Annotated in this window: 61 protein-coding genes (2 of these 61 only partly in view); 27 read left to right on the top strand and 34 right to left on the bottom strand. The window is 37.0% G+C overall.

The annotated features are described in order from the left end of the window. The 8 genes from wecB to MBBTH_RS11190 form a co-directional block, all read right to left on the bottom strand. Positions 1 to 542, bottom strand: the start of a protein-coding gene (gene wecB / locus MBBTH_RS06165) for a non-hydrolyzing UDP-N-acetylglucosamine 2-epimerase (protein WP_116592187.1). 781 nt of this gene lie to the left of the window's left edge; the window shows 542 of its 1,323 coding nt (coding positions 1-542); the start codon lies at positions 540 to 542; the stop codon falls past the left edge of the window. A 44-nt stretch (positions 543 to 586) separates the two neighbouring features. After that, positions 587 to 922, bottom strand: coding sequence for a hypothetical protein (locus MBBTH_RS06170; RefSeq protein ID WP_116592188.1), 336 nt, complete (start codon positions 920 to 922; stop codon positions 587 to 589). Positions 923 to 926: 4 nt separating this feature from the next. Further along, positions 927 to 1,793 (bottom strand): tRNA pseudouridine(38-40) synthase TruA, encoded by an 867-nt coding sequence (gene truA, locus MBBTH_RS06175; RefSeq protein WP_116592306.1) that lies wholly within the window; start codon positions 1,791 to 1,793, stop codon positions 927 to 929. 158 nt (positions 1,794 to 1,951) lie between these two features. Continuing rightward, positions 1,952 to 2,458: a GNAT family N-acetyltransferase gene (locus MBBTH_RS06180; RefSeq protein ID WP_116592189.1), complete on the bottom strand. Its 507-nt coding sequence runs from the start codon at positions 2,456 to 2,458 to the stop codon at positions 1,952 to 1,954. 45 nt (positions 2,459 to 2,503) lie between these two features. Continuing rightward, positions 2,504 to 3,361: an ABC transporter permease gene (locus tag MBBTH_RS06185; RefSeq protein ID WP_116592190.1), complete on the bottom strand. Its 858-nt coding sequence runs from the start codon at positions 3,359 to 3,361 to the stop codon at positions 2,504 to 2,506. Beyond that, the gene (locus MBBTH_RS06190; RefSeq protein ID WP_116592191.1) at positions 3,354 to 4,343 is read right to left on the bottom strand and encodes an ABC transporter permease; all 990 of its coding nucleotides are present in this window, start codon (positions 4,341 to 4,343) and stop codon (positions 3,354 to 3,356) included. The genes MBBTH_RS06185 and MBBTH_RS06190 overlap by 8 nt, the downstream gene beginning before the upstream one ends. A gap of 57 nt (positions 4,344 to 4,400) precedes the next feature. Next, on the bottom strand, positions 4,401 to 5,624 hold the full coding sequence (locus tag MBBTH_RS06195; RefSeq protein ID WP_279305942.1) for an ABC transporter substrate-binding protein: 1,224 nt from the start codon (positions 5,622 to 5,624) through the stop codon (positions 4,401 to 4,403). Further along, complete coding sequence (locus MBBTH_RS11190; RefSeq protein ID WP_279305943.1) at positions 5,615 to 6,019, bottom strand: ABC transporter substrate-binding protein; 405 nt, start codon at positions 6,017 to 6,019, stop codon at positions 5,615 to 5,617. Before MBBTH_RS11190 ends, MBBTH_RS06195 begins: the two co-directional genes overlap by 10 nt. Before the next feature lie 486 nt (positions 6,020 to 6,505). Between MBBTH_RS11190 and MBBTH_RS06200 the strand changes: the two genes are divergently transcribed. Then, positions 6,506 to 7,048, top strand: a complete 543-nt coding sequence (locus tag MBBTH_RS06200) for a 4Fe-4S double cluster binding domain-containing protein (protein WP_165814044.1) — start codon at positions 6,506 to 6,508, stop codon at positions 7,046 to 7,048. Here MBBTH_RS06200 and MBBTH_RS06205 read toward each other — a convergent pair. Next, on the bottom strand, positions 7,043 to 7,603 hold the full coding sequence (locus MBBTH_RS06205; protein WP_116592193.1) for a GNAT family N-acetyltransferase: 561 nt from the start codon (positions 7,601 to 7,603) through the stop codon (positions 7,043 to 7,045). The genes MBBTH_RS06200 and MBBTH_RS06205 overlap by 6 nt on opposite strands. A 148-nt stretch (positions 7,604 to 7,751) precedes the next feature. Here MBBTH_RS06205 and MBBTH_RS06210 point away from each other — a divergent pair, with 148 nt between their 5' ends. The 8 genes from MBBTH_RS06210 (at position 7,752) to MBBTH_RS06245 (ending at position 15,577) form a co-directional block, all read left to right on the top strand. After that, positions 7,752 to 8,699, top strand: a complete 948-nt coding sequence (locus MBBTH_RS06210; protein WP_116592194.1) for an ABC transporter ATP-binding protein — start codon at positions 7,752 to 7,754, stop codon at positions 8,697 to 8,699. A gap of 2 nt (positions 8,700 to 8,701) precedes the next feature. Beyond that, a complete protein-coding gene (locus MBBTH_RS06215) occupies positions 8,702 to 9,316 on the top strand; it encodes an ABC transporter ATP-binding protein (protein ID WP_116592195.1) in 615 nt (204 codons plus the stop codon). Positions 9,317 to 9,377: 61 nt separating this feature from the next. Next, positions 9,378 to 10,199, top strand: a complete 822-nt coding sequence (locus MBBTH_RS06220; protein WP_116592196.1) for a nicotianamine synthase family protein — start codon at positions 9,378 to 9,380, stop codon at positions 10,197 to 10,199. Between the two features lie 278 nt (positions 10,200 to 10,477). Then, positions 10,478 to 12,097, top strand: coding sequence for an ABC transporter substrate-binding protein (locus MBBTH_RS06225; protein ID WP_116592197.1), 1,620 nt, complete (start codon positions 10,478 to 10,480; stop codon positions 12,095 to 12,097). Positions 12,098 to 12,162: 65 nt separating this feature from the next. After that, positions 12,163 to 13,155, top strand: coding sequence for an ABC transporter permease (locus MBBTH_RS06230; RefSeq protein WP_116592198.1), 993 nt, complete (start codon positions 12,163 to 12,165; stop codon positions 13,153 to 13,155). Then, on the top strand, positions 13,148 to 14,005 hold the full coding sequence (locus tag MBBTH_RS06235) for an ABC transporter permease (protein ID WP_116592199.1): 858 nt from the start codon (positions 13,148 to 13,150) through the stop codon (positions 14,003 to 14,005). The genes MBBTH_RS06230 and MBBTH_RS06235 overlap by 8 nt, the downstream gene beginning before the upstream one ends. A gap of 8 nt (positions 14,006 to 14,013) precedes the next feature. Beyond that, positions 14,014 to 14,961: an ABC transporter ATP-binding protein gene (locus tag MBBTH_RS06240; protein WP_116592200.1), complete on the top strand. Its 948-nt coding sequence runs from the start codon at positions 14,014 to 14,016 to the stop codon at positions 14,959 to 14,961. Position 14,962: 1 nt separating this feature from the next. Then, complete coding sequence (locus MBBTH_RS06245) at positions 14,963 to 15,577, top strand: ABC transporter ATP-binding protein (protein WP_116592201.1); 615 nt, start codon at positions 14,963 to 14,965, stop codon at positions 15,575 to 15,577. Between the two features lie 9 nt (positions 15,578 to 15,586). Here the strand turns inward: MBBTH_RS06245 and MBBTH_RS06250 are convergent, their stop codons facing one another. The 7 genes from MBBTH_RS06250 to MBBTH_RS06280 form a co-directional block, all read right to left on the bottom strand. Then, a complete protein-coding gene (locus MBBTH_RS06250) occupies positions 15,587 to 16,948 on the bottom strand; it encodes an MATE family efflux transporter (protein WP_116592202.1) in 1,362 nt (453 codons plus the stop codon). Between the two features lie 32 nt (positions 16,949 to 16,980). Then, a complete protein-coding gene (rhuM, locus tag MBBTH_RS06255) occupies positions 16,981 to 17,991 on the bottom strand; it encodes a virulence RhuM family protein (protein WP_116592203.1) in 1,011 nt (336 codons plus the stop codon). 184 nt (positions 17,992 to 18,175) lie between these two features. Beyond that, positions 18,176 to 20,689, bottom strand: a complete 2,514-nt coding sequence (locus MBBTH_RS06260; protein WP_116592204.1) for a heavy metal translocating P-type ATPase — start codon at positions 20,687 to 20,689, stop codon at positions 18,176 to 18,178. Positions 20,690 to 20,707: 18 nt separating this feature from the next. Then, positions 20,708 to 21,082 carry an ArsR/SmtB family transcription factor gene (locus MBBTH_RS06265; RefSeq protein WP_116592205.1) on the bottom strand — a complete coding sequence of 125 codons (375 nt, stop codon included), beginning with the start codon at positions 21,080 to 21,082 and terminating at the stop codon, positions 20,708 to 20,710. Between the two features lie 103 nt (positions 21,083 to 21,185). Beyond that, the gene (locus tag MBBTH_RS06270) at positions 21,186 to 21,650 is read right to left on the bottom strand and encodes a DUF2124 family protein (RefSeq protein WP_116592206.1); all 465 of its coding nucleotides are present in this window, start codon (positions 21,648 to 21,650) and stop codon (positions 21,186 to 21,188) included. A 1-nt stretch (position 21,651) separates the two neighbouring features. Continuing rightward, positions 21,652 to 22,119: a hypothetical protein gene (locus MBBTH_RS06275; RefSeq protein WP_133241945.1), complete on the bottom strand. Its 468-nt coding sequence runs from the start codon at positions 22,117 to 22,119 to the stop codon at positions 21,652 to 21,654. 3 nt (positions 22,120 to 22,122) lie between these two features. Further along, positions 22,123 to 22,536 (bottom strand): C-GCAxxG-C-C family protein, encoded by a 414-nt coding sequence (locus MBBTH_RS06280; protein ID WP_116592208.1) that lies wholly within the window; start codon positions 22,534 to 22,536, stop codon positions 22,123 to 22,125. 118 nt (positions 22,537 to 22,654) lie between these two features. Here MBBTH_RS06280 and MBBTH_RS06285 point away from each other — a divergent pair, with 118 nt between their 5' ends. Next, a complete protein-coding gene (locus MBBTH_RS06285; RefSeq protein WP_116592209.1) occupies positions 22,655 to 22,972 on the top strand; it encodes a TfoX/Sxy family protein in 318 nt (105 codons plus the stop codon). 17 nt (positions 22,973 to 22,989) lie between these two features. On the opposite strand, the gene MBBTH_RS06290 is transcribed toward MBBTH_RS06285, so the two are convergent. From MBBTH_RS06290 to MBBTH_RS06300, 3 genes are all read right to left on the bottom strand, one after another. Beyond that, the gene (locus tag MBBTH_RS06290) at positions 22,990 to 25,248 is read right to left on the bottom strand and encodes an ABC transporter permease (RefSeq protein WP_116592210.1); all 2,259 of its coding nucleotides are present in this window, start codon (positions 25,246 to 25,248) and stop codon (positions 22,990 to 22,992) included. Positions 25,249 to 25,469: 221 nt separating this feature from the next. Beyond that, entirely contained in the window at positions 25,470 to 27,740 is a 2,271-nt protein-coding gene (locus MBBTH_RS06295) for an ABC transporter permease (protein WP_116592211.1), read from the bottom strand. 4 nt (positions 27,741 to 27,744) lie between these two features. Next, positions 27,745 to 28,449, bottom strand: a complete 705-nt coding sequence (locus MBBTH_RS06300; protein ID WP_116592212.1) for an ABC transporter ATP-binding protein — start codon at positions 28,447 to 28,449, stop codon at positions 27,745 to 27,747. A gap of 176 nt (positions 28,450 to 28,625) precedes the next feature. On the opposite strand from MBBTH_RS06300, the gene hisA reads away from it, so the two are divergent. The 5 genes from hisA to pyrI are packed head-to-tail and all read left to right on the top strand — an operon-like array spanning position 28,626 to position 31,843. After that, positions 28,626 to 29,366 carry a 1-(5-phosphoribosyl)-5-[(5-phosphoribosylamino)methylideneamino]imidazole-4-carboxamide isomerase gene (gene hisA / locus MBBTH_RS06305; protein WP_116592213.1) on the top strand — a complete coding sequence of 247 codons (741 nt, stop codon included), beginning with the start codon at positions 28,626 to 28,628 and terminating at the stop codon, positions 29,364 to 29,366. Position 29,367: 1 nt separating this feature from the next. After that, positions 29,368 to 29,829, top strand: coding sequence for an FAD synthase (locus MBBTH_RS06310; protein ID WP_243409742.1), 462 nt, complete (start codon positions 29,368 to 29,370; stop codon positions 29,827 to 29,829). 12 nt (positions 29,830 to 29,841) lie between these two features. Beyond that, entirely contained in the window at positions 29,842 to 30,864 is a 1,023-nt protein-coding gene (argC, locus tag MBBTH_RS06315) for an N-acetyl-gamma-glutamyl-phosphate reductase (protein ID WP_116592214.1), read from the top strand. 11 nt (positions 30,865 to 30,875) lie between these two features. Continuing rightward, positions 30,876 to 31,364 (top strand): flavodoxin family protein, encoded by a 489-nt coding sequence (locus MBBTH_RS06320; RefSeq protein WP_116592215.1) that lies wholly within the window; start codon positions 30,876 to 30,878, stop codon positions 31,362 to 31,364. An 8-nt stretch (positions 31,365 to 31,372) separates the two neighbouring features. Continuing rightward, a complete protein-coding gene (gene pyrI / locus MBBTH_RS06325; RefSeq protein ID WP_116592216.1) occupies positions 31,373 to 31,843 on the top strand; it encodes an aspartate carbamoyltransferase regulatory subunit in 471 nt (156 codons plus the stop codon). A gap of 4 nt (positions 31,844 to 31,847) precedes the next feature. Here pyrI and MBBTH_RS06330 read toward each other — a convergent pair whose 3' ends face one another. Next, positions 31,848 to 33,056 carry a GMC family oxidoreductase N-terminal domain-containing protein gene (locus MBBTH_RS06330; RefSeq protein ID WP_116592217.1) on the bottom strand — a complete coding sequence of 403 codons (1,209 nt, stop codon included), beginning with the start codon at positions 33,054 to 33,056 and terminating at the stop codon, positions 31,848 to 31,850. Positions 33,057 to 33,164: 108 nt separating this feature from the next. On the opposite strand from MBBTH_RS06330, the gene MBBTH_RS06335 reads away from it, so the two are divergent. From MBBTH_RS06335 to MBBTH_RS06350, 4 genes are all read left to right on the top strand, one after another. After that, positions 33,165 to 33,644 (top strand): hypothetical protein, encoded by a 480-nt coding sequence (locus tag MBBTH_RS06335; protein ID WP_116592218.1) that lies wholly within the window; start codon positions 33,165 to 33,167, stop codon positions 33,642 to 33,644. Between the two features lie 128 nt (positions 33,645 to 33,772). Beyond that, entirely contained in the window at positions 33,773 to 35,143 is a 1,371-nt protein-coding gene (locus MBBTH_RS06340; RefSeq protein WP_116592219.1) for a TldD/PmbA family protein, read from the top strand. A 1-nt stretch (position 35,144) separates the two neighbouring features. Further along, a complete protein-coding gene (locus tag MBBTH_RS06345) occupies positions 35,145 to 35,702 on the top strand; it encodes a TIGR00296 family protein (protein WP_116592220.1) in 558 nt (185 codons plus the stop codon). 8 nt (positions 35,703 to 35,710) lie between these two features. Further along, a complete protein-coding gene (locus tag MBBTH_RS06350; protein ID WP_116592221.1) occupies positions 35,711 to 36,733 on the top strand; it encodes an NOG1 family protein in 1,023 nt (340 codons plus the stop codon). Positions 36,734 to 36,919: 186 nt separating this feature from the next. Here MBBTH_RS06350 and MBBTH_RS06355 read toward each other — a convergent pair whose 3' ends face one another. Together MBBTH_RS06355 and MBBTH_RS06360 are read right to left on the bottom strand one after the other, a co-directional pair. Beyond that, positions 36,920 to 37,747 (bottom strand): DUF4013 domain-containing protein, encoded by an 828-nt coding sequence (locus MBBTH_RS06355; RefSeq protein ID WP_116592222.1) that lies wholly within the window; start codon positions 37,745 to 37,747, stop codon positions 36,920 to 36,922. A gap of 210 nt (positions 37,748 to 37,957) precedes the next feature. Then, positions 37,958 to 39,517 (bottom strand): flippase, encoded by a 1,560-nt coding sequence (locus MBBTH_RS06360; RefSeq protein ID WP_116592223.1) that lies wholly within the window; start codon positions 39,515 to 39,517, stop codon positions 37,958 to 37,960. 106 nt (positions 39,518 to 39,623) lie between these two features. On the opposite strand from MBBTH_RS06360, the gene MBBTH_RS06365 reads away from it, so the two are divergent. The 3 genes from MBBTH_RS06365 to MBBTH_RS06375 all read left to right on the top strand — a co-directional run bounded on the left by MBBTH_RS06365 (position 39,624) and on the right by MBBTH_RS06375 (position 42,745). After that, positions 39,624 to 40,724 carry an oligosaccharide repeat unit polymerase family protein gene (locus MBBTH_RS06365; protein WP_116592224.1) on the top strand — a complete coding sequence of 367 codons (1,101 nt, stop codon included), beginning with the start codon at positions 39,624 to 39,626 and terminating at the stop codon, positions 40,722 to 40,724. Further along, positions 40,721 to 41,791, top strand: coding sequence for a glycosyltransferase family protein (locus MBBTH_RS06370; protein ID WP_116592225.1), 1,071 nt, complete (start codon positions 40,721 to 40,723; stop codon positions 41,789 to 41,791). The genes MBBTH_RS06365 and MBBTH_RS06370 overlap by 4 nt, the downstream gene beginning before the upstream one ends. Before the next feature lie 393 nt (positions 41,792 to 42,184). Continuing rightward, the gene (locus MBBTH_RS06375; protein ID WP_116592226.1) at positions 42,185 to 42,745 is read left to right on the top strand and encodes an Hsp20/alpha crystallin family protein; all 561 of its coding nucleotides are present in this window, start codon (positions 42,185 to 42,187) and stop codon (positions 42,743 to 42,745) included. A 34-nt stretch (positions 42,746 to 42,779) separates the two neighbouring features. On the opposite strand, the gene MBBTH_RS06380 is transcribed toward MBBTH_RS06375, so the two are convergent. Beyond that, a complete protein-coding gene (locus MBBTH_RS06380) occupies positions 42,780 to 43,790 on the bottom strand; it encodes an SIS domain-containing protein (RefSeq protein ID WP_116592227.1) in 1,011 nt (336 codons plus the stop codon). Positions 43,791 to 43,884: 94 nt separating this feature from the next. Here MBBTH_RS06380 and MBBTH_RS06385 point away from each other — a divergent pair, with 94 nt between their 5' ends. After that, positions 43,885 to 44,511 carry a DUF447 domain-containing protein gene (locus MBBTH_RS06385; RefSeq protein ID WP_116592228.1) on the top strand — a complete coding sequence of 209 codons (627 nt, stop codon included), beginning with the start codon at positions 43,885 to 43,887 and terminating at the stop codon, positions 44,509 to 44,511. Here MBBTH_RS06385 and ade read toward each other — a convergent pair. The 7 genes from ade to MBBTH_RS06420 all read right to left on the bottom strand — a co-directional run bounded on the left by ade (position 44,508) and on the right by MBBTH_RS06420 (position 50,566). Then, a complete protein-coding gene (gene ade / locus MBBTH_RS06390) occupies positions 44,508 to 46,226 on the bottom strand; it encodes an adenine deaminase (protein WP_116592229.1) in 1,719 nt (572 codons plus the stop codon). The two genes, MBBTH_RS06385 and ade, sit on opposite strands and share 4 nt — an antisense overlap. Positions 46,227 to 46,228: 2 nt before the next feature. Next, a complete protein-coding gene (locus MBBTH_RS06395) occupies positions 46,229 to 47,449 on the bottom strand; it encodes an ornithine cyclodeaminase (protein ID WP_116592230.1) in 1,221 nt (406 codons plus the stop codon). A gap of 105 nt (positions 47,450 to 47,554) precedes the next feature. Next, positions 47,555 to 48,373: a zinc ribbon domain-containing protein gene (locus tag MBBTH_RS06400; RefSeq protein ID WP_116592231.1), complete on the bottom strand. Its 819-nt coding sequence runs from the start codon at positions 48,371 to 48,373 to the stop codon at positions 47,555 to 47,557. 11 nt (positions 48,374 to 48,384) lie between these two features. Then, the gene (locus MBBTH_RS06405; RefSeq protein WP_116592232.1) at positions 48,385 to 49,314 is read right to left on the bottom strand and encodes a double zinc ribbon domain-containing protein; all 930 of its coding nucleotides are present in this window, start codon (positions 49,312 to 49,314) and stop codon (positions 48,385 to 48,387) included. Between the two features lie 5 nt (positions 49,315 to 49,319). After that, positions 49,320 to 49,871 (bottom strand): hypothetical protein, encoded by a 552-nt coding sequence (locus MBBTH_RS06410; protein WP_116592233.1) that lies wholly within the window; start codon positions 49,869 to 49,871, stop codon positions 49,320 to 49,322. 9 nt (positions 49,872 to 49,880) lie between these two features. Next, entirely contained in the window at positions 49,881 to 50,096 is a 216-nt protein-coding gene (locus tag MBBTH_RS06415) for a hypothetical protein (RefSeq protein WP_116592234.1), read from the bottom strand. 8 nt (positions 50,097 to 50,104) lie between these two features. After that, positions 50,105 to 50,566, bottom strand: a complete 462-nt coding sequence (locus MBBTH_RS06420; protein ID WP_116592235.1) for a hypothetical protein — start codon at positions 50,564 to 50,566, stop codon at positions 50,105 to 50,107. Positions 50,567 to 50,733: 167 nt separating this feature from the next. Between MBBTH_RS06420 and MBBTH_RS06425 the strand changes: the two genes are divergently transcribed. Next, positions 50,734 to 50,994: a winged helix-turn-helix domain-containing protein gene (locus tag MBBTH_RS06425; RefSeq protein WP_243409752.1), complete on the top strand. Its 261-nt coding sequence runs from the start codon at positions 50,734 to 50,736 to the stop codon at positions 50,992 to 50,994. Positions 50,995 to 51,034: 40 nt separating this feature from the next. Here the strand turns inward: MBBTH_RS06425 and MBBTH_RS06430 are convergent, their stop codons facing one another. The 4 genes from MBBTH_RS06430 to MBBTH_RS06445 form a co-directional block, all read right to left on the bottom strand. Continuing rightward, entirely contained in the window at positions 51,035 to 52,372 is a 1,338-nt protein-coding gene (locus MBBTH_RS06430) for an NCS2 family permease (RefSeq protein WP_116592237.1), read from the bottom strand. A 128-nt stretch (positions 52,373 to 52,500) separates the two neighbouring features. Further along, positions 52,501 to 53,367, bottom strand: a complete 867-nt coding sequence (gene speB, locus MBBTH_RS06435; RefSeq protein ID WP_116592238.1) for an agmatinase — start codon at positions 53,365 to 53,367, stop codon at positions 52,501 to 52,503. 36 nt (positions 53,368 to 53,403) lie between these two features. After that, positions 53,404 to 53,799, bottom strand: coding sequence for a translation initiation factor IF-5A (locus tag MBBTH_RS06440; protein ID WP_116592239.1), 396 nt, complete (start codon positions 53,797 to 53,799; stop codon positions 53,404 to 53,406). Between the two features lie 145 nt (positions 53,800 to 53,944). Continuing rightward, positions 53,945 to 54,295, bottom strand: coding sequence for a hypothetical protein (locus tag MBBTH_RS06445; RefSeq protein ID WP_116592240.1), 351 nt, complete (start codon positions 54,293 to 54,295; stop codon positions 53,945 to 53,947). Between the two features lie 102 nt (positions 54,296 to 54,397). Here MBBTH_RS06445 and MBBTH_RS06450 point away from each other — a divergent pair, with 102 nt between their 5' ends. The 3 genes in view from MBBTH_RS06450 to cfbE are tightly spaced (at most 2 nt apart) and all read left to right on the top strand, a layout consistent with a single transcriptional unit that may run on beyond the window. Then, a complete protein-coding gene (locus MBBTH_RS06450; protein ID WP_116592241.1) occupies positions 54,398 to 54,859 on the top strand; it encodes a pyruvoyl-dependent arginine decarboxylase in 462 nt (153 codons plus the stop codon). A gap of 2 nt (positions 54,860 to 54,861) precedes the next feature. Then, positions 54,862 to 56,721: a bifunctional NADP phosphatase/NAD kinase gene (locus MBBTH_RS06455; protein WP_116592242.1), complete on the top strand. Its 1,860-nt coding sequence runs from the start codon at positions 54,862 to 54,864 to the stop codon at positions 56,719 to 56,721. Next, positions 56,714 to 57,671 carry the 5' portion of a coenzyme F430 synthase gene (gene cfbE, locus MBBTH_RS06460; protein ID WP_116592243.1) on the top strand. 461 nt of this gene lie beyond the right edge of the window, so the window shows 958 of its 1,419 coding nt (coding positions 1-958); it begins with the start codon at positions 56,714 to 56,716; the stop codon falls past the right edge of the window. Before MBBTH_RS06455 ends, cfbE begins: the two co-directional genes overlap by 8 nt.

Raw genomic sequence — 57,671 nt, forward strand, 5'->3', positions numbered from 1 at the left:
ATTTCCAAATGTCTGAAGCAGGCATCGACAACAGTGTTTCCAGTGACAATAAGATTTCTTCTTGAAAATCCTTCAGCCAAAAGATTGATGGCTGATTCAACTGTAGGAACAAAATACATTGATGATGCAACATCGGCGACCCTGCGATTGATTTCCTCAGGCATTGTCATGTCAAATGACCTGAGTCCCGCTTCCACATGGCCCACCGCAATGTGCAGTTTGGATGCCACAAGAGCTCCGGCAAGGACTGCATTGGTGTCACCCTGAACAAGCACGATGTCAGGCTTTTCACTGACAAGAACTTCCTCAATTCCCTTCATCATAAGTCCGGTCTGTTTTCCGTGACTTGCGGAACCAACATGGATATTGTAATCCGGAGATGGAATCTCCAAATCCCTGAAGAAATTGTCTGACATTTCCTTATCGTAATGCTGTCCTGTATGTAAAACGATTTGGTCAATGCCTCTTTTGGCAATCTCATCAATAATAGGGGCCATCTTAATGATTTCCGGCCTTGTTCCCAAAATAGTTGCAATTTTCATATTATCACTTAAATAATATATGTTTAAAATACTTTAAAAATTTTTTAGAAATTCTCAATAATCTTTCGCAATTCTGCAAGGTTGGTTTCAACGAATTGACGATATTTCGGATTCGCCAATATCTTGTATTGCTTTATTTTTGATTTCAGGTAAGCTTCATGCATTATCTTCTGTAATGTGACAATATCTGTTCTTAAAATTAAATCCAGTTTATCCTTTTGGTCCTGGCTCAGATTGTTTAGGTGGGATTGTATTTGAGACTGGAATTTTAAAACGAAATTGGTGTTCTTCCTTGCAAAGTGTTCAAGCAAAAAGGAGGGAGCCATCTGAAATATGCTCTCATATTCCTTAACGTCATCATAGGTTATCTTATCATCCATATTATCAAAACTCGTGCAAATCATTTAAGCTTTTTATCATTGATTCACGTATCGCATATCTTCTCTGCAAATCGGTTAGTGAATCAACCAGATTGCGTCTGAATCTCTCACAGGCATAATCGTCATATGTGAACTTTATCCCATCATATTGAATGTCCATTAAAATCAGATAATCGGGCTCCATGACCTTAATGTAGGCCCTAGGCTCATCCTCAGCAGGATTCAATAGCTTTTCAACATCATCCAATGTCATCTTGCCGACGGCCACATCCACAAAGACCCTCATCATTTTCCTCACCATGTTCCACAGGAATGATTCGCCATAGATGTCGACAAAAATAGGAGTTAAGGTCTCGTGAAGGTTTGGGAATTCCCTTTTATGGTAATCGCCAAGTTCGGCCCTTGTGATTTTGATGTCATCAATTGTGCGCGTGGTTGTCTTTTGGAAACGCTTCGTGAAGTTTGTGAAGTTATGGGTTCCCTTGAAAAGCTCGGCACACTCGTTTAGCTTATCGATGTCGAGATCCTGAAACAGCATGTAGCGATACTGCCTCATCTGAGCATATCTTGGTTTAAAAGCATAACGAACAGGTGCACTGGCCAAAATTTGGATATCATCAGGCAGGGAATTGTTTATCTCGTTCACACGCACTTCCTTTTCGGACTGGAAGCTGATTACATTACCTAAACTGTGAACCCCCGCATCGGTCCTTCCCGCAATCCTGAATCTGGACTTTTTCAAATCATCAATGTAATCTAGCTTGCGCAAATGATAGATCAACTCTTCCTCAACAGTCCTGATGTCGGGTTGCCTTTGAAAACCGTGGAAATTAGTTCCGATATATCCAATTTTTAGTGCTGTTCGTTTCATCATTATAATATTAACGTTAATATAAAATAAGTTTTTAGAAAAAAGTGGAGGAAAAGTAAATAGCTAGTGTAGCTATTTACTCCTGTAATATGGCATAATATTGTTCAATTAAATGATAGGCATGCCAATTGAAAAGTAATCATTATTAAAAAGAGTTTTCATGTTAAAATTTTTACCATATGGGTTGTTTCATCATAATCGTCTTCCTCGATTGTGATTTCATAACCGACAGATGTCCAAAAAGGAATTCCAGATTCAAGATACCTGTGAGTGTGCAAGTATATTTTATCATATCCGGCATCCTTAGCAAATTCCTCCATGGTATTGACCAATTTGCGTGCAAGGCCATGCCTTCGGTACTCCTCAGCCACCATCAGTCTCCATATGCTTGCGGTATCCTCCCTTGAATAGACACCTTCAAATAATTCATAATCAACATCATAGGCCCTAATGGCCGCCGTTGCAATTATTTTATCGCCGTCTAAAGCTATGTAAAAGTTACCTTTAGGGGAATCCAGATAATATTCTGCCATCCATTCAATATCATAATGAAACTTTGGAGTTGGCCCAATGCCATACTCATTCATTATCTGCTCATATAAAAATACTTTAACAGCATCAATTTCCTCGGGGTCATTATTTACTGCCCTGATAATAAAATCCATAATATCACCTAAAAATTAAAAAAAAGAGAAATGAGGTGATTTCTCTTATTCCTGTGCGGTTTCAGGATTGAGCAATTTTTCAACATTTTCTCCGATTAAATCAAACAACAATACAACTATCAGTAATGACATACCAGGATAGAAAGCCAACCACCAGTATCCAGATGACAGGTAGTGCATTGATTCTGATAAAATTACCCCAATAGCCGGTTCATGAGGAGGCAATCCGAATCCTAAGAATGTAATTGCCGCTTCGTGCATGATAGCATGAGGGAACATTAGGATTACGCCTACAATGATTTGAGATATGATTAAAGGAAGAATATGCTTTGTTGCAATCCATACTTTAGACATTCCGAGATTTTCCGCTAAATGAATATATTCCTTAGTCCTAATTTCTTTAACTTCAGATCTTAAGACCCTCGCAAGGGGAGTCCAATGAGTCAATCCAACACCCATCACAACACCGATAACCCCTCCACCAAACATGATGGAAACAAGAATGATTAAAAGGATGTGAGGTATTGAACCGAATAAATCAATGATTCCCGCAACAGCCTCATCCGCAAACTTATTGAAACTTGAGAATAATCCCAGAACAATGGAAATAAAAGTACTTATTACAGATGCGATGAATCCGACCATAATACTTAATCCGAGACCTGCAATGGTTCTTTGAAACATGTCCCTTCCCATCCAATCAGTACCGAAAAGATGTTCAAGGGAAGGCATTTGATTAGCGCTGATGAAACTTGTTGGAATATCCCTTATAAAATAACCTGAAACGAAAATGGATACAATAACCAATGCGGAAAGAATAATAATGACAAGAGTTTTTGTCCTGAGATTAGCAGGGTACAAAAACCATTGCTTTTTATCATCAGTTTCTCTTTTTTTAATCATTGAATTCACTCTCCTTAATCCTTGGGTCAATTAAATAATAAGATAAATCCGCAAGCAGGTTACCGACAAATACGAATATCGCACTGAATATTACAATTCCTAAAAATAACGGAACATCACTGCTGAGACCAGCCGCTACTGCCGTTTGCCCAATACCAGGATATGAGAATACTTGCTCTACAAGTACCGCTCCACCAAACAGTTCACTGAAAGATAAGAACTGTAATGTTACTGCAGGCAGCAATATGTTCCTTATTCCGTGATTTTTAATTAAATCCCATCCTTTTTCTCCTCTAGATTTAGCGAATAACACATAATCTGAAGATAAAACCTGAATTAATTCATTACGAGTATACATTGCAATCGGTGCCAAACCAACCAGGCTCAATGTAAGTGTAGGAAGCACCAACCTTGATGCCCATTCTAAAAACGTAGCATCAGTACTCCTAACACCAATTGGAACACCAAATCCAATTGGGAACCATCCCAAATAAACAGCAAATACCATCAATACAAGCATACCTACCCAGAAAGACGGTGCAGATTGAATTGCATAACAATAAATTTTTACTGCCTTGTCTATCCAAGAACCTTTATTTTTACCTGCAACAACACCTAGAACAAAACCAAGAACCCCACTCAATACCCATGAGATGGCCATCAACACAATGGAAGCGGAAGCCTTTTCCCAAATGATATCAATAACCGGTGCACGATATATTAAAGAAGTTCCCAAATTAAGCTGTATTAAATCTAATAGCCAATGGTAAATTTTCGTAGTCAAAGGAACATTTGTACCGAAATAATTCTCAAGTATTTGTCTTTGTGCTTCTGATACTGCTGCTTGTCTTAAATAAGCGTTAACTGGATCAATAGGGGATAAATCTAATAATATGAAACTAAAAATTGCAACTACAAGTATCAATATCACAAAACGTACTAACTTGTAACCCAAAAATTTCAATAATTTATTTTTATTCAAGAAAAGAAACCCCCTTAAAAATTTTTAAAAAATAAAAAAAGGAAAAAGATAAGTTAATTAAGCTGTAGAGTTGGTTCTGGTCCAATCACAGACATTAATTAATATATCGTTTCCTAAACCGTCAGGTTGTTCACCAATATCGATTCCATCTTTAATGAAGTAGTTGTAGTCGTAGTTTACAAGCCATACGAATGGAGCATCGCCAGCAGGACCCCAACCTCCGCCATTGACGAGAGCGGATTCTGACCATAAGGTGTTAGCAGCATTCAAATCACTGGAATGCATTGCTTCATCCATCAATTTATCAGAATCAGTGTTGTTGTATAAACCAGGGTTCATGTAGAATCCGTCGGCTTCTTTACTGTGATATTGTTGATAAATGGATTTGTATGGGTCAGGGGAAGTTTGTTGCATTAATGCTGCTGAAGAGTACATGTTAGCATAAATTGTATCCCAATCAGCACCGACTAAGTTAACTTCAATTCCAAGTTCTTTTGCTTGTTCTGCAAATACTGTGGATAGAGACTGTCTGTCAAGGTAGTCAGGTGGGTAGTATAAATCAAATGATGCTTTTACACCATCTTTTTCCACGATTCCATCACCGTCAGTATCTGTCCAGCCACCCTCTTTCAAGATTTGTTTAGCTGCATCGACATCTCCATCCTGAACTTTAGCATTAGAGTTTGCATAATCCCTTGTATCTACACTGGTATATTCAGGGGTAGCATGTCCTGAGAAGATTTCATCACACATTGCTTGACGGTCAACACCGACGTTCAATGCTTGTCTGATTGCTTTATCGGAAGTTACATTGTTACCTATTTTCCATGTTCCGTTCCAAGAATCACCTGTGTCCGGAAGGTATGGGAAGGATACACCTTGTGCTCTTCCAGCAGATTTTTCAACAAATTGATATCCGTCAACACTTTGGTTTAATGCAGAAGTTGCTACAGGAACTACATCCACATCACCAGATTTAGCCAATTCTAACCATGTTGCTTCTTCAGGGAATAATAAGGTAATTTGAGTGAAGTATGGTTTTTGGCCATAATAGTTATCATTGACTTTGAATATTGCTTGTTGGCCTTTATCCCAGTGATCCAATACATAAGGTCCTGTACCGATTGGGTTTTCACCATAGGTATTGTTGTCGTATGAATCAGATGGAACAATACCGACATATCTTAAGTCATAAATGAATGTTGATCTTGGTTCAACTAAATTAAACTCGACAGTGGTTTCATTTACTGCTTTTATACTTTCAAGATTTGTTAAATCCAATTCTGACTCGGTTTCTTTTGCAGTGTTGAATGTGATGCTACATCCTCAGCATCGAAAGTTGAGTTATCTGAGAATTTAACATCATCTCTTACATTAACTGTCCATGTTTTACCGTCACCACTGATTGAGTAATCAGTAGCAAGGTCTGGGACAATGTCACCATTTTTATCTGTTTTAAATAAACAACTTTGTACTAACGGATTATAGTTTTGGTGTCCGCATCCCCAACCAACAAGAGGGCTGAATCCTGCTTCTGGTTCTTTGATGTTACTGTGCGCTGCTACTGTTAAATGAGTAGGGTCACTGTCATGAGTGCCTCCACCCATCAATGCAAATGCAGCCACAACTATAACGACCAAAGCTACAATCGCTGCGATTATCATTTTTTTATCCATAAATTTCACCATGAAATAACTTCATATTAAAATAAAAGTAATACTTTTATAGGGATTTATGCTCAATCAGTAATACTTTTTTTAATTATTTTAATATAATAGTAATTTTGATTATTAAATATAAAAAGATATTTATTACTTTTAAAGATTGCTTAAAAAAATAGCCAATGTTTAATAAAAAACATGATAAAGACATCAATTAGAAAAATTTAACGACTGGATTTTATAACCATTGAACAAAAAGTAATATCAAACTAAAACAAAAACTTGAAAAAAATAATACTAAAAGTAATACAAAATTAACATTTAAATAGAACCACCATTAAATATTCGCTCATGAGCATCTCACATAAATTAAAAAGTTACCTGATAGAAAACGGTGCAAGCAACGTGGGGTTTGCAGACATCACACATTTTTCCCCAAAACCCAATCTAAATGTTGGCGTTGTGTTTTATATAACTTATCCCAAGGAGATTATACGAAACATGCAGAATGCACCTACACATGAATATCTTGAAGAGCTAATAAGCCTAAACACAAGACTGGACGCCCTTGGGATGAAATGTGAGGAATTTTTAATGGACAAGGGTTATGATGCTTATGCGCAAACAAAAAAGAGACTGGGAACTGATTTTGGAGAGTTCAATTCATTTGAACTGCCACATAAAACTATCGCCACACGTGCAGGCCTTGGATGGATTGGCAAATCAGCATTATTCACAACAAAGGATTATGGATCAGCGCTTAGACTATCATCAGTTTTAACAGATGCTCCCTTAGACTTGGGAACCCCAATACAAAAATCAAGATGCGGAAAATGCATGGAATGCAGGGACGCATGCCCAGGCGGGGCAATAAGTGGCAAAGAGTGGAATTATAAATTAAAGAGAAATGACTTTTATGACGATAAAAAATGTGAGAAATACGCCCTCATTATATCAGAAGAAAACTTAGGAAAAGCAGATACGGTATGCGGAAAATGCATTTATGCCTGCCCACACACTCAAAAATATTTTAAAAAACTATAATTTTACAGCATAGGTGAAATCACTTGCTAATGGATTAATATCCAATCTTTTTATTTCTTTATCCATATGAACTGTTTCTAATTCATCATTAGAGTCCAATGCCACTACAAAACCCATTTTTGTCCAAAATTCCAAAGCTCCCGGAAGAGTTTTATGAGTATGCAAATAAATATTTTTGAATTCAACACCATTTGCAAAATTTTCAGCAATCTGAAACATTTTAGAGGCTAAACCGCAACGCCTACACCTCTCATCGACAAATAACCTCCATATGCTGGAAGTGGTGTCCCTTGAGTAAAGATGCCTAAATTCAGGAAAGTCCTTATCATATGCCCTGATGCCAATTGTTGCAATGATTTCGCCGGTTTCCAGATAAGCGACAAAAAAGTTGTTTCTCTGAGGATTAATATAATATTCCTCAAGATTTACAATATCCTGATGCCATTCAGGAACATAATCATAGCCGAATTCCTTTTTTATCATCTTAAACAAGAAATCCTGGACATCCTTTATTTCTTTAGAATCATTGCCCAATTCTTTGATTACAACATTCATGGAAAACACCAAACATGAAAAGTATTACAAAAGATATCAAATTTATGTCATTAGTAATACTTTTTAATAAATTTTGAATAACTTTAATATTGATAAAGTACAAATTAGTATATAAAATTTATCATTTGAAATCATGAATGGTGATATGATGGAAAAATTATTAGATGTGGAAAATGTTTCAATATCATTTATTCAATATACTAAAGGTTTAAATCAAAGAGATCTAAAAGTGATTACAGATTTAACATTAGATATATCTGAAGGAGAAATATTGGCAGTATTAGGTTCAAGCGGGTCCGGAAAGAGTTTGCTTGCACATGCAATATTCGGCATCCTGCCTGAAAATGCAAACTTAAATGGAAAAATAAAATTCAAGGGAAGGGAATTGTCACAGGAAGACAAGGAAGAAATTAGGGGAAAAGACATTGTGCTCGTTCCCCAATCCGTGAATTTTTTAGATCCATTAATGAAAATATCCGACCAGGCCATTGGAAATGTCAAATCTGATGACGAGAGAAAAGAAAAGAAAATTAAACAAAGGGAAATTTTCGAACACTATAATCTGGACCCTGAAGTGGACGACATGTATCCCTTCCAGCTATCCGGAGGAATGGCAAGAAGAGTGCTCGTATCAACAGCACTGTTATCCGACCCAAAATTAGTGGTGGCGGACGAACCGACACCGGGACTTGACGAAAAGACAGTGCAGGAAACACTGAACCACTTCAAACATATGAAAGAAGATGGAATAGGGGTGCTTCTAATTACACACGACATCCATGCGGCATTGGAAGTGGCCGATAGAATCGGAATATTCTATTCAGGATATGTGATTGAAATTGCGGAAAACAAAGACTTTTCAGGAGACGGAGAAAACCTTCTACATCCTTACACAAAAGCGCTATACAAAGCATTGCCTGCAAACGGATTTGAACTAACTAAAGGCCACCAGCCATTACACGGAGAAATCGTTGAAGGTTGCCCATATTATGACAGATGTGAAATGAGATTTGATAGATGCAAACAAGAAAGGCCTCAATTAATTGATTTGGGCAATAAAAAAGTCAGATGTTTTAAATACGAGGAAGGTGCATAAAAATGGAACTTAAAGCAACAAACATTTCATTCAAATATCCCTCAGCCAAGAAATACCTATTGAAAAATGTCAGTATAGAACTTGATAATCAAAAAGTCGTTGGATTAATCGGAGATAGTGGAAGCGGCAAATCAACCTTATGTAAAATCTTATCCGGATATGTTACAAACTATGAGGGTACAGTGACATTTGATGGAAAATCTTTGCCCAAAACAGGATTCAAACCAGTCCAATTAATTTACCAACACCCGGAAAAGGTGATGAATCCGAAATGGAAAATGAAAAATATCCTGGAAGAATCATGGGACGTTAATGATGACATGCTAAAAGAATTTGGAATTCAAAAATCCTGGTTGACAAGATTTCCACAAGAGCTTTCCGGAGGTGAGCTTCAAAGGTTTTCAGTTTTAAGGTCACTGAACCCAAATACCAAATTCTTAATAGCAGATGAAATGACCACAATGCTTGATGCTATTACCCAAGTGCAAATTCTGGATTCGGTTTTAAAAATAGTAAAAGAAAGAAAAATGGGATTTTTACTTGTTAGCCATGACATGGACTTGGTTGACACCATTTGTGATGATAAAATATATTTGAAAGACATCAATGAAATTTAAATAATTTAAAATATTATTAATACAAGCAGAACAAAAATATTATTAATTTCAAGTGATGAAAATGAGCTGCTACAAATATTGGGGAAAACTAGAGGAAATTGCAAACAAATTATCTTCCTATGGAGATTTAGACAAATACGGAAATTCCGAACTGGATGATATAAACATCGATGAAATCATTGAGATATTGGATGATGTGGAAATCATAGCTCACGACAAGACAATTGATTTCGATTCAGCAAAACATATCCTTGACGATGAGAAAATGAACAAGGCATTGAAATTGATCAGAAAGTTTTATGTTTATGTTGGAGCCAGGCTTGAAACAGAAAACGCCCTGAAGATTTTGGAATCAGAAAATCCAACGGAAACCCTTGATTCATTTCATTTTTACGACAGATATATCGGGCTTGTCGAAAACGAAAGCCAACTTGCCAAATTCAATGAGGAGAAAACATTCTTATTCTTAGGCTCAGGACCTCTCCCATTGACATTGATAATGTTCAACAAGGTATTCGGATGCAAATGCATAGGCATTGAACAGCAACAGGATGTTGCGGATCTCTCAGTGAAGGTTTTAAAAAGACTTGGACTTGATGAAGACATCAGGATTGTTGTCGGTGACGAAACAGCCATCCAGGACTTGGATTATGATATCCTGATGGTCGCTGCACTTGCGGAACCTAAGGAAAGGGTCTTTTCAAACATATGGCAATATGTGGACGAAAAAACACCTGTCATTTACAGAACATACACCGGAATGAGGGCCATACTATACTCACCTGTCCTTGACAAGGACACAAGGGGATTTCACAAGGAAGTCATGATGCTGCCTTCCGGAAAAACAAACAACACTTCCGTTTTAATCAGAAAAATCGTTTGATTTTTCTAAAAATCCATCACCTAAAATTATTACTGAGTATTTAAACCATCTTAAAGAAAGTAATACTGATTTAAAGAAATTGTTATTACTCCATATGGCAAATCAGTAATAATTATTACTTTTTTTAAAGAATAAAGAGATTTAGTAATACTTTTTTTAGGAACATTTAAATAGGAATTTAATAATACATTTTATTTGATTGTTATTAATTTTTATATTACTAATCTATTAAAAATTATGACAATTACCTCATTAATAAAACTTTTTGGAGACAAATAATGGATACAAAATACATTATTGGAATAATTGCTGTAATTATCATTGCTATAATTGCTGGCGCAGTCCTCATGGGAGGATCACATACTGAAAGAGCTGACGATGGATTAGTAGTTGCTGCTTACAGTCACGGAGGAGAACCGGAAGCCGGTTTCGATCCTATACTTGGGTGGAACTATTATGCAGAACCATTAATCCAATCAACCTTGTTGAAAATGACAAAGGGCATGGATTATGAAAATGATTTGGCTACCAGCTGGGAAGCTAATAGTGACTTTACAGAATATACCGTAAAACTCAGAGACGGCGTTAAATTCACAGACAACACAACTTTAGATGCGGAAGATGTTGCATTCACATACAACGAAGCTAAAGCTAGTGGTGCAAGTCTCGATTTAAGCAGTATGGACAACGCTACTGCAACAGATAAGAATACTGTTAAATTCGAATTAAACAGACCAGATTCCACATTTATTGATAAAATGGCATACATTGGTATCGTACCATCAGATTCATATAACAATGAAACATATGGTGCAAATCCAGTGGGTTCCGGACCTTATAAATTCGTACAATGGGACAAAGGTCAACAAGTGATTTTGGAGAAAAATCCTGATTACTATGGAAAACAACCAGAATTCAACAAATTAACTATCTTATTCGCACAAAACGATGCTGCCTTCAATGCAGTTAAAAATCATGAAGTAGATGTTGGTGCAGTACCTTTAGCATATGCTAATGAAACTGTTGACGGATACACCATGTTCCTACAGGACACCATTGACGTAAGAGGTATTTCATTACCTGTTCAAAACAACACCGGTGCCACAACTGAAGAAGGAAACCCAATGGGTAACAACATAACTGCTGACAAAGCAATCAGAGAAGCATTAAACTATGGTATTGACAGAACTGCAATATCAGATGGTGCACTAAACGGATTTGGATACCCTAACTTCGACGGAATTGCACACCAATTACCATGGGCAAATAAAGAAGCAACCATTGAAGACGGAGACGTTGACAAAGCTAAAGACATCTTAAAACAAGGTGGATGGGAAGACACCGATGGTGATGGAATAGTAGAAAAAGACGGACAAAAAGCATCCATCAACTTATACTACTCATCAGATGCATCTGAAAGACAAGCAATTGCCGTAACTGTTGCTGAACAAGCAAAAGAGTTTGGAATTGAAGTGAATGCCACCGGTTCCAACTGGGACGAAATGGACGCTATAAAAAATACTGACCCAATCGTATGGGGATTCGGTTCAACCGATCCATCCACAATGTGGTCTGAATACTACAGTGACCAAGCAGGAGTTGGATACAACAACCCAGCTCTCATTAACAACAGCGCAGTCGATGCACACATCGATAACGCTATGAAAACAGACCGTAACTCTTCATTCGCTGAATGGTCTGCTGTCTCATGGGATGGAAATACAGGTATTTCACCTAAAGGTGACGCAGCATGGTTATGGGTTGGAGAAATTAAATACGGATACTACGTGGACGACAGTTTAGATATTTCCAACGACACACAACTATTGCAACCTCACGGTGGAGATATCTTCGGAAACATCTACGACTGGCATCGCGTTTCTTCAATTGAAAAATAAATTAAAAATTTGAGTTAAATTTTTTAATTTAACTCCCTCTTTTTTCCCTTTTTGGAGCATATACTATGACAAAATACAATAAATTAATGAAATTTTTAGGTAAGAAAATAGTCCGATTTTTAATATTGCTTATTTTTGTCATATTATTGAGTTTTTTGCTTATCGACATGTCGCCGATCAATCCTGTTAAAACATATATCAGCAACATGGTCGTTTCACCAGAACAAGTCGCCGCCCTGGAATCCTATTGGGGAGTAAATGAACCGATCACTTCCAAAATGGCAAACTGGTTTGGAAACATCATACACGGAGATTTTGGAAATTCTCTTATTTTCAGAGCGCCCGTAATTGACGTTATTAAAGAAAGGTTCATGGCATCATTAGTATTGATGATAGCTTCATGGTTACTGTCAGGAGTTTTAGGATTCTTGTTAGGAGTAGTGGCGGGATTTAAAAAAGACTCAATAATTGACAAGGCAATTAAAGTTTACTGTTACATATTACAATCCGCACCAACATTCTGGATCGCATTAATCATCCTAATGATATTCAGTGTATATCTAGGTTGGTTCCCAACAGGTTTGGGAGTTCCTATTGGTACATTAAGTGAAAATGTATCTTTCTGGGATTGGCTAAACAGACTGATACTTCCTATGATAACATTGAGTATTGTGGGAGTGGCCTCAATTGCATTATTCACAAGAGACAAATTGATAGAAGAAATGAATAGTGACTACTTTTTATTCGCTAAAGCAAGAGGAGAAAGCGGTTGGAATTTAATTAAAAGACATGGAATTAGAAATGTATTGCTTCCTGCAATCACATTACAGTTTTTAGGATTTTCAGAATTATTCGGTGGAGCAGTTCTTGTAGAGCAAATTTTCACATATCCTGGAATTGGGCAGGCAGCAGTATCAGCAGGTCTGAGAAGCGATGTTCCGCTTCTTTTAGGAATTGTAATATTTAGTGCAATATTCGTGTATTGCGGTAACCTAATAGCTGATATAATCTATAACTTTGTTGACCCAAGAATTAGGGAGAGTGAAGAAGATGGCTAATACTGAAAAAGGAAGCATTTACAATTCCATTGGTAAAATGAATTTAAGGACTAAAACCCTGCTTACCATTGGAATTACCGTGTTCATCCTAATAGCTGTTGTGATTTCAAGCCTTTTAATCAACTCCACAGACATCACAACCAATTTCCAGGCAATGAACCAAGCCCCCTCCCTTGAGCATCTGTTCGGTACTGACTGGATGGGAAGGGACATGTTTACCCGTACATTAAAAGGATTAGGTTTAAGTGTTCAAATCGGTGCCGGAGCATCAATCTTAAGTAGTTTAATAGCTATTGCAATGGCATTTATTGCAAGTACTAATAAATTCTTAGACGGTGTTGTCTCCTGGTTAATTGATTTGTTCCTGTCAATTCCTCATATCCTATTAATTATCTTAATTTCCATTGCATTAGGTGGAGGTGCGTTTGGTGTAACCATGGGTGTTGCAGTTACTCACTGGACGTCTCTTGCAAGAGTATTGAGAGCTGAAATAAAACAGATCAACACTTCCGAATTTGTAAAACTATCTAATAGATTTGGAAAATCAAAATTCTGGATTGCTAGAAAACACATTTTCCCATTGGTAATAACACAAATTATCGTCGGAACAATCTTAATTTTCCCTCATGCGATAATGCACGAAGCCAGTGTAACCTTCTTAGGTTTCGGTTTATCACCACACGAACCTGCAATCGGTATTATCTTATCAGAATCAATGAAATACCTTGCTACAGGTAATTGGTGGTTAGCATTGTTCCCTGGTTTGGCATTACTGATAATCGTATTGTTATTTGATATTGCCGGGGAAAACATTAAGAAAATACTTGATCCGACAAGTGCAAATGAGTAGGTGATAACATGGATAAACTATTAGATGTGGAAAACGTTTCTATTTCATTTATACAATATACTCAAGGTTTAAATCAAAGAGACCTCAAAGTTATCACCGATTTAACACTTGATATATCTGAAGGAGAGATTTTAGCAGTATTAGGTTCCAGCGGATCTGGAAAAAGTCTTTTAGCACATGCAATATTCGGAATACTTCCAGAAAACGCAAATCTAAACGGTAAAATCAAATACAAAGGAAAGGAACTGTCACAAAAAGACAAGGAAGAAATACGCGGGAAAGAAATATCATTAATACCACAGTCAGTGAATTTCCTTGATCCTTTAATGAAAATATCCGACCAAGCCATTGGATATACTGAAAATGAAGATGAGAAAAAGGCCAAAAAGGCAAAGCAACGGGAAATTTTTGAACGTTACAATCTAGGACCTGAAGTGGATGAAATGTACCCATTCCAACTCTCAGGAGGAATGGCAAGAAGAGTACTCGTATCAACAGCACTGTTTTCAAATCCAAAACTTGTAGTAGCAGACGAACCAACACCTGGACTTGATGAAAAAACAGTCCAGGAAACATTGAATCATTTCAGAAAAATGAAGGAAGATGGTGTAGGAGTACTGCTTATCACTCACGACATACATGCTGCATTAGAAGTTGCCGACAGGATAGGAATTTTCTACTCAGGTTATGTAATCGAGATTGCTGAGAACAAGGACTTTTCAGGAGAGGGAGAAAACCTCCTTCACCCCTACACAAAAGCGCTATACAAGGCATTGCCTGCAAATGGATTCAACCTGACTCCTGGCCATCAGCCGTTGCACGGTGAGATTCCGGAAGGTTGTCCATATTACGACAGGTGTGAAATGCGTTTTGACAGATGTAGGAACGAACGCCCTCAACTAATCGACCTAGGAAATAAAAAAGTCAGATGTTTTAAATACGAGGAAGGTGCATAAAATGGAACTTAAAGCAACAAACATTTCATTTAAATATCCTTTAGCAAAAGAGTACCTATTAAAGGATATCAACATACATCTGGACAACAATAAAATCATGGGTTTAGTTGGAGACAGTGGGGTAGGAAAATCCACACTATGCGAAATCCTATCCGGATACTATCCAAACTTTGAGGGTAGCGTAGAACTTGACGGACAAAAACTGCCTGAAAAGGAATTCTGTCCGGTACAGTTAATTTACCAACATCCTGAAAAAGTTATGAATCCAAAATGGAAAATGAAAGACGTTTTAGAGGAATCCTGGAACGTGGATGATCAATTACTGTCCGACTTTGGAATTCAGAAATCCTGGTTTACCAGATTCCCACAGGAATTGTCCGGAGGCGAACTTCAAAGATTTTCAGTCTTAAGAGCATTGAACCCGAAAACCAAATTCCTAATTGCAGATGAAATGACCACCATGCTTGACGCAATCACCCAGGTGCAAATTTTAGATGCAGTGTTAAAAATAGTAAAACAAAGGAAAATGGGATTCTTGCTTGTAAGCCACGACATGGATCTTGTAAACACCATATGTGACGACGTAATCTATTTTAATGATATTAATGGTATTTAATCATTAATATCACTTATTAATTTTTTTTATTTGCCAATCTGCCCAAACACCAGTGATATTATTTGAAACTATTTCTCCCAAAACGATACCCATCCAGGCACCCCAAACACCATAACCTAAAACAACAGATAATAAAACCGCAAAGAATAGTGTAAATCCTGTTTCTCTCATTATTGTCTGAAACATTGCTGTTATTCCCTTGCCTATGCCCTGGAACACATATGTTGATGGCACTCCAACGGCCATTGTCGGATAATAGATTACAATCCAAGCAATGAAGCTAGTAAGCTCCGGCGCGATTCTTGCACTGCTTCCACCGGAAGTGAAAATCGATGCGATATCCCCTGCAAACACGTTTGTCAGAATCATTACGACAATAGCTATGACTAAAGACACCTTCATGGCATACCTGTGGGCAATCTGAATATTCCTATAGTTCTTTGCACCGAAATTAGCTGCAATGACACTGATTAAAGCAGTCCCGATTGCCAATAAAGGAGTTGTTGTGATTATTACGATTCTCCAGCCTGTTGAGTAAACCGCAACGGAATCGGTTGAGCCGACATAAACCAGAAGAGCCGAGAATACCGCTGCAAAAAACGCATTGTTCAAAAGCTGTATGCTTGCAGGAATGCCCACCTTAACTATATCCATTGAGATGTCCTTTTTAAAATTGAAATTGCCTAAAGTGGGTTTCAGGTAGGTGTCCTTCTTAAAATAAAGCCAATAGCACAAAATCAGGATTACACATAATGAAGAGATCAGTGTTGCAATGGCAGCTCCTCCAACTCCAAGATTTAAGTAATATATGAAAATAGGGTCCAAAATCATGTTTAAAATTGCAGAGGCAATCATTGCATACATAGGCCTTTTACTGTCACCCTCCCCTCTGAAAACACCATATAGTGCATTTGACAAGATGATTAAAATTGATCCAAGCAGGATTGGAACACCATACTCTGTCGCATATCCTATGGTTTGGCCGGCACCCATGACATTCAATATGGGATTCAATAAAATCAACAGGACAACAGTTAAAATTATTGAAATGACAATATCCAAAAGAATTGAATGAATAGATGCATTGTCCGCTTTAGTATTATCCTTTTCTCCAATGTATTTTGAGATTGCAAAAGATGCACCTGCCCCCAATCCATTTCCAAAACCGACAAGAATCATAAATATGGGCGTGAAGAATCCAACGCCGGCAAGTGCATCGGCCCCAAGACCTGACACCCAAGCGGCATCGATTAGATTGTATAAACTAGAAATAAGCAATGAAATAATCAAAGGTACGGATATTCTAAGCAATGCTCTTTTAGGATTTCCCAGCATTATGTCTACACTTTTTGAATTATCATTACTTTGCATAAGTAACTATTAAAATTTATTCAGATATAAAATTAATTATTTAACAGTTTTCTAGTCCTTTCTTCAAATTCATTATAGTCTGATTTATATAATTCATCCTGAATTGGCCTGAATTTATCAAATTCTAATTTGACAAATTCATTAATTTCACTCCTACTGACCTTTCCTTTGCCTTTTAAGATTTGATATCCAACAAAGTCTAAAAATTTGTCCAATTGTTCTGCCCAATCCTTCATGCTCATAGGAATTTCCCTTGTTGCTTGAAGTTCTGCAAAATTGAGGTACAATTCCACGAGTTTGTTAAGTTCTGAAAGTTCAGATTCAGATAAGTAATTTTTTGCAACTTTTGTATCGCTTAATTGAATTTTACCATCTGGAGAATGCTTCCAAGAAGTCAAACCCATATTTTCTTTATCACTGCTTGCACGATTTTTGATTATCTCCGGTGCAGTCATGCCAGATACCGCATAATGAAGTTTGTTCTGAACTTTAGAATAAAATTCCTGTGTGATCTCGGCATTTTTGTTATAATCGTGACTTGTCGCATACAAGTCAGTTAATTTTTCATAGAATCGTCTTTCAGAAACTCTTATTTCACGAATTCTTTCAAGCACATCATGAAAATAGTCTTTTCCAAATCTCGAACCATTTTTTAATAATTCATCATCTAAAACAAATCCTTTAACTATAAATTCTTTTAGAATACCAGTAGCCCAAATTCTAAAGCGTGTAGCATTTTTAGAGTTAACTCTGTAACCTACAGAGATTATTGCATCCAAATTATAAAAACCAGTATTATATTTTTTACCATCAGATGCAGTTACTCGAATTTTTCGAGTAACTGAATTTTCATTTAATTCCTCATCTTTAAAAATATTTTTTAGATGATAAGTGATTGTATTCTCTTTTACATTAAACAATTCCGCCATTGTCTTTTGAGTAGCCCACATAGTTTCTCTTTCAGGATCTATGATTACATCTATAGACACTTCTCCTTCATCACCTATATACAACAAAGTTCTTGTTATCTGATTTTCTTTCATGAAAAAACCTCTTTTAAAATTTTTCAATTAAATATTTGTTTATTCATTGTTTTTTCATTTTAATAAGGTTTTTGTTATAAATAAAAGCAAAATTACAAAGTAAAAACAATTATATTAACTAAAAACAATTTATTAAAAAAAATAATGGGAAAAAGAGGTTTAAAATTTAAAAAAAAATATAAAATTAGAATAGTGGATCTTTCACCATTCCAATTCTAAATGAGTTTAGGATAACTAAAATAGTCAATCCTAAGTCACCGAAACCAACAGACATCATCAAAGTGATGATTCCCATAACTGCGAGAACCACACATAATAGCTTAACCAAAATGGCAATACTGATATTCTGTTTGATGATTCCCATTGTCTTGCGGCTTAAAGCGAATAGATATGGGAGTTTTGAAATATCATCCTGCATCAATGCAATATCCGCTGTCTCAATGGCTACATCAGAACCTGCCGCACCCATTGCAATACCGATATTTGAGCGTGCTAAAGCAGGTGCATCGTTGATACCGTCTCCAACCATAGCCACATCACCAAATTTATTCCTGATTGTATCTAAGAGGTTTAACTTATCTTCCGGCAATAAATTGGAATAAACATAGTCTATGCCTATTTCGGATGCAACACTTTTTGCAGCGAGCTTATTGTCACCGGTGAGCATTACAGTTTGCACACCTTGATTTTTCAAATCGGCAATGACCTCAGAAGCGTTGTCTCTGATTTTATCGGATACTGTGATAATGCCTAAAACCTTTTGAGCATTACCGACAAATATCAAAGTCTTGCCTTCGCTGGAGTACTTGTTAATTTGATCTCTTGAAATGTCAAATGAACTTCCTTCAATCAGTGATTCGTTAGCGGCATAGAATTGCTCACCATTTATGTTAGCCACAATTCCCTTACCTGGAACATTTCTAAAGTCCTCGATGACATCGAACATGATGTTATTTTCATCTGCATAGCTAACAACAGCCTGGGCAATTGGATGGGAAGATTGATATTCAAGGGATGCAGCAATCTTGACAATATCCTCTTTTGAATAGCTTTCATCTAAAACTTCAACATCGCTTAATTTAAGTTTTCCTTCAGTTAAGGTACCTGTCTTATCAAAGATGACCGCTTTAACGTTACGCATCTCCTCAACATAGGTACTTCCTTTGATAATGACCCCATTTCTAGTAGCGGAAGTGATTGCAGACACCATACCGACAGGTGTTGAAATTAAGAATGCACAAGGACATGAGATTACCAAGAGTGAAAGTGCCTTATAAACCCAGTCAACCAAGTTCTGGCCAAGCACCAACGGAGGAATGAATGCAACGCAAATAGCTGCAACCATCATGATTGGTGTGTAATATTTTGCCACCCTTTCAACTAGAGTCTCGGTTTCGGAACGGTTGAGCTGAGATCTTTTGACCAAAGTCACTATTTTTGAGATGACTGAATCTTTAGCCTCGGTTGTTACTTTGATTTCAAGATATCCATCCTCATTAACAGTTCCGGAAAATACCTCATCGCCAACCTCTTTCAATACAGGCACGCTTTCACCAGTGATTGATGCCTGATTAATTGAGGATGAACCTGAAATAACTTCACCATCTAAAGGAACCTTATCTCCAGGTTTTACAATGACAATATCTCCAATATTGACATCATCAACATTTCTAATCTCTTCTTTATCCCCTACTTTAACTCTTGCTGTATCTGGAGCGATTTCAACTAATGATTTAATTGAACGTTTGGCTCTGTGTTCGGCAAGGTCTTCCAAGAATTCAGCAATATAGTAAAGGAAAGTAACCGCCGCACCCTCTTCAGGATGCCCAATAATAAATGATGCAACACAAGCAATACATACTAACATTGCAGGACCAACAGTGTGTCTGTTAACCAAGGATTTATAAGCTAAAATAGCTATTTCATAACCTGCAATAATTGCGCCTAACATATATGTAACTGTTACAACGTTAGGGCTGAAAGATAACCATTCAAAAACATGTCCTAAAACAAATAGGATTCCACTCGCAAGAATGATTTGTATTGGCCTATTTGCAATCAAAGGCTTTCCTTCAGCAAATAATTCTTCATCTCCATGTGCGTGGTCATGGCCATGGTCGTGTCCGTGGTCATCATCATCGGCACAATCAGGACAAGCACAAAGACTGAATTCAACATCATCATCATGGTCGTGGTCATGATGATGCTCATGCTCATCATTACAACCGCAATCAGGGTCGGAACAACTATCCTCTTTATGTTCATGCTCATGCTCGTGATCATGTTCATGCTCATGGTCGTGGTCGTGATCATGATGATGCTCATGCTCATGCTCATGCTCGTGATTATGTTCATGCTCATGATTGTGGTCGTGATCATGATGATGCTCATGCTCATGCTCATGCTCGTGATTATGTTCATGCTCATGGTCATGGTCGTGATCATGGTCATCCGCACAATCAGGACAAGCACAAAGATTTATATCCACATCGGCATCATAATCAATTTCCTCTCTGTGGTCATATATACTTAAATCAGTTTTATCTTGATATTCTTTCAATAGCTGTTTATTGTAATGATTAGAATCTTCACAGTGAACTTCTTCACATTCTGGATCAAAACAGATGTAGTTGTAATGTTCTGGATTGCGGCAGTTTTCATCTGCACAATCCGCATCGTAACATCTATTCTCCGCCATAGTATCACCAATTAAAAATTATTCTAATATATGTTCTAAACCTACTTTGTAAATCATTTCAATGTGAAGGTCTGTAAGGGAATATCTTGCCATTTTTCCCTCTTTTTGATATTTGACAAGATTGTTCGCTCTTAAGATCCTAAGCTGATTTGAAACGGTTGTCTGATTTAATTCAAGTGCATCACATATGTCGCATACACATAAATCTTCAACTGCGAGTAGGGAAATAATTTTTAATCTTGTTGGATTTCCAAAAATTTTGAAAAATTCAGATAGCTCAGCATATTCTTCTTCGGAGGACATGCGTTTCTTAACACGATTTACCGCATCTTCATGTGAATCGAAAACTTCACATACTCCCTCATTACTATTTTCAAGATTATTATTTTCCATAGTCATCACATATATTATATATTTACATATTATGATATGTTTATGTATTTAAATGTTTTCATATCATGATATCATGATATGTTATTTTAAAAAAAATAAGGTGCTATTTTTTAACAACACCTGTCAATGTTCCATCTATGACCAAATCGAAATCGACTTTCTCAAGCCATCCTGCCTTTGCAAACATATCCATGAAACAAAGTCCAATGAGTTTTCCATCCTCCTTAAGAATATCGTTAACGACACCTTTTAACTCTTCTGTGTCGATATCCGCCTTAGGCATGCTGAGGCCACCCAACAACACGACAACATCTGAGTCATGAGGGTCTGATACAACATCGGTCAATGTCATTCCCCAAGGTTTCAATTCAAACTCATGTGAAGTTTCAATGTCGATGAAACTGATGAAATGATTTTCCTTATCGCGTACGGCATAGGCCATCAATGCAGCAAATGGAGTGCAGACGCTGGGTGTGCCCATATAAGTTATTTTTTCAGCATCGCCAACCGCATTCTTGAATGCAACAATCTGGCCGTTAATTCCTTTCCAGTTTTCAATATCTTCCATTTTATGCTCCTCCTCCAGGTATATCGTCTATAGTTTCATTTAAATAATTAACATTTTCAACAAGCAAAACGTCCTTTGGATATTTGACATTTCCCAAAGAGTGAGTTTCAAGGACCTTGCATTCAAATGTTTCTGTTATGATGACGTCGGTTGCATAGACTGAAGGAATCTTTCTTGCATCCTCCTGACTCATTATGACAAATGTGCCATTGCCCGAAAAGACGGACTTGTTGCCAAGGGATTTCATCCAGTTTAATGTGTCATTGTCATGACCATTATAATATTCGGCCGTTTCAATGTCCTTGACAATGTCGGACAATGGAATTGGCCCTTCCGAATATACTGTCAGTTCAGTCATGTTGCCAGAAATGTCATCTGGAGATTCAGATACGTAATAAACGGCAACTAACGCTAAAATAGCAACCAAGACTGCCATTATCAAAATAATGGTTTTTTTGCCCGTAATCATCACCTACTTCAGGATTTCATCCACTATTTCTGCAGCTGAACGGACCATCTCGGGACAGATCTCCTTGAACAGATTATTGTCCCTTGCTTGCTTTACGCCTTCAGGAGTGCTGATGTCACAGCCCAACAGGTCACGACAAATGAATGAACCGTTTTGTCTTTTGAATTCATCCAGAAATCTCTCGCAAACCTCATTGCTTTCGGCCTTGTTGTCTCCGTATTTTAGGCCCAGTGCCATAAGCGCACCTGTGCATGCTCCACAAACTTCTCCCTTTCTCATTCCACTTCCAAAACAAGCCCCAATCTTTAAGGCTTGCTCTCTTGAAAGACCATAATCCTCACTGAAAGCTGCAAAAACAGCCTGTGAACACATATAGCCATTTTCAAATAATTGAACTGCATCCTCAATTGAATTCATGATTGAATATATTATCCTATGTTAGTAATTAAACTATCCTAAAATCATGTGAAACCTTGAACAGCAACTGTTATTAATTCGATGAAAACAAACTAAAACATAGAATTTAGGTGATTAAATGGGATCAAGCAAGGAATATCTCGAGTACATATTGGAGCAGCTATCAGATTTGGACGACATATCCCATCGCGCAATGATGGGAGAGTATATCTTATATTATCGAGGAAAGATTTTCGGAGGCATCTACGACGACCGTTTCCTAATCAAGCCCGTGAAAATAGCCAAGGAAATGATGCCCGATGCAGATATGGAACTGCCATATGACGGGGCAAAGGAAATGCTGCTCGTTGATGATGTTGAAAACCGAGAGTTTCTAAAAGAACTGATTGAAGCGATGTATGATGAGCTTCCCGCTCCGAGAAAAAGAAAAAAATAGCATCTGCATTTAAAAGGTTATTCAATATCCTTCAATGCCTCAACCATATCCAAATTCCTGATTTTATCTGAAAACAACAGGTTGACTCCTATGGATATTGTGAAGGTTATCGCAGCACAGAGCAGGATGTTTCCCCAGGTTAGGGTCGGAACGTAATAGAGGGATTCCCCCGCAGCATTCAACATCAGAGTCATGAAGTAGAATCCGATCGGAATTCCCAAAATAAAACCGATTGAGGTAAAAATTATATTCTGTGTTAGCAATAGTTTCCTTAAAACGTTTGTCTTGAAACCCAAAACCTTCAATGTTGCAATTTCCCTTTCCATCTCGGTGAATGAGAGGATTCCCAGATTATATAAAACCAAAATCGCAAGCGCCACCGCCACAAATGTCACAACATAAACCATCATCATGACTGCAGTTGTCATCTGGTCCCAACTGTCCTTAAGTTTATCCATGCTTGTGACCGACTTGATTGAGTCAAAGTTTTCACCAAATTTCTCATTGGTTATGATATTTGTAGGTGTGAAATCCAATCCCTGATCTTCCAAGGTATCCGGAGACATTATCAAACCCTGTGAGACAGGTTCCGCATGAATCTGTCCGATTTTTGAAGTGACCCACTCGTCGCTTCCGACAATGTGCCACCTAATCTTATCTCCTTTTGTGACGTTGAACTTCTCGGCAAGCTTTGCGGATAATGAAACATCTCCCTCATCGATATCAATTGGATTCCTGTCACGGTCCGTGTATGATATCAGGTCCGTGTTGTTTGACACCAGCAGCCCTACCGTGTCCTCTTCGCCGTTTGCCTTCATTTCAATAGATTGCTGCATGATAAAAGTGCCGTTGGTTTCATTTAGAACATAATACAGCTCCATAGGATTTGCAGTATTGGAAATCTGCAGTTTTGACTCGAAATGGCTGATGTCATCATATTCCCATGATTTCAATTCATTCAAGCTGTCGTTCATACCGAATGCTGCTATCAATAACGCCACACATCCCATAACTCCAACTATTGCCATGAATGCTCTGAATTTATTTGACCTTGCATCCCTTAAATTCCATCTGAAATTAAAACTGAGGCGATTCCACAGTTTTGACCTTTCAATGAAACTTTTTGAGGACATGTCCGGAGCCTTCGGCCTCATCGTATTGGCAGGATTTTCCTTTGAGATTCTCCTGCATGCCCAATATGTGACAAGAACGGACAGGACAACCAGCAGTATCGCAATGTAGACAAAGCTCATGTCAAAGCCGGGATGCCAAGCAGGCATGCTGTACATTGTGGACATTGTCGGATAGAACATCTGCGGAATTATCATTGGCCCCGTAATCAAACCCGAAACGGAACCGAAGAGAACCGGGAAAAATGCGTATGCCAGATAATGCAGAATTATTGTCGAATTCTTAAAGCCCACCGCCTTCAGGATACCTATCTGTGTCCTTTGATTGGTGACAATCCTTGTCATTGTTGTCAAAAGTGTCAGGAAGGTTACAAGAATGAAAACTATTGGAAAAACGTCCCCAATCATCTTATGCTGTGTCATTTCATTTGCGAATTTGGAAACGCTTAAATGGTCCTCCTTTTTTGTAAATGACAGATAGTCAACGGAATCGTCCAATTTCTCTTTGAATTCCTTGTCTGATGAATCATATTTAACAAGCATTGTATTGTATTTCAAATCATCAGGATAGGATTTATATGAAAGGTAAGCGAAACCCAACTGTGAAAAATCAGGTGTCAGGGAGCTTGGTGAAACCTCATAAACGTATTCGGGAGAATATCCCAGTCCCTTGATTTCCTTTTTGATTGTGTGATTGTTGAAATCGAAGGTTATCTTATCTCCAACATACAAATCACGCTCATCGGCGAAGCGCTCATCCAGCCACACACCGGAATCATCTGATGGATCGAAATCCTCACCTTCTGTGGTGTAGAATTTGGAAATCGTTCCCTTTTCCGTGAAGTGCAGCGTAATATCGGGCTTGCCCCCCAAATCTGCGACGGACTGAACAACCTCCTGCCTGTCCGTTTGAGTAGTAAAAGCATCAATTTCATGAACTGATGAGTAATCAAAATCAGTGTTGTAAATCCAGCCATCTGCCATATTGGTATCTGCATAAAACTCGTCTGAAGTTTGCACCAGCCCATAGTACTCGCTATATATTCCACTGTAGGCAAAGATACCTATAAATGCCATGAGAAATATTGCAATAAACTGGGTTTTATTGATCCTTATATCCCTCAGCATTTTCTTAGACAATGACATGATATAATATTTGAAAAATGAAATATAAAAAACCTATTTTTAATTGATGATACGGTTAATTAAAATTATGTTTTATCAAGTTCCTTGAATGATAAATGGATGGCATTTTCATTAACAACAAGGATATGAGGTTTTAAGTTGAATTTTAAAAGGAGATATACATTCAATTATTGAAATGTAAAAATTTGATTAAAAGTTTTAGTGAGAATAGGTTGAAAAACCTATTCCCCACTCTTAAGGGATTCGACCATGTCCAATTTCTTAATCTTGCGTGAAAACATCAGGTTCACAAGAATGGACAATGCGAATGTTATTACAGCAGACAATATGAAGTTTGCAGGTGATATTGAAGGGAGAATATAGAAGGAATCTCCTGAGGACTCCCACATTATCTTCAATATGAAATATCCGACCGGCAATCCCAATAGAAATCCAATTGCTGTAAACCATAAGTTCTGTGTCAGCAGCAGCTTTCTAAGAGCTCCTGTCTTAAAGCCTAAAACCTTAAGGGTGGCTATTTCACGTTCAATTTCTGTAAAGGACAACAATCCCAAATTATACAGCACGACAACAGCCAAAAGGGATGCGAAGAATATGAGGATGTATATCAAAAGCCACATTGCCTCTGTCAGCTCATCCCAACTTCCGGTCATGTCCTTCATTGAGTTGGCTGTTTTGATGGCAGAATAATTCTTATCCACATGTTCGGTTGTCACAATGCTTGTTGGAGTGTAGTTCAAATCCAAATCCTCCAGCTTGTCACTTGACATTATCAATCCCTGAGATGTTGGATCGGCATGTATCTTATCGACTTTTGTTTTGACCCACTTGTCTGAACCCATAATATGCCATTTTACGGTGTCACCAACACCAACATCCAGCATATCAGCCATTTTCTGGGAAATCGAGACCTCATTATCCTCTATCTTGATAGGATTCCAGTCGTAGTCTGTCGGTGTTACCAAATCAGTATTGTTCAATACCATAAGAGAGCCCGATTTCTTGACCGAACCTGATTCTATTTCAATGGCCGATTCCATTATCTTATCACCGTTCACTTCACTGGCGACATCATCGATTTCAGACATTGCTGCCTCATCATCAATGACCAATTTGGAGTCATAATGATTGATTTGGTTGAATTCCCATTCCTTCAGGTCGTTCATTCCATCATACATTCCGAATGCACAAACCAAAAGTGCACTGCATCCGATCACACCGATGATTGTCATCAGTGCTCGGAACTTATTTCTTTTGGCATCTCTCCAGTTCCAACGGACATTGAATGATAATTTATCCCATATTCCAAGCTTTTCAACAAAACCTGTGGTGGAAATCTTAGGCGCCTTCGGCCTTATTGTATCGGCAGGCTTTTCATCGGAAATGCTTTTTACCGCATAATATGAAACGAATATTGACATGAGCACCATCAATGCAGCAACATAGACGAAATTCATGCTCCATGCAGGTTCCCATGACGGCAGCTTATATGTTGCGCTCATTGATGGGTAAAATAGCTGCGGCAATGTCATTGGCCCCAAAATCAAACCCAATATGGCCCCTACAAGAACCAGCCAGAAACCATAGGAGACATAATGGAATATGATGCTCCTGTCCTTAAATCCGCTGGCTTTGAGGATACCAATTTGAGTACGTTGATGTGTGATTATCCTTGTCATTGTTGTTAAAAGAATCAGCATTGAAATCAGGATGAAAACCACTGGGAAAATGCCTGACATCATTTTGTGCTGGTCCATCTCCTCTGAAAACTGATTTACACTAACGTGTTCTGACCTTTCAACAAAGGAGCTGTAATAGCCATCCATATGATATGACAGGAGATCATTATAGTTTTCAGGAGTGCCGTCAAACTTGACGTTCAATACATTATAGGAGATATTATCCTCTGGAAATGCCTTATATGACATGTAGGCAAAACCCATTTTGCTGAAATCCGGAATGACTGAAGACTGTGAGGCATGATACACATATTCGGGAGAATATCCTATTCCCTTGATTTCCTTTTCGATTTCATGTCCTTCAAATTTGAAGGTGATGTTGTCACCAACTTTCAAACCCTTTGCATCGGCAAAACTTTTATCGAGCCATACTCCATTCTTATCATCTATATCCAGCGGTTCTCCCTGAAGCAGATAGAATTTGGATATGGTATTGTTCTCCACAAAATGCAGTGTGATTTCTGGATCATTTGAAAAATCCGCCACCGAGTCCACGACCAGCTGACGTTCCATTTGAGTGGTTGCACCCAGACAATCAACCTGATATAAAAACAAATCATTAATGTTGATTGAGTAAATCCAACCGTCAGCCAGGTTGGTGTCATTATAGTAATCATTCACATTAACTTCAAGCCCTACTGATTCCCCTCCGACACCGGCAAACACAAACACGCCCAAAAATGCCATTAAAAAAATAGATAAAAATTGGGCCTTATGCTTTCGGATGTCTCTCAACATCTTTTTGAAAAGCATGTGCTCACCATTCCAAATCAGAGACCTTCTTAGGATTTTCATTAACGACAATACTTTCGATTTGGCCGTTCTTGATTCTAATTACCTTATCTGCAGCTTCGGCCAGTATTGCGTTGTGAGTTACAATCACGACGGTGGTGCCTTTGTTGTTGCTCATATCCTGAAGAAGATTTAAAATCAAAACGCCTGTTTTTGAGTCCAATGCCCCTGTCGGCTCATCACATAAAAGCATTGTAGGCTGTTTTGCAACCGCCCTTGCAATGGAGACCCTCTGCTGCTCCCCACCAGACAATTGTGCGGGGAATTGGCCAGCATGATCCTTAAGTCCAACAGAATCCAGCACATTCAAACCGTTTATATCAACATCCACGATGTCCTTCATCAACTCAACGTTTTCAAGAGATGTCAAGTTCGGAATCAGGTTATAGAACTGGAAAATGAAACCCACATTCTTAGCCCTATACTCTGTCAGTTGATTATCATTGAATGATTCAACATGTTCACCTTTAACTATAATCTGACCGGAGGTTGCACTGTCAAGACCTCCCAGGAGGTTTAAAAGTGTAGACTTACCTGCTCCTGAGGGACCAAGGATAACTACAAATTCCCCTTCGTCAATTGTGAAGTTGACATCATCCATAGCTTTTAAAATGTGATCTCCGGATTTATACTCCTTGTTCACATTTTTAAATTCAATAATTGTACTCATTAATATTGCCTTCTTTTAATTAATTATCTATTTGTAATTTATATTTAATATAGTATATAAATTTAGGCATACCTAAATAATTTGGATTTCATTAAATTTTCCCAAATAATCAATAGGTATAAAAGATTTCAAAACATATAATTAAATTATAATAAAATACTACAGGAAAAATCCAAATGTCATTCAATAAAAATGAAATGTTAATAATGCCTGCAGTTGACATAAAAAACGGAAAATGTGTTCAACTAGTTCAAGGCGAACCTGGAAGTGAAATGGTTAAAATAGACAACCCAGAAAAGGTTGCTAAATACTGGGAAGATTTGGGAGCAAAAAATATCCACGTGATTGATTTGTCCGGAACAATAGACGGCGAAACCAGCTTTGATATTATCAAAAAAATATTAAACGAAGTTTCAGTTCCAATCCAGCTTGGAGGAGGAATCAGAAATCTGGATTATGCTCGTCAATTACTGGATTTGGACATTGAAAGACTGATAATCGGAACAATGGGAATCCAGCAACCGGAAACTATTACACAACTTTCAGACGAATACGGTCCTGAAAGGATTATGATTTCACTTGACAGCAAAGACAACAAGGTAGTTATTAAAGGATGGCAGGAAAAGATTGACAAGAGCCCTTCAGAAATTGCAAATGACTTTAAAGAGCATGGAGCCGGAAGTATTTTATTTACAAATGTTGATGTTGAAGGACTTTTAGGGGGATTTTACACAGAACCTGTAGAAGATTTGAAAAAGTCTGTGGATTTGCCTATTGTATATTCCGGAGGAATAACAACAATAGATGACATTAAAAAACTAAATGAAAGTGGTGTGGAAGGAATAGTTATTGGTTCTGCACTTTATACTGATAAAATTGATTTAACTGAAGCTTTAAAATACCAAAAGAGGATATAAAATGAAGATAATGGCGACCGGAACATTCGATATACTCCATCCGGGACATGGAGTTTACCTGGAAGAATCCAGAAAGCTGGGTGGAGAAGATGCTGAGCTTTACGTTGTTGTAGCGAGAGATGCAACCGTTGAAAGAAGAAAAAGAGAAGCAGTCGTTGGAGAAGACCAACGTTTAGAATTGATTAAAATGCTTAAACCCGTAACAGACGCTTTCCTTGGAGATGCAAATGGGGACGTATTCAAAATCGTTAGAGAAATAGACCCTGACATCATCACCGTAGGAGCGGATCAGAATCATGATATTGATAAATTGCAGGCTGCCCTCGATAAAAGAGGATTGAAAGCGAAAGCAGTTCGTATTGAAAAATACCGTGACTGCGAACTTGACAGCAGCTGCAAGATCATTAGGAAAATACAACATACCGATTTTAAAGGTAAAATAATGGACCATTGTGAAGATTAGGAGATTATTAAAATGTTTAAAGTAGCAATTATAGGAGCAAGCGGATATACTGGTGGTGAATTGTTAAGAATGCTTTTAAACCATCCTGAAGTGGAAATAACAGACATCACTTCAAGGCAATATGATGGAACACCCGCACACAAGATTCACCCACACATAAGAGACTCAGGACTAGTGTTCAAGAACAAGGCACCTTCCGAACTGGATGCCGACGTTGTATTCACTGCAACACCACATGGAGCATCAATGAAAATCGTGCCTGAAATTCTCGACACCGGTGCAAAAGTGGTTGACCTAAGCGGAGACTACAGATACCGTGACACTGAAGTCTATGAAAAATGGTATGGAATGGAACACACAGACAAGGAAAACAAAGGGGCATTTGGGCTTCCGGAATTGTATAGGGATGAAATCAAAAAATCAAATCTCGTTGCAAACCCAGGATGCTTCCCAACAGGAGCAATCCTTTCATCATACCCATTGGTTAAAAACGATTTGGTTGATAGAATCATCATCGATTCAAAAACCGGAGTCAGCGGAGCTGGAGTGAACCCATCAACAACCACACACTATCCAAACATTGCGGATAACGTAAATCCATACAAGATATCCTCCCACAGACACATGTCAGAGATTCAACAGGAATTGCATGGATTTGATGATGTCAAAGTCTCATTCACACCACACCTCGTGCCTGTAAACCGTGGAATTCAAACCACAAGCCACAGTTTCCTGAATGAGGACAACATTGACATTACCCCTGAAGAAATCAGAAGCATCTATGAAAAGGAATATGGCGAAGAGTTCTTCATCAAGCTAATGGATGAAGGAGAAATACCTCACCTAAGTTCAGTTCGTGGATCCAACTTTGTTCATATCGGAGGATTTGAAATAGACAACACAGGCAGGCTCGTTATGCTATCCGTCATTGACAACCTTGTTAAAGGTGCATCCGGTCAGGCCATTCAAAACATGAACATCATATTAGGCATTGATGAGACATTAGGTTTAACACACTTTGGACTTCACCCATAGGAGGGAGAAAATTGGCTAAAATAATTATCTATTATTCACAGGGAGGAACAACAGACTTGATTGCAAAGACCTTGGCAAAGAATCTCAATGCCGACCTTGTAAGAATCCATGACTTAAAAAATCGTGAAGGATTCACAAATAGATTATTTTCATCAATTAATGCGTTTAGAGAAAGCAAAACAGATATCGTTCCTGCCCAGGTTGATTTAAGAGGATATGATACAGTATACTTCGGAACACCTACCTGGTCCGGAAATCCTACACCTGCAATTCTAACAATAATTGACAGATGTGACTTAAGGGCAAAGGATGTAATCCTATTTGCCACCATGGACAGTTCCCGTGGCGAAAGCACCCTTGAAAGACTTGAACGCAAAGTTAAATTACGTGGAGCACGGGTTATTGAAAGTTTTGCCATTTCAACTAAGGACAAGAGTCAGGAACAATTGATTAACGACACTGAAGCAATGATTGAAATGAAAGATTTGAGAATGTACTAGGTGAAATTATGACCAAATCAGAATTAAAGATAAGAGCTATTGAAAACGGTACAGTTATCGACCACATTACAGCCAATAAAGCATTGCATATTCTTAAAATTTTAGGCCTTCCGGACAAGGAAACCAAAAACGTTACTGTGGCAATGAACGTTTCCTCATCTGAAATCGGCAGAAAGGACATTTTGAAAATTGAAAACAGGGAATTGGATCATGAAGAACTTAATCAAGTCGCATTAATTGCTCCAAAAGCTACAATAAACATTATTAGGGATTTCAAACCGATTAAAAAAGATAAGATTCTCCTTCCCGAAAAGATTACTTCAATTATCAAATGCACAAATCCCAAATGCATAACTAACCTTGAAAGTGAACCTATAACACCCATATTCAAGGTTATCCAGAAATACCCTCCGGTGGTTAGGTGCCATTACTGTGAAAAATTAATAAAAACAGAAGATATCGATAAGCAATTCGAATAATCTTCTATTCATTTTTTAAATAATCAGCTAATCTTTTAGATAATGCAAGTATTGTTAATATTGGTGGTTTTCCAGGAGATATTGGCAATACGCTTGCATCACAAACATATAAATTTTCTATTTCTGTTTTCAAATTGCTGTCCACTATCTCTCCAATTTTTGCGGTTCCACCAGGATGCGCACCACGATAGACTGTTGAGCCTATAGTTTTTGGGTCAACTCCCGCTTTTTCCAGAACAAAACCCGCAGTGGCGGTTCCTTCAGCCAAATACCTTATGTCCTGAATTGTGTTGACTTTCACAACATCCCCATTGTCATCAACATATCCCTGACACTCATCAGGTGTCTTAACCATTATGCTTAAGATGTCGCTGTCTTTTACGCTGTCATCAGGAATATTTGCCCTTATGAATGATGAGAAGTGAGGAGACAGCACAAAGTTTTCACCTATGATGAGTCCTGCCATCTGGACTTCAGTGTTGAAGTTGATGTCCTTCAAGTATCCTCCAACGGAGACGAACGGATCGAAGAATATTTCACGTCCGGCTTCAGCGATTCCTGTTTTTCTCAAAATCAATGTTGAGCCTATTGCACCTGCACACAGGATTACCTTATCGGCTTCAATGGTTTCCTCTTGGTCATCTTTTATGTATTTTACACCGCATGCCTTTCCGTTTTCTGTCAATACTTCAACCACTTCTGCTTCTGTGATTAATGTGGCACCGGCTTCGACTGCCTCATCGACAAAGTCCTTTCCGGACCATTTTGCATCAGCAGGACATCCGAATGCACATTTTCCACATTGGATGCAGTCCTCCTCTCTGATTGCCTTTGGCATCTTCAATGTTTCAAGACCTAATTCCCTGCCTGCATCAAGAAATACCTGTGTGCCTTTTCCAATGTGGGAGTCGTCGAGTTGATGAACTCCAACCAGTTCCTCCACATATTCATAGGCTTCGCTTAAATCAATTCCATAATCATGCAGTTCACTGTCCAATGCCCTTACCATATTGGACATTGAAACTATTGTTGCCCCACCAATGCAGGTGGTAGTCAACAAGTCTACAGAGTCATTGTATTTATCATAATAGTTTAATGCATCTTTTAATTTTATATAAGGTCCTTTTTCCAAAATGGTTACTGGAAAATCATTTTTTGCAAGTTCACGAGCTAAAATTCCTCCACCTGCACCAGTACCTACAATTACAAACATCATATCACCAAAATTAATTATTAACAATTGTTATATTCATTATCTTATTTAAAACTATCACATAACTATATTTAATTTTAATAATAAAAAAATAATATGGTGTTAATTATGAAAAAAATAATAATTCTTGGATTAATTCTGATTTTTACAATTGGAATAGTATCAGCAACAGACATAGACTTGAATAATATAAAGGCACCTGATTCCTACAAAATCGCAGACGAGGATTCATTATTCTCAAGCCTTAGTGATTTGGAGATTAAATTTGAAGAATTTGAATTAGAGGACATTAATAAAACAGTTGAAGATTCTGAAGATGTAGAAGAAGATCATGCATTTGCAAACAATACTAACTTTAACTACACAGTGGTTCCAGGAGCCATTAAGAATACCTTTAATTTCACCGATGACCTTAATAAGATGTACGGTTGTGTTGAATTAATTGAAATCAACAACCAAAAATACACTGTCATGATTTGGGGAAACGATGGAACTCCTGATGAGATAATCAACAACGCCACCCAATGTCTAGAAAAATTCAATCAATTAAACGACTTCACACCAATTGACACATCAAGTTACATATAATGCTTACGCATTATTGTAATTCTCTTCTTTTTTTAAATAATCTTTCTTCAAAAAACACCGTTTAAAAAACTTTTATTAAATATGTTATCTAAAATAAATATTAGATTAATATTTAATTGAGTGATATTATGGAAGAATACATTGATTTATTCGAAAATATTATTGCAAAAACCCGCCAAAAAGTAGATTACATGGATATTAGATTTGGAATGGGAGACAATACATCCATATTAATGAAAGATGGAAATGTAGATGAAATCAACACCGGAATGAGCTTAGGAGCAAGAATAAGAGTGTTGAACAATGGAGCATGGGGTTTTGCATACACAACAGACTTATCAAAAATTGATGAAATAACTGAAACCGCTTTAAAATTATCAAAATCACTTAAAGGAGATGTGAAATTAAGTGAAAGTGAAATCATTAAGGATAAAATAGAGGTTGACGTTAAGATACCTTTTAAGGACGTGTCCATTGAAGAGAAAAAGGACATCATGAAGGAAGTGAACGATGCCGCCACAATCGATAAGGTCAACAGTACAACCGTCAGCTACTCAGACAGTGAAGTTAACGAACTTTTCATGAACAGCGAAGGCAGTGAAATCCAAGTTAAAACCGACAGAGTCAGGATGGCATTGAACGCATCTGCAACCGATGGTGAAATAATCCAATTCGGACATGGAAGCCTTGGAGGAGTCAAAGGATTTGAAGTCATCTCAGAAGTGGATATTGAGGAATTCGGAAGAAACATCGGTGAAAAGGCAGTCAGACTGCTTGACGCAAAGCCTGCACCTTCAGGACAGTTTCCAGTAATAGCTGACCCTGAACTGACTGGAGTGTTGATTCACGAGGCATTGGGCCATGCAACAGAAGGCGATCTGATTCTTCAAAACGATTCAATCCTGAAAGGCAAGATCGGTGAAAAGATTGCCTCAGACATTGTCAACATCTTTGATGATGCAAGCAGAAAGGACGGATTCGGATATTACCCATACGATGTTGAAGGGGTTAAAACCAAACCGAACCAGCTTGTCAAGAATGGAGAACTGATTTCCCTATTGAATTCCAGGGAAACCGCTTCAAAATTAGGCATGGAATCTTCCGGAAATGCAAGGTCAATAATTGCAGACCAACCAATAGTAAGGATGAGCAACACCTATCTGCAACCTGGAGACAACACCTTTGAGGAACTGATTGAAGACTTGCCTAATGGAATGTACCTTAAAGGTTCAAGAGGAGGACAAGTAGACACGGGAAAAGGCATTTTCCAATTTAACGCTGCTGAAGGTTACTTAATTGAAAATGGAGAAATCACAACACCCTTAAGAGATGTATCATTATCAGGAAACATCTTAGAAACATTGAAAAACATTGACGCAATAGGCAATGACTTTAAATTGAGTGTTGGATTTTGTGGAAAAGATGGTCAGACCGCTCCAGTAGGCGATGGAGGACCACACACAAGAATATTGAATGCACTAGTAGGAGGAATGGGTTAAAATGATTAGTGACAGAGCTGGAGAGTTCCTGGTTAACTTATCCAAGGAGACAATAAAATATTATTTAGATAACGGCAAGATTATGGTTAAGCCTACTGACTATCCAATAGAATTGGATGAGGAATTAGGAGTATTCGTAACTTTAAATAAAAATAGCAATTTAAGAGGATGTATCGGATATGCGGAACCTATCAAACCTGCAATTGATGCCACAATGGAAGTTGCACTGGCTGCCGCATTCAATGATCCGAGATTTCCAGAAGTTAGTGACAAGGAATTCGAGAACCTTGAGTTTGAAGTGACAGTATTGACAAAACCTGAAATTATAGAGGTGGCACATCCCGACCAATACTTCGATGAGATAGAAATAGGCCGTGACGGCTTGATTATTCAAAAGGGTTATGCAAGAGGATTGCTTCTCCCACAAGTGGCAGTTGAAAACATGTTCAGCATCGAAGAGTTTCTGGACCATACCTGCATGAAAGCGGGAATCAGTGCAGACAGCTGGATGGATGAAAGCTGTGATGTGTTTAAATTCCAAGGACAAATATTTAAATAGTGATTAAAATGATGATACCAACAATACCTACGCCCGATGAACTGTTAGATAAGGGATTCAGTCGTGGGAAAAAACAAGCCGACTTACTTAGAAGTCAAAAAATACCAAAACACCTTAAAGGTAAAAGAATTGAAGAGAGAAGAGTAGTTACCTCCTGTCAAGTTATTAAAGACAAATTGAAATCAATTATTGATGCCGTTCCAGAAATTGAAAGTCTACATCCATTTTACCAAGACTACATTGACATTACCGTTGGTGTGGATGACATGAAGCAGGCACTTGGAGGACTTAACTGGGCTTATGGAATCATTACCCAACTTGAAAAGGAATACGGTGCAAAAATCAGGAAAAATCCCTCTGAAAAGGCAACTGCAATTCAAAAACAGGCTTATGGAAGGATTGCATCTGTTGTGGGCAAAATCAAAAAGGACCTTGACTTTTTGGATTTTGCAAAGCAAAACCTTAGAAACATGCCTACAATCGACTTTGAAGCAACCACAATAGTGATTGCCGGTTTTCCGAATGTGGGAAAATCAACCCTATTAAGGCAAATCACAGAAGCTGAACCTCAAGTTGCCAACTACCCATTTACCACAAAGGGTATCCAAATCGGCCACACCGAAATGCATTGGAAGCATATCCAGATTATCGACACCCCGGGGCTTTTGGACAGACCTATTCTGGAAATGAACGATATTGAGATGAATGCGATTGTTGCCCTTGAACATCTGGCAGATGCGATTCTGTTTATCTTCGATGCGTCTGAAACCTGTGGATTCCATTTAGATAACCAATACAACCTTCTAAAACAAATTGAAAAGATATTTTCAGACGTCCCTGTAATCTATCTATTCAACAAAATGGATCTTGTTGAAGATGCAGAATACCTTAACCAATATATTGACGATGAAGAGAATTCAATATTCATCTCTGCCATCGAAGGGGAAGGCATTGATAAAATCAATAAGAAAATTAACAGAATCAAAAAAATCGAAAGGAATTTCGATGAAGAAGACGATGAATATTACTAATCCAAAATGAGTATGCGATTCAAGTCGCATACTTGCCAAAACCATTGCCACATCATTATCAGATATTACGGAACCTAAATATTACACTATAGATTATAAGCGATGTTATAACTACTTTTTTTAAAAAAAACAAGTATTATTCTATTTTTATACTATTAAAAAAAAAAGAGAAAATGGCTTAAAATATTAAGCTATATCAGAATATAATAATCCAACAGCCCTTTGAGCAAATAGCACGAGGTATGGACTTACGAAAACTGAAAGAATTGATAATATAGGCACATAGCTGAAAATAGCTGATAGAACCATATTAATAACTGCAGAAACTATAATGACCAATAGGATTACCGCTATTACCTTGATTACCCCAATTCTTCCTATGTCTTTTGCCGCTTCAAAAACGTTTAAAGCTTCACATAGGCTATCAGTATTTGCCAATCTAGCTTCAGCCATGGTCTGAAGGAATGAAAAGATTACAAATAAAACTACAGCTGCAGTGAGAGTGGTGGCTAGAGAAACCGCCAAACCAGCAACTGCTTGAGATAATGCATCAGTTGCAATGGAAGCGGAAGCTCCAGTGTAAACATTTACAGCCTGTGAAGAGATTTCTGTAGCAACTGCCATGATGTTGCCAGTGATATTTGTCATATATCCTACAATCGCAACAAGGAAAGCAGGAATTATAAAGTAAACTATTGAGACAATGAATCCGTTAAAACCTGTGATAAAATTATCCCACCATACAAACTCCGGAACCTCATCTTCAAGTTCAATACCTGATTTAATAACGCTGATGGAATAACCTGACATCACCCATCCGATTAGCATTGCAACGATGGCGGCAAGTCCTCCCCATAAGAAGAATTCAGCGTTAAGAACCCCTAAAATATATAACAATATTCCTACTGTACCAAATACGCTTGCAAATATTGTCAATAGGACAAAGATAAAGAAGGTTCTCAAGTCTGTAGATGGAAATACTAAAGCATCTTTAATTATTTCTATTATTTCCATATTAACACCATTTAAAATATTTTAAAACTCTATTAAGAGACGGTAATTATTTATTTAAGAATAAATATTTAACTTTATGGTACAAATTCTCCGGTACCACAAGTCGAAAAAGCTCAATGAAAAATATTGTTAATTCCACAATTGAAGCAAATATGATTTACTTAAGTTTAAGACTTAAACACTCGAATTTCCATCCGCAAATATATGTCATTACTCTTCTAATTCATATATTAGTCCTTTTTCTTCAATGTATTTGACTAATTTAGGAGTATATTTCTTCAATATTGGAATTTTGTTCATATACTGACTAAAAAAGTCTATGTCACGTTTTGTTAAAACTTTTAACATTATTAAAGATACGATATAGAGAAAACTGCCAATTATGATTCCTATGACTAAACCGATTAAGGTCTTAGGAATTACATAACAGACTGCCATTAAAATTAAATTGCAAATCAATACTAGCAATATATTTTTCCAAGGAATTGATATTTTGGTAGTCTTAATCACAAATAGCATTATAACAATCATTAATATACATGTGGTTATTGTTGTAGCTATGGCGGCACCTACAATGCCCATCATTTGAACAAAAATTGCATTCAATACAATATTTAATACAGTGCCCAAAAGCAGTATATACATTGGCAATTTAGGATTTCCAGTACCTTGAAGTATGCTGCTGCTAATCATATATATGCTATAAAAAGACATTCCTATTACTAAGATGCATAAAACTCCAGAACCCGGAGTGTAGACTTCTCCAAACAGCAATTGAATAATAGGCATGCTGAACATGCTTATAATTACGCACATTGGAATAACTGTAAGAATGCAATACCTTAAACAGTCCACAACGTATTCCTGCAATAATTTTTGATTTTTCAAGACATAAGCCTCTGCCGTTGCAGGAAGCAATACTGTTGAAATTGATAGTGAGATAACTAAAGGAATTCTTGAAATAGGATCAGCGGCATTATAAAACCCTACATCAGTGGATAACATAAAAACGCCTATAACTAATGTTCCAACATCATAAATTGCCATTTCAGATAATGCGGTGATGGCCACAGGCACTGCAAAACAAATCAACATCCATAATAATTCCAATTCCTCTTTAAAACTTAAATCCAATGAATCTTCCGAATAGAACATTGGACTGATATATTTTTTATACAACAATACTGCAGTTATGGCGGAAACTATGAAACCAAATGCTCCCCCTAATACTGCTCCCATAGCATATAATCCGCAATAAACAAATACAACAGCAAAGACGATTGTTGCTAACTGTTCGGCCATCCTATTATATACTGTATATTCATTTTTATAAACTCCTTGAAATGCGCCTCTCATAGCCCCTACAATCACACTAAAAGGAGTTATCAGACTAACAGCCCTTAATGGCCATACTACTAGTGGCTTATGAAATATCTCGTTTGCAATAAAATCTGATGAGAATAATAAGATAATGCTCAGCAATATTGCCATTAGCACCATGAACTTGGTTGCAGTGTAAATTACCTGTCGGGTCAATGCTTTTTCATCTTTCGCATTATATTCCGCAACATATTTTGATATTGCAGGAGGCAATCCGCCAGCAGATAAAATTTGGAATATCCCTTGAAACGGCAAAGTTAATCCATATAACCCATATCCTTCCGGTCCGAGCATTCTGCTCATTAATAGTCTATTAATGTAACCTCCTACTCTAAAAAGTAAGTTGCCTATCACTAAAATGAAACTATTTTTGAGTACCTTATTAGACATGTTCTTCACTTAATTGAATATATAAAATGTTTATATAACTTTATAAAAATATAATTATATAATTACTTTTATTTGAGGCTAATTAACTATTTTATGGTAGATGACTATGGATTATAAAAAATATGATATTTTTTCACCAATGATATTCGTTTTATTGGTCCTTGTTTATTTAATATTTTCAGAAATAGCTTTTCATTATCATTTACATAAGTTAATTGGCGTTGATCAATTCACTATTGTAGTAATAGTCTTAGGAATTGCATTTTATATCCTGGGCATTGTATTGTCAAATTATTTTCTTAAGAATAAGGAAATTAGTGTAAATACTGAAAAAATAGATAAAATTTTCTCGGAACGCCTTGTTTTATCAGTGGTGATAATTGGAATATTACTTCAAATAGTAAATTTAATCTACTTGGGAGGAATTCCCCTATTTAGCGGATATCTTAAAGCCCGTGCGGCAACAAGGATATGGTTATTAAGTTATTTAATCTTTTTACCTTCAATTAATATTCTAATAGCAAAATATGATAACAAAAAATATTATTTACTGTTCATATTAGGTTTATTACTGTTTGTATCTACCGGTTATAGGACAACTGCTATGGCTATTGTAATAAGCGTATTGATAACATTGTATTATACCCGGAATCTGCCTTGGAAATATTTGATATTATCCATAATTGCCATATTCATATTGCTGTTGGCGGTGGGATATATTGCAGTAATATCAATTGAATGGCAAACCTGGAGCTCAACTCCAATTGAACTGTTATTTTATAGGGCAGGATACACTTTACAAGTCTTAGACCGTGCAGTATTTCTACAGGGCAGCACTCACGGCCAATTGTTATATAATACATTGATGGGATTTTTCAAATCTTCAGATCCAAGGGTAATTGTTGGCTCAACAACATTAGGTTACGCCCATTCAACAACTTCAACTATTTTTGGACCTGCATTGTTGGATTTCGGATTATATGCCATGCTATTGCAAATGGCAATCATAGGATTTATAATAAATTTAATTTATAAAGTGCAGGCTAATGCCAAGAACATTTTCATTGCATTGTATGCAATAGTGATGGCTCATTTAATAATATGGATAGAAACAGGACCTACTGATTTGGTCGTATTCTTATACTATTTAATTTCAATAATCATATTAATTTATGTAGTTAATTTAAAAAAGGTGGGTAATGAATGAATATCGCTCTTGTAGCAGAAACAGCCCCTGCAAAAGCCTTAATTCCCATCCTTGAAAAAGTCGATGCAGATATTTTATCTTTAACTCATAGTGAAGGAGCAATGGAATTACTGGGACCATACAGTAAAGAAATTTTTTCAATAGGCGAGGGTCGAAGGAACACTACAAAGAAAAGAAGCAATTTTACAATCGCCAAACTAGTTTTAAAAGACACTATCCACACATATAATGCTTTAAAAAAACATCCTGTTGATTTAACAATAACATGTGGAAATGCAGGGGATGTACGTAAGGGAATCGCAGCATCAAAAAAATTAAATTTGCCAAAACTTCATATAGAACAGGATATTTATAATCCGATAGAAATGATAGCCTATGCGGATCTAATCACCGTTCCAAGTAAGAGGGCTATGAAACAATTAGAAGAGCTGTACGATATTACAAATACTGTAAATATAAAAGGATATCCTCAAGCGGAATATGTAGGCAGAGTTCCAATATTGGAAGCTGAGAAAATATATGAACAGTATCAGCATGATGATTTTTATGTTCTCTTTTTTGGTGGAGACACAAGAGCTTCAGATATTCCTGAGATAATTAAAGAAGTGGAAAAGATTGACAAAACAATATTAGTCATTCCTTATAGGTTTGAAACATCTGCCATAACCCCCCATATCACTAAAAGCAATATTTTTGTTGTTGAGGGTTATGTGGATTTGATTAGTCTGATGAATGCTTCACAAGGAGTAATCTATTGTGCCGGAATGGGAATAACAATTGAAGTTGGCGCTTTAGGAGTTCCCGCAGTAAAAATCTTGGGTTTCCATACCCAACATGCAAGTAATGACTTGGCTCAGGATTTAGGAATAAATGTTGTTTCTACGAATGATATAGATCATGCTGTTTCTAGGATGAAAAAACCTCAAGGCAAACGTTTAATTAAAAACGGTTGTAAAGCCAGCCTTAAGGTAGCGGAATTGACTACAAGTATGGACTCATATGACCAAAATTGTGGTGGCTTAAGTAGCCTAAGGAAAATCTGGAACCATAGAAAGCAGTACCGATGAGATATTCTTAATTATCTTTTTTTAGTTTTAATTTATTTAGAACAATTTGCTAACAATAATACTATTTTTTTTATTTAATACCTACCTTCAAATAAAGCAATTTTAATCTGAAAAAAAACATGAAAAACATAAATTATACCCAATACAACCAATTAAAATTAATTGATTAAAAAAAATATAATCTAATTTTAAAGATTTAAAAAGAAGTATTTGAGACATTGGTAAAAGAATTTAGGAATTCAAAAAAATAAAGCATCCAACATATGAAAAATCAAAGACGAAAAGTAATACATTTTAATAACTTTTAGTAAATTTAATCGAAAACTTTATATACTAACAAAAAGTAACTAATACATGCTTACAGAAATTCATCCATAAAGGAGCGTGAAAAATATGGTAGATTCCGAAACCATTGAAGAAAAAATTTCTGACAAAAAAGAAGAATTTGATGAAAAAATCGATGAAGGAAAAGAAAAAATCGAAGACAAAAAGGAAAAAAGCAAAAACATTGCTGATAACATTATTAACGATTTGTACAAAAGCATAGACGAGTTCAAAGAAAACGTCAGAAACATGCAAAAAACCGCAGATCAAAAATACAGCGATTACAAAAAAGCAACCGTACAAACTTTAGACATTGACCTTATTGAAACCAAAGATGTTTACTATGTAAAAGCAGCAGTTCCTGGTGTTGAAAAAGACGATGTGTTAATTGAAGCAGGAGACAATGACTTAACCATTGAAACCACTTTCAAATCATACTTCGATGAATTCGCAGAAGATGAAACTGCTGAAGTAATTTCCTCCTCCATAAAATCAGGCAGATGCGTAAAAACCATCAGATTTGAAAACAGCCTCGACTTAGAAAACATCAAAGCAAAATTCTCAAACGGAATTGTAATTATTACCATTCCAAAACTAGTTATACCAAAACATAAAGTTAATGTAGAATAAACATTCTACATTTTTCTCTCTTTTTTTAAAAAAATTAATATCTTACTTTACCGATGTGTCTTGTAGCACCCGGATCTTCACCATTATAATGTGCCAAGTAATAGACAAACCATTCAAGTGGAATTACCAATACGAATGGAGATAATAATTTATCCACATCAGCATAGTCTTTCAATTCATAAATGATTGATTTTAATTTAAGATTTTCAGAAAAGTCAATTGCCTTATCTGTAATCTCATCAGATTCAAATTCAGATTTTAAGATTATGATAGGCACATCCTTCTCGGCCCTTTCAATTAGACCGTGTCTGAATTCCGCTGAATATTCAGGACAGGCATGCTTTATTGCCCCTTCCATGAGCATTGTCATTGCCAACTTATATGCAAGACCAAAGTTTGGTCCACTTCCCAAACAATAGAAAATGTCCTCATTCTTGAAGTCCTGTGCAAGCAATCTGTTATCGTATTCAGTGGTTTTCAGCAATTCCTCAATGAGGTCAGGCATTTGGGACAATTGTTCTAATAAGGTGTCCTTTGCCTCATAATCACTGGCTGAGAACAAGATTTGATACAAGCAAGCAAGTTGAGTAATATAGGTTTTTGTACCTAAAATAGCTGTTTCTGTTTCGCATCTTGTTACTATTGGAGTTTTAGCTTCTTTAATCATTGAACTTTCAGGTTCGTTTGAAATAGAAACAGTGTGTATTTTGTATTCATTAGCTTTTCTTAATGCTGCGAGAGTGTCTGCAGTTTCACCGGATTGTGAAGTGAAAATCGCAATTGAATCTTCATTTTCAATCAATTTCTTATTGTAATAAAATTCATAACCCGCATAGACTTCAATGTCTAAATTAGTACTGGACATCCTGATTGCATCTCTAACACTGTAACAAGTTGAGATAGAACTTCCACAACCAACCAAATAAATCTTGGAAGCATTTGCTGCTAACTTGGAAGCTTCATCCAATTTAGGCATTTCACTTTCGAAAGTCTTTCTAAGAGATTCAGGTTGCTCCATCATCTCATCATACATTTTATATTTCATAAGCTTAAACTCCTTAAAATTAAATATTATAATTAATATATTGTTAATCAAGATATAAAAAGGTTTTTTTAAAACAAATCAAATAATGATTAAAATGAATATAAATTTAGCCTCAATCGGAATGGAAAAAGGCAGGCAATACGAAACAATTATCACTACAAAAAACGAAGATGGGACCTATAATGCAGCTCCCATAGGAGTTATTTGTGCAGGTGAGGATAAAATAATCAACCGTATTTTCAAGGGAAGTCACACTTTGGAAAATATTATCCGCGAAAGGGAGTTTATTGTAAACATAACCCATGATCCTGAACTGTTTACTGTTTCATTACTTGGAAACCTTCCTCAAAGTTATTTCGACGATGATTGCTCTCTCAAATGTGGAGACGCATATTTTAAATGCAATGTGATTAGCTTAACCGAAGCCGTGAAACAAAGCGACCCTGTCAAAAAGAAAGGGGAAGGAATTGTCATCAAATCAAAAGCGATTGATATTGTAATCAAAAAGCCGACCAAAGCAATGAACAGGGGATTCGGTTATGTCATTGAAACATTGGTCAATCTAACACGTTTCGATTTGGTTGACGATGCAAAAAAAGAAGAATATATAACCCAGTTTAAGGAAGCAAATCGCGTTGTCTTAAAAGTCGGGACTAAAGAAGACATAAAGGCAATGAGAGAAATAAAAAAAGAATTAAAAAGAAAAGGTTATGACCTTTAATTGATAATTACGTCCATAAACTCGAAATTGTCCCCATCGAACAATCCCTTATCAGATATCTTGATTGATGGAATAACGAGCAATGCCATGAATGCCATTGTCATGAACGGCGCTTCAAGCGTACATCCTAATGCCTTTACCATATCATGCAGAACGCCCAATTTCTCGGCAACATCAAATACATCCTCATTTGACATCAGTCCGGCAATAGGCAGAGGCAGTGAATCTTCAAAGTCCACACTGTAAACGGCAATGCCTCCCTTATCTTCAATTACCTGATTGACCGCTCTTGCCATCCTATCTGAATTATATCCGACAACGATTATGTTATGTGAATCGTGGGCAATTGATGAAGCAATAGCTCCTTTTTTCAATCCGAATCCTTTGATGAATCCATTGGCAACAGTATTTCCACCATAACGTTCCACAACAGCTATCTTTAAGACATCCTGAAGAATATCCGCTTGAACCACACCATCCTTAACAGGCAATTTTGCAGTGGTCCTTTTGGTCAGCAAATCCCCGTCAAAGCACTCGATTACATTGACTTCACATTCATCTCCACCGTCATAATGTATATCGAAATCGCTTGGGGTTTTCTTGGACACATTCATTGTGTTTTTAGGTTCAATTTCAGGAACATCGAAAAGGACATTTTCCCCATCGAATACACATTCCCCACCAATGTATGTCTCTAAGACATTGAAATCATATATGCTGTCAATAATTACATAATCGGCTTTTGCACCCGGCACAATAGCTCCGCAATTTAGATTATAGTGATATCCGGGATTGATTGTTACCATACTGATCGCTTTTAAGATATCGATTCCCAGACTAACCGCCTTTTGAACTGATTTGTTTAAGTGACCCTTAATTAAATCGTTCGGATGCTTGTCATCGCTGACTATGAAATCAAACATTGGAGAGAAAATTCTTTTCTCGAATATGTCCCTTAAAAGGATACTCTTGGAATTTGAACTCTCAATATATGCAACACCATCATCAATATTGAAGAGACCCTCCATATCCATGGCGGATGAACCGTCACGAACCATGATTTTCATACCTTTCATCTTTTTCTCGAGAGCTTCCAAAACATTGCTGCATTCGTGGTCTGTACTTATACCGTGTTTAAGGTATTCATCCAAATCTTCACGGGAAAGCAATGGCGCATGACCGTCAATCGGTTTGTTGTATTTATGTGCCAAATCCAACTTCCTAAGCACTTCCTCATCACCATTTATAACTCCTGGGAAATTCATCATTTCACCCAATGCAACAATCTCATCTTTCTTAAGCAGATATTCTATATCTGAGGAATCAAGAACCGCACCGGAAGTTTCAAACGGAGTGGCCGGCACACATGAAGGTGCTGTGAAATAAAAATTAAAAGGAACCTGCTTTGCATTTTCAAACATGGCTTCGACCCCTTCAATTCCTAAAACGTTGGCTATCTCATGAGGGTCGCAAACGGCAGCGGTAGTACCGTGGCGCACTGCAATTTTAGCAAATTGTGCTGGAGAGACCATACTGCTTTCAATATGAAGGTGTGCATCGATAAATCCTGGAACCATTAATCCCTTAACATCAATTTGTGAACCTTCATTGATTGTTATCGGAGTGATCTCCTTAAACAGACCATCTTCCACGGTAATCCTTGCAGGATAAATTGTGTCTGTGATCACATCAAAGATGAAAGCTGTAAATGACATGTTCAGTCCTCCATCAGAGCATTGTAAAGAAGTGGCAGGAATGTACCGATATCAGTAACAATACCAAGCACTTGAGCACTGCCCCTATCGGACAATTTGGTAACTGTGGAAGGGTTGATATCCACACATATACTTTTAACTCTTGAAGGCAGGAGATTACCAGTTGCAATTGAATGCAGCATGGTTGCAATCATGATGACCATGTCAACCTCCTGAGCATAATGTCTCATTATCTTTTGTGCCTCAGCAGTGTCTGTTATGACATCAGGCAAAGGACCATCGTCACGGATGGAACCTGCTAAAACATATGGAACATCGTTTTTAATACACTCATACATGATACCTCCAGTCAAGGTACCGTCTTCAACTGCTTTTTTGATGGATCCAGAATTGTTTATCCTGTTAATGGCCCTCATATGGTGAGTGTGGCCATGAGCGACAATCTTACCTGTCTCGACTTCAATACCCAATGAAGTGCCGAACAGGTTGGATTCAATATCGTGAGTTGCAAGAGCGTTACCTGCCATAATCACATCAATGTAGCCTTCCCTAACAAGTGATGCCAAGTACTTGCCTGAACCTGTATGAACTATAGCTGGCCCTCCAACAATACCGATTTTACCTCCTTTGGCTTTGATTTCCTTCATCTCTTCAGCAATACCATTTATAAGATTCATTAAAGGTTTTTCGGAAGAGACTTCACTGTTCATGAACTCAAACACTTGCTGTTCTTCACGTGACCTGTGAGGAGGTGTGACCCTAACGCCCTCAAGACCGACGACAATTTTATCGCCCGCCTTAACATCAGCGATAGGTTTTACGAAAGCGCGTTTGGCGTCTTCATCAACGACCACTAGACAGTCCATCTCAATCTCTTCAACAGGTATCCAATTTCCATCATAGAAAATGTGTGTTGTATGATTGGATGATGAATAAAAGCCTTCAGGAGCAACTTTATCTTTGGTTGATGCAACAAGATTGACTTCTTTAATCTCATCGATAGATGCACCAAGCACTGATAATTCATCTAAAATAGATTCCAATAGTTCGGGAGAATCCGCTGAAACTTCAATTTTCGCATGACTTACATCTGACTTTTTACGTCCAACATCAATTTCCAATATATCAAATTCTCCGCCTTTGTCCATAATAATGCCCATTGTTTTTGTAAGGGTCAATGAGTCAATAATATGGCCTGAAAGCTCAATAGTTCTTTTATTCATAACAATATGCTCCATAGTTTAGTTAATATTATAACTATGTTTATGGTGATATTTAATGATATTGTTATGGTTGAAAAAAAAAGGAAAAAAAGAAAATTTGGAATGTTATAACATTCCTTTGAAGTTATCTGTTGCTCCACGAATTGATTCTTTAAGATACATATTTGAAACATAAGCCATGATTACTCCTAAAATTACAATCAAAAGCAAATGTCCTCCAAAGAATCCTTCATAAAATCCTGCTACAAATGCACCATATGTAAATTCAACTAATGGAGTTTCTAACAAGCCCAGAATTAAACCAACAATCAAACCGAACACTATCGCATTGGCCTCATTATCCATAGCTGCTCCAAAAAACCCTGCACTCAGAATAATTGCTATGATAAATGAGAACCATGAAAAACCAATTAACAAACCTATGAATGACAGTATTAATGCTACAACTAAAGCAATAATTGAAGGTTTAATTATATTGTTTAAATTAATTTTTTCAGCAAAAGACTGAGTGGAAACTAATTCCTGTTTATTATTCGCACCTGTGAAAACATTAGTTCCACATTCCGGACAGAATGTTGTACCCGGATCAACTTCCACCCCACAATTTGGGCAAATTTTTTTAGTGGCCTTTGGAGTGTCCTTGACTTTAGTTCCACATATTGAGCAAAATAAAGTGTTTTCAGGCAAGGTTGAACCACAATTTTCACAAGTTCTGGACTCCTTCTCCTCGGATTCAATTTTTGTGCCGCAGCTTGGACAAAAAGAATGATTTTCATTTAAATCTGCACCACAGTTGGGGCATTTAGCGGAATTATCTGGAATATCTTCTTTAATCTCTTCAGATTTAAGAAGATTACTACCGCAATTAGGGCAATTCTCTAAATCATCAGCAACATCCAAACCACAATTTCTACATTTAACCATTCAATCACCAATTAATTAAATAATAACTCTTTTTTAAGTTGGTCAAATTCCTCTTGAGTTAATGCTCCACTTTCAAGCAAATCCTGGAACTCTTTTAATTGTTGTGCTTTGCTAACTTCAGCAGTTTGATTTTCAACAATGACAGTCTGTGGTTTATCTCTTAATGATTCATATAAATCCACTAAACCTTGGCCAAATTCATAACTAGGCAATCTAATTTCATAAGAGGTATTGTCCACTAATTTGATTAATAATCTGTCAAACATATCTGCACTATCATTGTTTGCAACCATATCCTTAAATCGAGTTGCTTTAAGAGATTGGATCTTATTTTGCAAGTCTCTACGAATATCATGAGGAGATGTCCAAGCCCTTTTGGTAATGTCTTCATATCTGCTTTCATCACCCAATCTTTTTGTTACCCTCATTGAAACAATTTTATCAAAGTAAAAATTATTTATTCCTGCATTAACTTTTTTGAAATCCCTGTTATCAATTTCCATGAAAACAAATTTATTCTCTTTGATTAAGAAAAATCCATCAATCATTGTTTCATTACCAATGAACAAATTAGGATTGTATCCTGAAACAAGTTTATTGATAGTTTTGTGTTTTGATGTTGATTCTTCTAACATATTAAACCGTTTGACACTTGTTAAGAAATAATCTTCATCTTTGATTCCGAATTCTTCAGCAAGCTTATCATATCTTGCAAGAACTGCATCACGTCTTGCATTCCACTCTTGTTGTTTAAATGAAACTGAAGCGCCGTTATCCAATTTATGTCCACATTCTACACAGAAATTTGTATTTTTATTGTTTTTAGTTCCGCATTTCGGGCAAATATCTGAGCCTGCTTCAAATTTTTCTATTTTTTCACCACAATTGAAACAAAAATCAGACCCGATTACTTCAGCCCCACAATTGTTACATTTGACCATGTCAATCACCAGTTGTTTTGATCCATTGTTTTTCTTAATTTATTTCCCCAAGAACTCTCTTCGATATCTTTAACGGTGGAATCTAAGTTATTAGAAACATCAGAAATTGAGGCATTCAATGCATTGATTTTATTATCCATAATATCAAGTTCCAATTTCATGAATCCTTTTTCAATGTCAGTGTATATTTTAGAATTTTCTTCTGAAATCTTTTCAATCCCATTTCCCTCATTCAACATGTCCATTAATCTTAAAAATACATGTTCTTGGTGTTGTTTTTCATATTCCTTAATGTCTGCAACACTATAAATCCTATCTAACAACATTTTTAATACATTTATAAAATCTTCCCTATCTGTGTGCTCATTAACATTATGAGGTAGGATATCTGTTTTAAGTAAAAATACTGATTGAATATCATTATTATCTTTTAAAACTAATGAATAACCTTTATTTTCAATATAAACTAATGCTATTGATTGTTTTTCATATATCTCAATTTCTACTTTAGAGAATTCTTTCGGTATAGATAAAAAATCCAAATTACGAACTAACATTTTTTCACCTCATTTTCTAATAAAATCTTTTACAAATTTACCTATGAAATAAATTACAGCCAAAAGTACGATTAAAGTAATTAATCCAAAGAATATGCTCCCAATTCCCATAAATAAAACTGGAATAATTCTGCCTATAAACACCACCAAAATTAAAATAACCACAATAATCAAGATAGTGCCCAGACCAAAACCCATATTCTCAAAAAAATCTAAAAAATCCATAATTCACCTCATTTAAATTTAACAGAACTTGCATAAGATTTTAGCATATCAAGATCATACCCACCAACAAAAACGGCCTTACTATTATCATCACTTCTAACACCAACAACATATTCAGGCAAATTTTTCATGCCAATATCATTATAAAACACTAACATATCCCCTTCACTTTGATAAAAATTATAGACAAATGATGTGGTCAAAACATGAATCGAATAATCCGCAGCATTTGAGTAACCTTCAGCTACTTGGGAATCATCATAGTAGAATACTGCAAACTCATCCTCATCAATGACTCCATCGAAATCATCTTTTAGATATTCTTTTGCACAGCCTAAAGGCTTATTTGAATAACACCAAGCCGCATCGCTATAATGTTCACCAATTGGAACATTCATTGTGAATAGACCATCAAAATCCTGAGTCGCAGTTGCAAATGAACTAACAGCAGTGATGGCAATTAATGTCAAAATAACTATTAATAGTATCCATCTTTTCTTGATGAGTATCACCTCGTTTCGGTAATATTAACTTTGGTACACACATAATATAAACATTGCTATTAGCATGCTAATATCATATACATATCTATTAAATAGCCAAAACTAAATTTAAGATTATGGGAACAAAAGATGATATGAGCATTATATCTCTGCTGGCTCGTTCCAAAAAAAGAATTAAGGTCTTAAAATCCCTTGAAAAAGAGGATAAGATACCATCAAAAATCAGCAAGGATATTGAGGATAACAGCAACCATGTTTCCAAATATCTAAAAACCTTAAAGGATGCCGAGCTTGTAGAATGTCTTAATGAAGAGGACAAGAGATATAGATTTTACAGCATCACTGACAAGGGCAAATATTACCTTGACAAGGTAGAAAAAGATTACAGCGACTAATTTTAAAAAAAATAAAAAAAGTTAGACTCAAAATTTGAGTCTAAAGTCCGAAGAACAGGTATATTATAAATACAATAACCATCAGCCAGATACCCCAACCTAACTCTTTTGCTTTTCCACTAGCTAGGCTTGCAACTGCGTAAACAACGAATCCCCAAGCGATACCTAATGAAATGGAGTAGGTTAAAATCATCATAACAATGGTCATGAATACTGAAGCCGCTACAATTAAGTTATCCCATTCTACTTCTTTCAATTGTCCAATCATCAATATACCTACAATAACTAATGCAGCACAAGTAACAGGAGATGTGAACAATCCTAATACTAATGGCGCAAAGAATATAGATAAGATGAATAGGATACCAGTGACTACAGCGGTTAAACCAGATTTACCTCCAATACCAATACCTGCTGCACTTTCAACATATGCGGTTACTGTACTTGTACCGAATATTGCACCAACAATACCGCCAACAGCGTCAGCCAAGAATGCGTTTTCAATTCCAACAGCTTGACCTTCCTCATCGATGAATCCACATTGTCTTCCTAATGCCATCAATGTTCCTGTTGTATCGAAGAATGTCACGAATACAAGTGAGAACAACATCATTAACAAGTTAGGAATGTTATTGAACAGTGTTCCAAATCCATTGAAACATACAGCGAATAATGATAGGTCAAAACTAGTGGTAATGAATTGTGCCGGTACGGCAGGCATCAATATGTCTCCGGTACCGTATCCTACTGCAGTGAATATTACACCGAGAATAGCTGTGATGACTAATCCTAAGAATACAGCTGCAGGCACTTTTTTCACATATAAAATCAAGGTAATGAGAATACCTAACAATGCGAGAAATGCCGGAGCCGCTGTGAGTGCTCCCATACTAACAAAAGTGGAAGGATCAGACACAATAATTCCTGCACCTTTAAGACCCAAGAAAGCCAAGAAACATCCAATAGCTGCACCGATACCTAATTTCAAATCAAGAGGAATAGCGTTTAAGATAGCTTCCCTTAATCCAGAAATAGTGATTATTAAAAAGATTATACTTGAAAGGAGTACAGCAGCAAGAGCAGTTTCAGCACTGTTTCCCATTCCCAAAATGATGGTATATGTAAACAGCGCATTCAGTCCCATACCTGGAGCTAATCCGACTGGATATTTAGCAACTAGCCCCATAATTATACAAGCAACACCTGAAGCGACAGCAGTAGCGAAAAACACTCCAGTGACAGGTAATCCACCGTCACCCAATATGACTGGGTTTACACCTAAAATGTAAGCCATAGCGAGGAATGTGGTGATACCTGCGATGATTTCTGTTTTAAAATCAGTTCCATTTTCCTTAAATTTAAAAAAATTATCCAACATATAACACCTCTTCAGAAAAAAACATTTCTTCCGATGGTATTATCTTTAAAAAATATTAGTATTAAATTTAACTATAAAATTTTGACGATGCAACTTGATTGGGCTTGTCATGATAATGATAAAAAGAATTATTTGACCAGTGTTAAAAAGTCATAGATTATCTTTGCCGCAACCACTGCAGTGTTGTCTCCCAGTCTGTCACTTGCGGTTTCCACAACGTCCAATCCGACAATATTCTTGTGGCATAGTGTTTCAAGGATGGTTTCGATTTCAGATACGAACAATCCTCCAGGTGTCGGGTTTCCAACGTTCGGAGCGATGGCAGGATCAACGACATCCATGTCTATTGAAATGTAAATCGGACCGTCAATGTTGGTAAGGTAATACTCTATGGCGTCCATGTGCTTGTGGACGTCTCCGCTCTTGAATGTCTGGATGTTATAGGTTGATTTCACGAATTCCTCTTCACGGGAGGATGATGACCTTATTCCTATTTGCACCAAATCGACTCCCCTTTCATGGGCCCTTCTCATTACGGTTGCATGAGAGTATTTCTCGCCGATGAATGTGAATGCAAGGTCCCTATGGGCATCCAAATGGATTACAGTCAGTTTCGGATATCTATCGGTCAATGCCCGGATTGCCCCGATGGATGCTGAATGCTCACCGCCAATGATTATCGGCCTGACATTCAAGTCCAAGATCTCATTGATTGTATCCTCAATAATCTCGCAGGTCCTTTCGCAGTTTCCAGGGACAACGTTTACATCCCCGAAATCATAAAAATTAGTTGTCAAGTCTTTATTAAAAACAGTATTGAATTTTTCAAAACCAAATGAAGCTTCGCGAACAACAATTGGTCCTAAACGTGAACCGGAATGATAAGAAGTAGTGCTGTCAAATGGAACTCCGATTATTCCAAATGAATTTTCAATTATTTCATCATTTTCCGCAGAAAATGCAAATTTCCATGGTTCATAGGTATTTAAAAGCATAATTTTCTAAAAAAAAGGAAAATAAAAAAAGAGAACTTATGATCCTCTAGTTCTCATGATTTTCATATTTCCCATTGCAACAATGTATTCAACTTCTCTACCTTCAGTGATTTCATCTTTTAAGTCTTCAGGCATTGGTAAGTCAATGGTATCATAGTTTTCCATGTCCATGATTTGAACATTGTCGCCTTGGATAGAGATAACTTGTCCTAATCTTTTGTCGATGATTGGGATATCCACTTTGTTATCTACAGGTTTAACTAAACTTCTTTTTTGATTATCGAATACGCCGACTGCTTCAATTCTTGCTTTAGCAGCTCCGTGTTTACCAGGAGATGAAGTGGTGTAACTGATAATTTTACAAGCTTCTCCTCCTAAAACAATGTATTTTCCAACTTTTAATGTTTTAATTTCTACAACTTTTGTTGACATTAATTTTCCTCCATTTTATATAAAAACCGGTTTTTAATCTTATAATAAGGAATATTATTAGATTAGTTTAAACTATCTTTTCCATTTTATATAAATTATTCGTTTAACCAATCAATTTGAAAAATTGCGATGGATAATTTGATTGTTAAAATAATGTTGCTCCGGTGTTATATGAGTATAACCATAGGGAAACAGCCGCCAATACCAAAATTACAAGCATCCACACAACAATGAATATTTTCTTGCCGTCTCGTTCTCCCTTTGTAATGTATCTTTCACCTTTCTTGTCACTGGAATGATTTCTGTTATTCTTATAGAAGTCGTCATTTCTAAGGTACGCATAGAACAGGCGGGCAATGAAATAGAATATCACGACAAATATCAGTCCGATATACGGTATTGATCCGAACATTGCTATGATTGAGGAAATGATAAGCATCAGCAGCATGAACATGCACGCTGACAGAAATATTGAAATAGTTTTATTGAAAATCATTAGGTACACCTAAATTTATTTAACATTTCATTGTTTAAATAGATGATGGCCATATGAATAATTTAATTTATTATGAGGAATAAATTAAAGATTAGTGATAAAATGAAAATAGCTATTGTATCTGGAAAAGATGAAGGACCAACAAAATTAAATGCATTCGACAACGCTTTAAGCGATGCCAGTATTGGGGACGTTAACCTCATAAAGGTATCCAGCATGCTTGCAGGCAATGCGGAAATAGTAAAATTGCCAAAACTTAAAGCGGGAGCTATGGTGAACTGCGTCTTATCAGAAATCACTTCAGATAAACCAGGAGATCAGATAACTGCAGTGATAGCGGTGGCTATTGGAGAGGAATTAGGTTGTGTGGTTGAAACAACCGGAATCAATAAAGATGCTGATGACCTGATTGATGAGGCCAAAATGATGGTTGAATACATGATGGAAAAACGTGACGTAGAAATTAAGGACCTGCTCATAGAGTCCTCCACAGCGGTTGTTGAGAACATAGCATCAGTCGTCGCATCAGTAATCTATCTTAATGATGAAATAATCGAGGAGTAAACATGAACGCCCGTGACAAACAAATAGCAACAGATTTGGCTTATAAGATTATTCGTGACGTGAGTAGGGCTATTCGCCCATATGTCGGTAAACCTGAATCCGGCGAAAAGATAAAGATGGGTGCCGACGGAACTCCCACCTCACTGATTGACGTCATAGCCGAGGAGAGAATAATCAACATCCTTAAGAATGCCCCTGTGCTGTCCTACATCATAAGTGAAGAGGTAGGCGAGTTGAAACTTGGAAAGGGAACACAAAAGAATATTGTCCTAACCCAGGAATTGAGGCGTACAGACCTGGATGAGGAGGACACACCAAAATTCATATTCCTAATCGACCCAGTTGACGGAACAAACAACGCGATTAAGGAAATTCCGGCATTCGGTATTTCAATAGCAATAGCAAACGTTGAACAGGGAAGACTGTCAACATTGAACGATGTGGAACTTGCTTTCATCAGCAGCTTTGCGAACGGCAACTTCTTTGAGGCTGAAAAAGGAAAAGGATGCCTATTGAACAATGAGGAAGTCCATCCAAGTGACGTCATCAACATCAGCGACATGACACTCGGAGGATTCACAAAAAGCGGAACATCACAGGCATCCAAATTGGTCGACAACGCACGCCGTATGCGCGTTTTGGGAAGTGTCGTTCTTGAATTGTCATACGTTGCCAGCGGAAGATATGATGCGTTTCTTGATTTGAGGGGAAGTAGAATTATCGACATTGCAGCATCCAAACTGATTCTTGAAGAGGCAGGATGCATAATCACAAACAAGTACGGCCAAAAGCTCAACAACATTCTAAGCATTTATGAAAAGACAATTGTGGTGGCTGCAAACAATAAAATCATGCACAAACAAATAATTGACATCCTAAATGACAATCAGACAGATTTCATCGGAAAGGTGGGCGTTATTTCAAGAATTGACCAGAAGAGACCAATACTCTTTGCAGCAAAGGTCATAGATTACCTTCTAACCAATGGCCGTGAGGTGACCATCGAAAAGCAACTGGCCAAAAAGCTGACTGAATTGAAGGAAAATCCAAATCTGGAAAACATTATAGGAAAAATCAAGGAGAATTACCCTGAAATCTCACATCTGCTTGAGGACATCAACATGAATATCGATTTCAAACAACTGGCCGAACCTATTAAGGATTTTGACTGTGACATGGCATTGATTCTTGGAGGGGACGGAACCCTCCTGAGGGCACAATCCAGAATGAAACCTGAAATCCCAATATTCGGAATAAACATGGGGACAGTGGGATTCCTAACAGAAATCGAAGCAAAGGACACATTCGAATCCTTGGATGAAATCCTCAAAGGCAATTACTACAAGGAAAAAAGAACCCGTCTTGTTGTTTCCCACGAAAACAACATGTTTACCGCAATGAACGAAGTAGTTATAATGACTGACAAGCCTGCAAAAATGCTCCATTTCGAAATCAAAGTGGACGGCGAGATAATCGAGGAGGTAAGGGCTGACGGACTTATCGTTTCAACCCCAAGCGGATCCACAGCATATTCAATGTCCGCCGGAGGACCTATTGTAGACCCTAAAGTTGCAGGTTTCGTCATAATACCAATCTGTCCATACAAACTCGGAGTGAGGCCGTTTGTTGTTTCAGACAACAGTGAGATAACCGTAAAGCTGCTCAAGAAAGGTAAAAGTGCAGTGTTCGTAATGGACGGGCAAATAAACGAGGAAGCTGATTATGAAGAGGAAATCAAATTTAAAAAGGCCGACAAGGACGCCTACTTCATAAGGACATCAACCAAATACTTCTATGAGAAAGTGAAAGACAAACTGAAAGAAGGCGGAATTAACTCAAAACCTCGGTGTGATGATGAATAATCTTGTTATCGATTTAACACATGGGGGAGTGAAGATTGCCACCAGCCTGGCCAAAAAAGGCAGGAGCGTTCTTGCATATGACATTTACAATACATTAAGTGACATAGGCGCCAAAATGCTCGAAACCTCCAATGTTGAGTTGATACAGCTAGATGACTTAAAAGACCTTGAAGGGGACATGAATGTGATTTATCCCATTCATTTGCCTTTAAGCCTTGAAGAGATTACATCATGCAACCCCAACCTGAACTATACCTTCCAAACCCATCACGAAATCATAATGGAACTCCTCGAGGGATGGGGAGAAGACATCTTGAAAATAGAAGTTACCGGAGTTAAGGGAAAGACCACCTCCGTTTTCATGCTTAAGGAAATTCTCATTGACGAAAATCCATTGATTCTCTCAAGCCTAGGGGCATTGCTATACGATAACAAAAGGGAAATCGTCTTGAAGAGGAACATTTCAATCACCCCTGCAAACATTAAGGAAACGGTTGACTTGGCCTATAAAATTGCAAATCCCGTTTGCGAAATTGCAGACGGTGTCGTTGAAAGTGAAAACCTGAGAAAATACAATTCGGCGATTTTCGAATCATCACTTGGAGTCAGCGGAATTGGAGATGTTGGTCTTTTGCTGAACATTGCCGAAGACTATCCAATCGCCAAAGGCAGAAGCAGCGCATCCAAAGCCAAAAGACAGGTTTTCAGATGCAAATGCGTTTGCATCCAAAAGGAAGCCCTGGACAAATACTATTGCGATATTGACCATGAGAAAACCAACACATTTTCACTTAAAGACAAAACAGCCAACCTATTTGTAAAAGAAATTGACTATAATCTAAACCAGACCACAATCAGTTTGGTGTACAGGAATGTGAAAACGGTTAACGGCAATGACGTTTGCGGAAATATGGAATTGAAGACATTTGCACTGGGACCGCACCATGTGA

The organism is Methanobrevibacter thaueri (genome assembly GCF_003111625.1).
GTDB lineage: Archaea > Methanobacteriota > Methanobacteria > Methanobacteriales > Methanobacteriaceae > Methanocatella > Methanocatella thaueri.

Bases quoted from the DNA above. Each gene is read 5' to 3' on its own strand.
- MBBTH_RS06170 (WP_116592188.1), bottom strand. From the start codon at position 922: ATGGATGATAAGATAACCTATGATGACGTTAAGGAATATGAGAGCATA.
- truA (WP_116592306.1), bottom strand. From the start codon at position 1,793: ATGAAACGAACAGCACTAAAAATTGGATATATCGGAACTAATTTCCAC.
- MBBTH_RS06180 (WP_116592189.1), bottom strand. From the start codon at position 2,458: ATGGATTTTATTATCAGGGCAGTAAATAATGACCCCGAGGAAATTGAT.
- MBBTH_RS06185 (WP_116592190.1), bottom strand. From the start codon at position 3,361: ATGATTAAAAAAAGAGAAACTGATGATAAAAAGCAATGGTTTTTGTAC.
- MBBTH_RS11190 (WP_279305943.1), bottom strand. From the start codon at position 6,019: ATGGATAAAAAAATGATAATCGCAGCGATTGTAGCTTTGGTCGTTATA.
- MBBTH_RS06200 (WP_165814044.1), top strand. From the start codon at position 6,506: ATGCAGAATGCACCTACACATGAATATCTTGAAGAGCTAATAAGCCTA.
- MBBTH_RS06205 (WP_116592193.1), bottom strand. From the start codon at position 7,603: ATGAATGTTGTAATCAAAGAATTGGGCAATGATTCTAAAGAAATAAAG.
- MBBTH_RS06210 (WP_116592194.1), top strand. From the start codon at position 7,752: ATGGAAAAATTATTAGATGTGGAAAATGTTTCAATATCATTTATTCAA.
- MBBTH_RS06215 (WP_116592195.1), top strand. From the start codon at position 8,702: ATGGAACTTAAAGCAACAAACATTTCATTCAAATATCCCTCAGCCAAG.
- MBBTH_RS06220 (WP_116592196.1), top strand. From the start codon at position 9,378: ATGAGCTGCTACAAATATTGGGGAAAACTAGAGGAAATTGCAAACAAA.
- MBBTH_RS06225 (WP_116592197.1), top strand. From the start codon at position 10,478: ATGGATACAAAATACATTATTGGAATAATTGCTGTAATTATCATTGCT.
- MBBTH_RS06230 (WP_116592198.1), top strand. From the start codon at position 12,163: ATGACAAAATACAATAAATTAATGAAATTTTTAGGTAAGAAAATAGTC.
- MBBTH_RS06235 (WP_116592199.1), top strand. From the start codon at position 13,148: ATGGCTAATACTGAAAAAGGAAGCATTTACAATTCCATTGGTAAAATG.
- MBBTH_RS06240 (WP_116592200.1), top strand. From the start codon at position 14,014: ATGGATAAACTATTAGATGTGGAAAACGTTTCTATTTCATTTATACAA.
- MBBTH_RS06245 (WP_116592201.1), top strand. From the start codon at position 14,963: ATGGAACTTAAAGCAACAAACATTTCATTTAAATATCCTTTAGCAAAA.
- MBBTH_RS06250 (WP_116592202.1), bottom strand. From the start codon at position 16,948: ATGCAAAGTAATGATAATTCAAAAAGTGTAGACATAATGCTGGGAAAT.
- rhuM (WP_116592203.1), bottom strand. From the start codon at position 17,991: ATGAAAGAAAATCAGATAACAAGAACTTTGTTGTATATAGGTGATGAA.
- MBBTH_RS06260 (WP_116592204.1), bottom strand. From the start codon at position 20,689: ATGGCGGAGAATAGATGTTACGATGCGGATTGTGCAGATGAAAACTGC.
- MBBTH_RS06265 (WP_116592205.1), bottom strand. From the start codon at position 21,082: ATGGAAAATAATAATCTTGAAAATAGTAATGAGGGAGTATGTGAAGTT.
- MBBTH_RS06270 (WP_116592206.1), bottom strand. From the start codon at position 21,650: ATGGAAGATATTGAAAACTGGAAAGGAATTAACGGCCAGATTGTTGCA.
- MBBTH_RS06275 (WP_133241945.1), bottom strand. From the start codon at position 22,119: ATGATTACGGGCAAAAAAACCATTATTTTGATAATGGCAGTCTTGGTT.
- MBBTH_RS06280 (WP_116592208.1), bottom strand. From the start codon at position 22,536: ATGAATTCAATTGAGGATGCAGTTCAATTATTTGAAAATGGCTATATG.
- MBBTH_RS06285 (WP_116592209.1), top strand. From the start codon at position 22,655: ATGGGATCAAGCAAGGAATATCTCGAGTACATATTGGAGCAGCTATCA.
- MBBTH_RS06290 (WP_116592210.1), bottom strand. From the start codon at position 25,248: ATGTCATTGTCTAAGAAAATGCTGAGGGATATAAGGATCAATAAAACC.
- MBBTH_RS06295 (WP_116592211.1), bottom strand. From the start codon at position 27,740: ATGCTTTTCAAAAAGATGTTGAGAGACATCCGAAAGCATAAGGCCCAA.
- MBBTH_RS06300 (WP_116592212.1), bottom strand. From the start codon at position 28,449: ATGAGTACAATTATTGAATTTAAAAATGTGAACAAGGAGTATAAATCC.
- hisA (WP_116592213.1), top strand. From the start codon at position 28,626: ATGTCATTCAATAAAAATGAAATGTTAATAATGCCTGCAGTTGACATA.
- MBBTH_RS06310 (WP_243409742.1), top strand. From the start codon at position 29,368: ATGAAGATAATGGCGACCGGAACATTCGATATACTCCATCCGGGACAT.
- argC (WP_116592214.1), top strand. From the start codon at position 29,842: ATGTTTAAAGTAGCAATTATAGGAGCAAGCGGATATACTGGTGGTGAA.
- pyrI (WP_116592216.1), top strand. From the start codon at position 31,373: ATGACCAAATCAGAATTAAAGATAAGAGCTATTGAAAACGGTACAGTT.
- MBBTH_RS06330 (WP_116592217.1), bottom strand. From the start codon at position 33,056: ATGTTTGTAATTGTAGGTACTGGTGCAGGTGGAGGAATTTTAGCTCGT.
- MBBTH_RS06335 (WP_116592218.1), top strand. From the start codon at position 33,165: ATGAAAAAAATAATAATTCTTGGATTAATTCTGATTTTTACAATTGGA.
- MBBTH_RS06340 (WP_116592219.1), top strand. From the start codon at position 33,773: ATGGAAGAATACATTGATTTATTCGAAAATATTATTGCAAAAACCCGC.
- MBBTH_RS06345 (WP_116592220.1), top strand. From the start codon at position 35,145: ATGATTAGTGACAGAGCTGGAGAGTTCCTGGTTAACTTATCCAAGGAG.
- MBBTH_RS06350 (WP_116592221.1), top strand. From the start codon at position 35,711: ATGATGATACCAACAATACCTACGCCCGATGAACTGTTAGATAAGGGA.
- MBBTH_RS06355 (WP_116592222.1), bottom strand. From the start codon at position 37,747: ATGGAAATAATAGAAATAATTAAAGATGCTTTAGTATTTCCATCTACA.
- MBBTH_RS06360 (WP_116592223.1), bottom strand. From the start codon at position 39,517: ATGTCTAATAAGGTACTCAAAAATAGTTTCATTTTAGTGATAGGCAAC.
- MBBTH_RS06365 (WP_116592224.1), top strand. From the start codon at position 39,624: ATGGATTATAAAAAATATGATATTTTTTCACCAATGATATTCGTTTTA.
- MBBTH_RS06370 (WP_116592225.1), top strand. From the start codon at position 40,721: ATGAATATCGCTCTTGTAGCAGAAACAGCCCCTGCAAAAGCCTTAATT.
- MBBTH_RS06375 (WP_116592226.1), top strand. From the start codon at position 42,185: ATGGTAGATTCCGAAACCATTGAAGAAAAAATTTCTGACAAAAAAGAA.
- MBBTH_RS06380 (WP_116592227.1), bottom strand. From the start codon at position 43,790: ATGAAATATAAAATGTATGATGAGATGATGGAGCAACCTGAATCTCTT.
- MBBTH_RS06385 (WP_116592228.1), top strand. From the start codon at position 43,885: ATGAATATAAATTTAGCCTCAATCGGAATGGAAAAAGGCAGGCAATAC.
- ade (WP_116592229.1), bottom strand. From the start codon at position 46,226: ATGTCATTTACAGCTTTCATCTTTGATGTGATCACAGACACAATTTAT.
- MBBTH_RS06395 (WP_116592230.1), bottom strand. From the start codon at position 47,449: ATGAATAAAAGAACTATTGAGCTTTCAGGCCATATTATTGACTCATTG.
- MBBTH_RS06400 (WP_116592231.1), bottom strand. From the start codon at position 48,373: ATGGTTAAATGTAGAAATTGTGGTTTGGATGTTGCTGATGATTTAGAG.
- MBBTH_RS06405 (WP_116592232.1), bottom strand. From the start codon at position 49,314: ATGGTCAAATGTAACAATTGTGGGGCTGAAGTAATCGGGTCTGATTTT.
- MBBTH_RS06410 (WP_116592233.1), bottom strand. From the start codon at position 49,871: ATGTTAGTTCGTAATTTGGATTTTTTATCTATACCGAAAGAATTCTCT.
- MBBTH_RS06415 (WP_116592234.1), bottom strand. From the start codon at position 50,096: ATGGATTTTTTAGATTTTTTTGAGAATATGGGTTTTGGTCTGGGCACT.
- MBBTH_RS06425 (WP_243409752.1), top strand. From the start codon at position 50,734: ATGAGCATTATATCTCTGCTGGCTCGTTCCAAAAAAAGAATTAAGGTC.
- MBBTH_RS06430 (WP_116592237.1), bottom strand. From the start codon at position 52,372: ATGTTGGATAATTTTTTTAAATTTAAGGAAAATGGAACTGATTTTAAA.
- speB (WP_116592238.1), bottom strand. From the start codon at position 53,367: ATGCTTTTAAATACCTATGAACCATGGAAATTTGCATTTTCTGCGGAA.
- MBBTH_RS06440 (WP_116592239.1), bottom strand. From the start codon at position 53,799: ATGTCAACAAAAGTTGTAGAAATTAAAACATTAAAAGTTGGAAAATAC.
- MBBTH_RS06445 (WP_116592240.1), bottom strand. From the start codon at position 54,295: ATGATTTTCAATAAAACTATTTCAATATTTCTGTCAGCGTGCATGTTC.
- MBBTH_RS06450 (WP_116592241.1), top strand. From the start codon at position 54,398: ATGAAAATAGCTATTGTATCTGGAAAAGATGAAGGACCAACAAAATTA.
- MBBTH_RS06455 (WP_116592242.1), top strand. From the start codon at position 54,862: ATGAACGCCCGTGACAAACAAATAGCAACAGATTTGGCTTATAAGATT.